46 protein-coding genes and 1 tRNA gene (1 of these 47 running past the window's edge) are annotated in these 57,671 nt (G+C 72.1%); 22 read left to right on the forward strand and 25 right to left on the reverse strand.

The annotated features are described in order from the left end of the window. Nucleotides 1–33: 33 nt before the first annotated feature. From KUM32_RS04575 to KUM32_RS04590, 4 genes are read right to left on the reverse strand one after another with little or no spacing between them, the layout of a single operon-like run. Nucleotides 34–1,584, reverse strand: a complete 1,551-nt coding sequence (locus KUM32_RS04575) for an ADP-ribosylglycohydrolase family protein (RefSeq protein ID WP_217140479.1) — start codon at nt 1,582–1,584, stop codon at nt 34–36. Beyond that, the gene (locus tag KUM32_RS04580; protein ID WP_217140480.1) at nt 1,572–2,753 is read right to left on the reverse strand and encodes an ADP-ribosylglycohydrolase family protein; all 1,182 of its coding nucleotides are present in this window, start codon (nt 2,751–2,753) and stop codon (nt 1,572–1,574) included. The genes KUM32_RS04575 and KUM32_RS04580 overlap by 13 nt, the downstream gene beginning before the upstream one ends. Continuing rightward, on the reverse strand, nt 2,750–4,021 hold the full coding sequence (locus tag KUM32_RS04585) for an ADP-ribosylglycohydrolase family protein (RefSeq protein WP_217140481.1): 1,272 nt from the start codon (nt 4,019–4,021) through the stop codon (nt 2,750–2,752). Before KUM32_RS04585 ends, KUM32_RS04580 begins: the two co-directional genes overlap by 4 nt. Continuing rightward, on the reverse strand, nt 4,018–5,067 hold the full coding sequence (locus KUM32_RS04590) for an ADP-ribosylglycohydrolase family protein (RefSeq protein WP_217140482.1): 1,050 nt from the start codon (nt 5,065–5,067) through the stop codon (nt 4,018–4,020). The genes KUM32_RS04585 and KUM32_RS04590 overlap by 4 nt, the downstream gene beginning before the upstream one ends. A 233-nt stretch (nt 5,068–5,300) precedes the next feature. Between KUM32_RS04590 and KUM32_RS04595 the strand changes: the two genes are divergently transcribed. From KUM32_RS04595 to KUM32_RS04610, 4 genes are all read left to right on the forward strand, one after another. Beyond that, the gene (locus KUM32_RS04595) at nt 5,301–6,032 is read left to right on the forward strand and encodes a VIT1/CCC1 transporter family protein (RefSeq protein ID WP_217140483.1); all 732 of its coding nucleotides are present in this window, start codon (nt 5,301–5,303) and stop codon (nt 6,030–6,032) included. Nucleotides 6,033–6,452: 420 nt separating this feature from the next. After that, the gene (gltB, locus tag KUM32_RS04600; RefSeq protein WP_217140540.1) at nt 6,453–10,997 is read left to right on the forward strand and encodes a glutamate synthase large subunit; all 4,545 of its coding nucleotides are present in this window, start codon (nt 6,453–6,455) and stop codon (nt 10,995–10,997) included. Further along, nucleotides 10,990–12,453 carry a glutamate synthase subunit beta gene (locus KUM32_RS04605; RefSeq protein WP_217140484.1) on the forward strand — a complete coding sequence of 488 codons (1,464 nt, stop codon included), beginning with the start codon at nt 10,990–10,992 and terminating at the stop codon, nt 12,451–12,453. The genes gltB and KUM32_RS04605 overlap by 8 nt, the downstream gene beginning before the upstream one ends. Before the next feature lie 202 nt (nt 12,454–12,655). Continuing rightward, on the forward strand, nt 12,656–13,378 hold the full coding sequence (locus KUM32_RS04610) for a VWA domain-containing protein (protein WP_217140485.1): 723 nt from the start codon (nt 12,656–12,658) through the stop codon (nt 13,376–13,378). A gap of 34 nt (nt 13,379–13,412) precedes the next feature. On the opposite strand, the gene KUM32_RS04615 is transcribed toward KUM32_RS04610, so the two are convergent. Both KUM32_RS04615 and KUM32_RS04620 read right to left on the reverse strand, forming a co-directional pair. Next, the gene (locus KUM32_RS04615; protein WP_217140486.1) at nt 13,413–14,042 is read right to left on the reverse strand and encodes an SIMPL domain-containing protein; all 630 of its coding nucleotides are present in this window, start codon (nt 14,040–14,042) and stop codon (nt 13,413–13,415) included. A 28-nt stretch (nt 14,043–14,070) separates the two neighbouring features. Next, nucleotides 14,071–14,967, reverse strand: a complete 897-nt coding sequence (locus KUM32_RS04620) for a hypothetical protein (RefSeq protein ID WP_217140487.1) — start codon at nt 14,965–14,967, stop codon at nt 14,071–14,073. Nucleotides 14,968–15,087: 120 nt separating this feature from the next. Here KUM32_RS04620 and KUM32_RS04625 point away from each other — a divergent pair, with 120 nt between their 5' ends. From KUM32_RS04625 to KUM32_RS04645, 5 genes are all read left to right on the forward strand, one after another. Next, nucleotides 15,088–15,561 carry a GNAT family N-acetyltransferase gene (locus KUM32_RS04625; RefSeq protein WP_308408590.1) on the forward strand — a complete coding sequence of 158 codons (474 nt, stop codon included), beginning with the start codon at nt 15,088–15,090 and terminating at the stop codon, nt 15,559–15,561. A gap of 44 nt (nt 15,562–15,605) precedes the next feature. Next, entirely contained in the window at nt 15,606–15,956 is a 351-nt protein-coding gene (locus KUM32_RS04630; protein ID WP_217140488.1) for a chorismate mutase, read from the forward strand. Nucleotides 15,957–16,110: 154 nt separating this feature from the next. Continuing rightward, nucleotides 16,111–18,708, forward strand: coding sequence for an aminopeptidase N (gene pepN, locus KUM32_RS04635; RefSeq protein ID WP_217140489.1), 2,598 nt, complete (start codon nt 16,111–16,113; stop codon nt 18,706–18,708). A 220-nt stretch (nt 18,709–18,928) separates the two neighbouring features. Beyond that, entirely contained in the window at nt 18,929–19,243 is a 315-nt protein-coding gene (locus tag KUM32_RS04640) for a hypothetical protein (protein WP_217140490.1), read from the forward strand. A 147-nt stretch (nt 19,244–19,390) separates the two neighbouring features. Continuing rightward, entirely contained in the window at nt 19,391–20,803 is a 1,413-nt protein-coding gene (locus KUM32_RS04645) for a lysine N(6)-hydroxylase/L-ornithine N(5)-oxygenase family protein (RefSeq protein ID WP_217140491.1), read from the forward strand. Between the two features lie 21 nt (nt 20,804–20,824). On the opposite strand, the gene KUM32_RS04650 is transcribed toward KUM32_RS04645, so the two are convergent. Continuing rightward, complete coding sequence (locus tag KUM32_RS04650; protein ID WP_217140492.1) at nt 20,825–22,630, reverse strand: bifunctional UDP-sugar hydrolase/5'-nucleotidase; 1,806 nt, start codon at nt 22,628–22,630, stop codon at nt 20,825–20,827. A gap of 260 nt (nt 22,631–22,890) precedes the next feature. Here KUM32_RS04650 and pyk point away from each other — a divergent pair, with 260 nt between their 5' ends. Further along, a complete protein-coding gene (gene pyk / locus KUM32_RS04655; RefSeq protein WP_217140493.1) occupies nt 22,891–24,330 on the forward strand; it encodes a pyruvate kinase in 1,440 nt (479 codons plus the stop codon). Between the two features lies 1 nt (nt 24,331). On the opposite strand, the gene KUM32_RS04660 is transcribed toward pyk, so the two are convergent. Together KUM32_RS04660 and KUM32_RS04665 are read right to left on the reverse strand one after the other, a co-directional pair. Then, on the reverse strand, nt 24,332–24,466 hold the full coding sequence (locus KUM32_RS04660; RefSeq protein ID WP_374227483.1) for a hypothetical protein: 135 nt from the start codon (nt 24,464–24,466) through the stop codon (nt 24,332–24,334). 156 nt (nt 24,467–24,622) lie between these two features. Then, a tRNA-Leu gene (locus KUM32_RS04665) sits at nt 24,623–24,696 on the reverse strand. A gap of 101 nt (nt 24,697–24,797) precedes the next feature. On the opposite strand from KUM32_RS04665, the gene KUM32_RS04670 reads away from it, so the two are divergent. Beyond that, nucleotides 24,798–25,454 carry an ANTAR domain-containing response regulator gene (locus KUM32_RS04670; RefSeq protein WP_217140494.1) on the forward strand — a complete coding sequence of 219 codons (657 nt, stop codon included), beginning with the start codon at nt 24,798–24,800 and terminating at the stop codon, nt 25,452–25,454. A gap of 65 nt (nt 25,455–25,519) precedes the next feature. Here the strand turns inward: KUM32_RS04670 and KUM32_RS04675 are convergent, their stop codons facing one another. The 9 genes from KUM32_RS04675 to KUM32_RS04710 form a co-directional block, all read right to left on the reverse strand. Continuing rightward, nucleotides 25,520–26,236, reverse strand: a complete 717-nt coding sequence (locus KUM32_RS04675; RefSeq protein WP_217140495.1) for an ABC transporter ATP-binding protein — start codon at nt 26,234–26,236, stop codon at nt 25,520–25,522. Continuing rightward, the gene (locus KUM32_RS04680; RefSeq protein WP_217140496.1) at nt 26,233–27,147 is read right to left on the reverse strand and encodes an ABC transporter ATP-binding protein; all 915 of its coding nucleotides are present in this window, start codon (nt 27,145–27,147) and stop codon (nt 26,233–26,235) included. The genes KUM32_RS04675 and KUM32_RS04680 overlap by 4 nt, the downstream gene beginning before the upstream one ends. A gap of 5 nt (nt 27,148–27,152) precedes the next feature. Continuing rightward, nucleotides 27,153–28,979, reverse strand: a complete 1,827-nt coding sequence (locus tag KUM32_RS04685) for a branched-chain amino acid ABC transporter permease (RefSeq protein WP_217140497.1) — start codon at nt 28,977–28,979, stop codon at nt 27,153–27,155. Between the two features lie 5 nt (nt 28,980–28,984). Further along, entirely contained in the window at nt 28,985–29,917 is a 933-nt protein-coding gene (locus KUM32_RS04690) for a branched-chain amino acid ABC transporter permease (protein ID WP_217140498.1), read from the reverse strand. A gap of 112 nt (nt 29,918–30,029) precedes the next feature. Then, a complete protein-coding gene (locus tag KUM32_RS04695; RefSeq protein WP_217140499.1) occupies nt 30,030–31,271 on the reverse strand; it encodes a branched-chain amino acid ABC transporter substrate-binding protein in 1,242 nt (413 codons plus the stop codon). A 287-nt stretch (nt 31,272–31,558) separates the two neighbouring features. Next, nucleotides 31,559–32,170, reverse strand: a complete 612-nt coding sequence (locus KUM32_RS43225; RefSeq protein ID WP_308408592.1) for a Tat pathway signal sequence domain protein — start codon at nt 32,168–32,170, stop codon at nt 31,559–31,561. Next, on the reverse strand, nt 32,167–32,562 hold the full coding sequence (locus tag KUM32_RS04700; RefSeq protein ID WP_217140500.1) for a hypothetical protein: 396 nt from the start codon (nt 32,560–32,562) through the stop codon (nt 32,167–32,169). The genes KUM32_RS43225 and KUM32_RS04700 overlap by 4 nt, the downstream gene beginning before the upstream one ends. An 854-nt stretch (nt 32,563–33,416) precedes the next feature. Continuing rightward, on the reverse strand, nt 33,417–33,905 hold the full coding sequence (locus KUM32_RS04705; RefSeq protein WP_217140501.1) for a hotdog fold thioesterase: 489 nt from the start codon (nt 33,903–33,905) through the stop codon (nt 33,417–33,419). A gap of 65 nt (nt 33,906–33,970) precedes the next feature. Then, the gene (locus tag KUM32_RS04710) at nt 33,971–36,250 is read right to left on the reverse strand and encodes an FdhF/YdeP family oxidoreductase (RefSeq protein WP_217140502.1); all 2,280 of its coding nucleotides are present in this window, start codon (nt 36,248–36,250) and stop codon (nt 33,971–33,973) included. A gap of 270 nt (nt 36,251–36,520) precedes the next feature. Here KUM32_RS04710 and polA point away from each other — a divergent pair, with 270 nt between their 5' ends. Beyond that, nucleotides 36,521–39,247: a DNA polymerase I gene (polA, locus tag KUM32_RS04715; protein WP_217140503.1), complete on the forward strand. Its 2,727-nt coding sequence runs from the start codon at nt 36,521–36,523 to the stop codon at nt 39,245–39,247. 774 nt (nt 39,248–40,021) lie between these two features. Here the strand turns inward: polA and KUM32_RS04720 are convergent. Beyond that, the gene (locus KUM32_RS04720; RefSeq protein ID WP_217140504.1) at nt 40,022–40,879 is read right to left on the reverse strand and encodes a DUF4184 family protein; all 858 of its coding nucleotides are present in this window, start codon (nt 40,877–40,879) and stop codon (nt 40,022–40,024) included. Nucleotides 40,880–41,121: 242 nt separating this feature from the next. Here KUM32_RS04720 and KUM32_RS04725 point away from each other — a divergent pair, with 242 nt between their 5' ends. Continuing rightward, nucleotides 41,122–42,924 (forward strand): lytic murein transglycosylase, encoded by a 1,803-nt coding sequence (locus KUM32_RS04725; protein ID WP_217140505.1) that lies wholly within the window; start codon nt 41,122–41,124, stop codon nt 42,922–42,924. Nucleotides 42,925–43,002: 78 nt separating this feature from the next. On the opposite strand, the gene hrpB is transcribed toward KUM32_RS04725, so the two are convergent. After that, complete coding sequence (hrpB, locus tag KUM32_RS04730; RefSeq protein ID WP_217140506.1) at nt 43,003–45,552, reverse strand: ATP-dependent helicase HrpB; 2,550 nt, start codon at nt 45,550–45,552, stop codon at nt 43,003–43,005. Between the two features lie 61 nt (nt 45,553–45,613). Continuing rightward, complete coding sequence (locus tag KUM32_RS04735) at nt 45,614–46,438, reverse strand: class I SAM-dependent methyltransferase (RefSeq protein WP_217140542.1); 825 nt, start codon at nt 46,436–46,438, stop codon at nt 45,614–45,616. A 374-nt stretch (nt 46,439–46,812) separates the two neighbouring features. On the opposite strand from KUM32_RS04735, the gene rpsA reads away from it, so the two are divergent. From rpsA to KUM32_RS04755, 4 genes are all read left to right on the forward strand, one after another. Further along, nucleotides 46,813–48,312 carry a 30S ribosomal protein S1 gene (rpsA, locus tag KUM32_RS04740; protein WP_100044691.1) on the forward strand — a complete coding sequence of 500 codons (1,500 nt, stop codon included), beginning with the start codon at nt 46,813–46,815 and terminating at the stop codon, nt 48,310–48,312. A 189-nt stretch (nt 48,313–48,501) separates the two neighbouring features. After that, complete coding sequence (locus KUM32_RS04745) at nt 48,502–49,440, forward strand: PAC2 family protein (protein WP_217140507.1); 939 nt, start codon at nt 48,502–48,504, stop codon at nt 49,438–49,440. A gap of 151 nt (nt 49,441–49,591) precedes the next feature. Further along, the gene (gene coaE / locus KUM32_RS04750) at nt 49,592–50,197 is read left to right on the forward strand and encodes a dephospho-CoA kinase (RefSeq protein WP_217140508.1); all 606 of its coding nucleotides are present in this window, start codon (nt 49,592–49,594) and stop codon (nt 50,195–50,197) included. A 91-nt stretch (nt 50,198–50,288) separates the two neighbouring features. Next, nucleotides 50,289–50,669: a tetratricopeptide repeat protein gene (locus KUM32_RS04755; protein WP_217140509.1), complete on the forward strand. Its 381-nt coding sequence runs from the start codon at nt 50,289–50,291 to the stop codon at nt 50,667–50,669. Between the two features lie 45 nt (nt 50,670–50,714). Here the strand turns inward: KUM32_RS04755 and KUM32_RS04760 are convergent, their stop codons facing one another. After that, nucleotides 50,715–50,972 carry a DUF6343 family protein gene (locus KUM32_RS04760; RefSeq protein WP_217140510.1) on the reverse strand — a complete coding sequence of 86 codons (258 nt, stop codon included), beginning with the start codon at nt 50,970–50,972 and terminating at the stop codon, nt 50,715–50,717. Between the two features lie 152 nt (nt 50,973–51,124). On the opposite strand from KUM32_RS04760, the gene KUM32_RS04765 reads away from it, so the two are divergent. Then, the gene (locus tag KUM32_RS04765; RefSeq protein WP_217140511.1) at nt 51,125–51,805 is read left to right on the forward strand and encodes a bifunctional 2-polyprenyl-6-hydroxyphenol methylase/3-demethylubiquinol 3-O-methyltransferase UbiG; all 681 of its coding nucleotides are present in this window, start codon (nt 51,125–51,127) and stop codon (nt 51,803–51,805) included. Nucleotides 51,806–52,055: 250 nt separating this feature from the next. Here the strand turns inward: KUM32_RS04765 and KUM32_RS04770 are convergent, their stop codons facing one another. Beyond that, nucleotides 52,056–52,595, reverse strand: a complete 540-nt coding sequence (locus KUM32_RS04770) for an RNA-binding S4 domain-containing protein (RefSeq protein WP_217140512.1) — start codon at nt 52,593–52,595, stop codon at nt 52,056–52,058. A 171-nt stretch (nt 52,596–52,766) separates the two neighbouring features. Between KUM32_RS04770 and KUM32_RS04775 the strand changes: the two genes are divergently transcribed. After that, nucleotides 52,767–53,480, forward strand: coding sequence for a uracil-DNA glycosylase (locus tag KUM32_RS04775; protein ID WP_217140513.1), 714 nt, complete (start codon nt 52,767–52,769; stop codon nt 53,478–53,480). A gap of 41 nt (nt 53,481–53,521) precedes the next feature. Continuing rightward, nucleotides 53,522–54,487, forward strand: a complete 966-nt coding sequence (gene pip, locus KUM32_RS04780) for a prolyl aminopeptidase (protein WP_217140514.1) — start codon at nt 53,522–53,524, stop codon at nt 54,485–54,487. Between the two features lie 70 nt (nt 54,488–54,557). Here pip and KUM32_RS04785 read toward each other — a convergent pair whose 3' ends face one another. Next, complete coding sequence (locus tag KUM32_RS04785) at nt 54,558–55,025, reverse strand: GNAT family N-acetyltransferase (RefSeq protein WP_308408591.1); 468 nt, start codon at nt 55,023–55,025, stop codon at nt 54,558–54,560. Continuing rightward, a complete protein-coding gene (locus KUM32_RS04790; protein WP_217140515.1) occupies nt 55,022–55,459 on the reverse strand; it encodes a RidA family protein in 438 nt (145 codons plus the stop codon). Before KUM32_RS04790 ends, KUM32_RS04785 begins: the two co-directional genes overlap by 4 nt. Before the next feature lie 147 nt (nt 55,460–55,606). Between KUM32_RS04790 and KUM32_RS04795 the strand changes: the two genes are divergently transcribed. Together KUM32_RS04795 and KUM32_RS04800 are read left to right on the forward strand one after the other, a co-directional pair. After that, a complete protein-coding gene (locus KUM32_RS04795; RefSeq protein ID WP_217140516.1) occupies nt 55,607–56,383 on the forward strand; it encodes a nucleotidyltransferase domain-containing protein in 777 nt (258 codons plus the stop codon). 263 nt (nt 56,384–56,646) lie between these two features. Then, on the forward strand, nt 56,647–57,671 hold the 5' portion of the coding sequence (locus KUM32_RS04800; RefSeq protein WP_217140517.1) for an FUSC family protein. 865 nt of this gene lie beyond the right edge of the window; 1,025 of the gene's 1,890 nt are visible here — the first part of the coding sequence; the start codon lies at nt 56,647–56,649; its stop codon lies off the right edge, out of view.

Here is a 57,671-nt window from a genome sequence, read left to right on the forward strand (position 1 = left end):
CACGCAGACCGGTCAGCGGGGCGGGCGCGGGGGTCACGACGGGCGGGGGCATGGGCGGGTGGCCTCCGTGTGGGTGAGGTGGGCGAGGGTGTCGAAACCGGTGCCGTCGAAGTCGCCGACCGAGGTGGCCAGGCGGTTCTTCAGCGGGGTCGTCCAGTGCTCGGGCAGCGCGTCGGGGGCACCGGCGAGCAGGCCGGCGAGGCTGCCGGCGGTGGCGCCGTTGGAGTCGGTGTCCCAGCCGCCCGACACGGCACGGGAGACCGAGCCGGTGAAGTCGCCGTCCGCGTGGGTGAGGGCGGCGGCGATCAGGGCGGTGTTGGGGACCGCGTGGACCCAGTGGTGGGTGGGGGAGTAGCGGGCGTGGAGCTCGTGCACGACGGTGTCGAAGTCGTCGTGGGTCTCGGCGAGACGCACGGCCCGGCGGACGGCTTCGGCGAGGCGGGAGGCGGGCGGGACGACCGTGAGGCCCGCGCGCAGGCAGGCGTGGACGTCGTGGGTGCCGGTGGCGGCGGTGGCGATGGCGGCCGCGGTGAACATCGCGGCGTAGACGCCGTTGGCGGTGTGGGTGAGGACCGCGTCGCGGTGGGCCTGCCCGGCCGCGGCGGCCGGGTCGCCGGGGTTGGTCCAGCCGTGTACGTCGGCGCGGATCAGGGCGCCGATCCACTCGCGGAAGGGGTTGCGGTGGCGGGCGGTGTGCGGGGGTTCGAGACCGGTCAGCAGATTGCGGTAGGCGACGCGTTCGGCGGTGAAGGCGCGGCCGGCGGGGAGTTCGTCGAGCCAGACGCGGGCGACGTCGACCGTGGTGAAGGCCTTGCCGTGGCGCTGGAGGAGCAGCAGGGCGAGGAGGGGGTGGTCGAGGTCGTCGTCCTCGGGCATGCCGTCGATGTTCTCGGCGAGGGAGGTGGCCGCCGAGCGGCGGTTCCAGGGGTACGCCGCGGTGAGGTCCGGGGGGAGGCCCCGGGCCGTGAAGTACGTGTTCGGCGGCCAGTTGCCGGTGGCCCGCGCGAGGCGGCGGATGCCCTCCAGCGGGAGCTTCTCGACGGGCTTGCCCAGGAGGCATCCGGCGGCTCTGCCGAGCCAGGCGGCTTCCAGGCGGGACACGGCCGTACGTGCGGCCGGTGCCGACGCCGGGGCCGGGTGCGGGGCCGCAGGGCTTTCGGCGCCGCGGCGTGGGCCCCGGCGGTGGGCGCCCGTCCCCGGCCCCTGTGGAACCCGGCCCGGCGGCAGGGCCCGCCCGCTTTCGTACGGGGCCCCCGCCGACGGCGCCCGGGAGGACCGGGCGTGCGGCGTCGGGGCCGGTGCCGGCCAGTTCGGGCACAGGGCCCTGATGTCCGCCAGCTCCGTCGGTTCCACCGCCGCCAACGGGCTGGGCAGCTCCGCCAGTTCGTCCAGCAGCTCCTCCGCGAGCAGGCGCAGGCGGGGCGAGGCCGGCCGGGCGGACGCGCCCGCCCGGGCGGGGGCCTCGCAGCCGCCCGCCGCCCGCCAGCGGGCCGCGACCGAGGAGGCGTCGCGGCCGTCCTGTTCCGCCTGGCGCAGCTCGTGGCCGATCAGGTCCTCGGGCTGCACCCAGGTCAGTCGGAGCATCCCGCGCCCCCGATCGCGGTGAACGCCCGCTCGTGGGCGCGCCGCCGCCGTACGTCCCGTGCGAAGACCTCCCGGGCCACCTCGGTGAGCGTCGCCGCCGGCTGCCACAGGTCCAGGCGGCTGGCCTCCGCGACCGTCTTCGCCCAGTCCTCGGGGACCGGGGAGCCCAGCGCCCCGGCCAGCGCGCCCGCCATCGTGGCGATGGAGTCGCAGTCGCGGCCGTAGTTGACCGCGCCGAGGACCGCGTGCCGGTAGTCGCCGCCGGCGACGAGCAGCATGCCCAGGGCCACGGGGAGTTCCTCGATCGCGTGCAGGCGGGACGGGCGGCGGGCTCCCAGACAGGGGGAGCGGTAGTCGGGGCCCACCGTGTCGTACGGGGCCACCGCCGCCCGCAGCGGCGCGAGTGCCGACTCGTAGTCCGAGTACCGCGACGCCACGTCGCAGACGGCCTCGATCGCCGACCGCGTGCCGTCCTTCGCCAGGGACAGACAGGCCCCCACCACCGAGTCCGGCGTCGCCCCCGGCGCGCACGCCGCGGCCACCGCCGCCGCGAGGACACCGGCCGCCTCACGGCCGTACGACGACTGGTGCGCACCCGCGACGTCCAGCGCCTCGGCGTACGCGCCCGCCGGATGGGCCGCGTTGACCAGGCCGACCGGGGCCATGTACATCGCGGCGCCGCAGTTGACGATGTTGCCGGTGCCCGCCTCGCGCGGGTCCGCGTGACCGTAGTGGATCCTCGCCACCAGCCACTTCTCCGCCAGGAAGATCCGCTGGAGGGGGAGCGCCTCGGCCTCCAGCTCCGGGATCCAGCGCGGAGCGGTCATCAGGTCCGGGACGAGGTGCTCGGCGACCGCGTAGGCGTCGAGGTGGTCGCGGACCGTGCCGTACACCCGTACCAGCGCGTGGGTCATCAGGGTGTCGTCGGTGACGTGGCCGTCACCCTTGTGGTACGGAGCGAGCGGGCGGGCCGTGCGCCAGGCGTCGCCGTTCCAGGGGCCGACGACGCCGTGGACGCGGCCGCCGTGGCGTTCGAGGATCTGCTCGGGGGAGTAGCCCTCGACCGGGCCGCCGAGCGCGTCGCCGACGGCCGCGCCGACGAGGGCGCCGGTGACGCGCTCCTCCAGGCTCGCCGTGCCGTCGTCCGGTGTGCTTGTGCTGGGGGTCATGTCGTGTCGCGTCCTTCGGGCGGGGACGGTCGGGTGGCGTGCAGGAGTCCGGCCAGCTCCACCAGGTCGGTACCGGTGAGCCGGGGCAGTACGCAGCCGGGGAGCGTGCGGCAGGCGTCGCGCCAGGACCCGGGGATCGACGCGCCGCCGCCCAGGGCGCCGGTGAGGGCGCCCGCCAGGGCCGGGGCCGAGTCCGCGACGCGGGACAGGCAGGCCGCCGCCGGCACCGCCTCCGCGATCCGGCCGTGGGCGGCGGTGGCCAGGGCGAGGGCCACGGGGACGGTCTCGGCGGCGGCGACGCCGTAGCTGTAGACGTGGTCGACGATCTGGTGCTCCAGCAGCGGGACCAGGGCGAAGGTGCTCTCCGCGGCCGCCGCCAGGGCCAGTGCCTGCCGGGCGTTGCGGCCGATCTCCGTCTCCTCGGGGAGCTCGGCGAGCGCGGCCGTCACGCAGGTGCGTACGCCGGCGCCGTCGAGCGCGCACGCCAGTGCCGCCGCCATGGCCCGGGCGCCGTGCACGCCGTCGCCGTCCTGGGTGTAGCGGGCGTCGAACTCGGCGAGGTCGGCGGCGGGCCCCGGCGCGCCGGGGTGGGCGACGGCGAGGACGCAGGCCCGCACGCATGCGGCGTCGTCGAAGTAGTGCGGGTTGTCGTGGCCGGTGGCGGGCGGGCGCAGGCCGGCGGCGAGGTTGCCGAGCCCGGCCCGTACCGAGATGCGGGCCCGCAGCGGCAGTACCGCCGACTCGGCCTCCGGGGCGCGTTCGGTCGCCGCGGCCACCTCGCTGGCGACGGCGTTCCAGGTCAGGTCGATCGCCGCCCGTATCCGGCGCTCCCGGCCGAGGTCCCCGAGCGCGCCGTCGTCCCCGGCCCGCAGCACCGCCTCCGCCGCGAACGCCGCCCACTCGGCGTCGTCCGACGGGCCGAGGCGCAGCGGTTCCGGGGGCTGGTTCAGGGCGATGGGGACGGGGAGGGTGGTGGTGGCGTTCTGCTCGGCGAAGGTGTCCAGTTCGCGGGTGAGCCGGCGCGTCCACTCGGGCATCCGCGCGGCCCGGTGCCGGGCGGCGGGCCAGCCCGCGGCGTCCCCCGCGGCGAGACCGAGGAGCAGGCCCTCGACGCGGTCGGGCCCGTGCGCCGTACGCGCCGGCGTGGCGGGCTCGGGTCCGGAGCGGAGGCTTCCGCTCCCGGCGGACCCGGACCGCTCCGGAGCCCCGGGCGGGGCGACGTACGCCGTGGTGGCCGGTCCCTCTCCGGCGGGACGGGCCCTGGTCACGGCCGCACCTCCGCCACCGCCTCGTGGCGTGTGCTCCCCTTCGTCCCCCGCGCCGCGCGGGTCAGCAGGTCCGCCACCTTCAGGACGTGGTGCCCGGCCATCGCCGGCAGGCAGCTGCCGCGCGCCGGTCCGATCGCCGCCGCCCACTCGGCCGGGATGGCACGGACGCCCCGGGTCGCGCCGGCCAGGGCGCCGGCCACCGCCGCCGTGGTGTCGGCGTCGCGGCCCATGTTGACGGCCGTCAGCACGGCGTCGGTGAACTCGCCGTCGGCCGCCGCGTACGCGCCGAAGGCGAGGGCGACCGCCTCGGGGGCGAGGTCGGTCCAGGGGTAGCCGCCGATGACCACCGCGGAGCGGACGGCGCGTTCCCCGCGGTGGGCCGCCGTCATCGCGCGGCGCAGACACCGGGCCGTCCAGGAGTCGTCCGGGACGACGGCCAGGGCGGAGGCCACCACGGCGACGGCCGGCGCGCCCGCCATGGCCGCCGCGACCCCCGCCGCCACCGCCTGCCCGCCGTAGATGCCCTCCCCGTCGTGGCTGACCGAACCGTCGATCGCCACCAGCCGGGCCGCCTCGGCGGGGCGGCCCGCCGCGAACACGCCGTGGGGCGCGGCCCGCATGGCCAGCCCGTCGCTCCAGGCATGGCGGTGCTGGGCGGAGATGGGGGCGGCGAGGCCACGGCGCAGGTTCTCCAGCGTGCCGCGTTCGCTGAAGCCCGCGCCCCGGAAGGGTCCCTCCTCCCGGTCCGCGATCCACTCGTGCCAGGCCGTCTCCACATGGGCCGCGGTGAGCGCGGAGCCGTACCGGGCCAGCAGGAGGCCCGAGAAGATCGCGTACTCCGTGTCGTCGGTGCCGGCCGGCTTCTCGGCTACGTACCCCGTGATGCGACCCCAGCGGGCGCGGATCTCGGAGGGCTTCAGGTTCTCGGCCGGCGCCCCGAGGGCGTCCCCGACGGCCAGTCCGAGCAGCGCGCCCCGGGCCCGTTCGCGGAGCCCGGCGGCGTCGCCGGGCGCGGGGGCCGGGGGGACCCAGGCGGTGGATGCCATGCGGCCTCTCCTCTCCCTTTGCGGATCTGTCCCCGGTGCGGTGCGCCCCGCAGCCTCATGAGCCGCAGCGTCACCCGGTCGACATCTGTGAGGTCATGATCACGGATGAGCGGCCGAGGGTAAAACCGCAGGTAAGCCCAGCCTTTCCTTGCTGGCGACGGGGAAATGACCGACGTAGATTTGGTGTTGTTAAAAAGTAGAACCAATCCAAACTAGCCTTCAGGGGGGCCCGCATGGCCATCATCGAGACCGAGGCGTCGCTGCACGAGGCGCACCGCGACAACCACACCCACCGTGACGTGAACGGCGGCTGGCTGCGCCCCGCCGTCTTCGGCGCGATGGACGGCTTGGTCTCCAACCTGGCCCTGATGACCGGCGTCGCGGGCGGCGCGGCCGGTCAGCAGACCGTCGTGCTGAGCGGTCTGGCCGGCCTGGCCGCCGGCGCCTTCTCCATGGCCGCCGGCGAGTACACCTCCGTGGCCTCGCAGCGCGAGCTCGTCGAGGCCGAGCTGGACGTGGAACGCCGGGAGCTGCGCAAGCACCCGGCGGACGAGGAGGCCGAGCTGGCCGCGCTCTACGAGGCGCGGGGCGTCGAGCCGGACCTGGCGCGCGAGGTGGCCCGCCAGCTGTCCCGCGACCCGGAGCAGGCCCTGGAGATACACGCCCGCGAGGAGCTGGGCATCGACCCCGGCGACCTGCCCTCGCCGCTGGTCGCGGCCGTGTCGTCGTTCGGCTCCTTCGCGCTGGGCGCGCTGCTTCCCGTCCTGCCGTTCCTGCTCGGCGCCAGTGCGCTGTGGCCCGCGGTGCTGCTCGCGCTGGCCGGGCTGTTCCTGTGCGGCGCGGTGGTCGCCAAGGTGACGGCGCGCAGCTGGTGGTACAGCGGTCTGCGGCAGCTCGCCCTCGGTGGCGCGGCGGCCGGTGTGACGTACGCCCTGGGCAGCGTGTTCGGAACGGCCGTAGGATAGCCAGGCTCGAACTTATGCGTCGGACCGCATAAGTAGCCGTTACTCGCTGGTTTCGAGCGCGTGATCCCCGGGCATGAGCCGTAAGCGCTGTGGGCAATGAAGCCTGCCGCGCACTCGTGGAGTGAGCGACGGCGCTCCCTCCGGGCCGACGGACACCGATCTGTCCGCTTCGGTCCCCACAGCTTCCACCGCCGGGTGCGGTACCCCCGCCGCGAGACCCCGGTGTCCGCATGCTGGAACGGATTATCCCAGTGTCCGAGAACCGCTCCATCATGTAACCTGCACGAAATTTCGTAGCCACGCAGAGGGCCAACGTCGTCCCTCGGCACTTGAACATGCCAGATGACGACGACGGGAGAGCCGATGCGTACGCCGCGCCAGCCGTCCCAGCACTCCGCGAATGGCCAGAACTGGTCCTTCATGGATGCTCGCCCTGCTGCGCAGGGTATGTACGACCCCCGCAACGAGCACGACGCCTGTGGCGTCGGTTTCGTCGCCACTCTCACCGGCGAGGCGTCCCACACCCTGGTCGACCAGGCGCTCACCGTGCTGCGCAACCTGGAACACCGTGGCGCCACCGGTTCCGAGCCCGACTCGGGCGACGGCGCGGGCATCCTCTCCCAGGTGCCGGACGCCTTCTTCCGCGAGGTGGCCGGATTCGACCTGCCCGAGGCCGGGGCGTACGCCGTCGGCATCGCCTTCCTGCCGGTGGACGGCACCGAGGACGCCGTCTCGCGCATCGAGACGATCGCGTCCGAGGAGGGCCTCACCGTCCTCGGCTGGCGCGAGGTCCCGGTCGCCCCGCAGCTGCTGGGCGCCACCGCCCGTTCGACCATGCCGGTCTTCCGCCAGCTCTTCGTGGCGGACGGGGCGTCGCAGGGCATCGCCCTCGACCGCCGCGCCTTCGCACTGCGCAAGCGCGCCGAGCGCGAGGCCGGCGTCTACTTCCCGTCGCTGTCCGCGCGGACCATCGTCTACAAGGGCATGCTGACCACCGGCCAGCTGGAGCCCTTCTTCCCGGACCTGTCCGACCGCCGCTTCGCCTCCGCGATCGCGCTCGTGCACTCCCGGTTCTCCACGAACACCTTCCCGAGCTGGCCGCTCGCCCACCCGTACCGCTTCGTCGCGCACAACGGCGAGATCAACACGGTCAAGGGCAACCGCAACTGGATGCGCGCCCGGGAGTCCCAGCTCGCCTCCGACCTGTTCGGTTCGTCCTCGGACCTGGAGCGGATCTTCCCGATCTGCACGCCGGACGCCTCCGACTCCGCCTCCTTCGACGAGGTGCTGGAGCTGCTGCACCTCGGCGGGCGCTCGCTGCCGCACTCCGTGCTGATGATGATCCCGGAGGCGTGGGAGAACCACGACTCGATGGACGAGGCCCGGCGCGCCTTCTACCAGTTCCACTCCACGATGATGGAGCCCTGGGACGGCCCCGCCTGCGTCACCTTCACCGACGGCACCCAGGTCGGCGCCGTGCTCGACCGCAACGGCCTGCGCCCCGGCCGCTACTGGGTCACCGACGACGGCCTCGTCGTCCTCGGCTCCGAGGTCGGCGTCCTCGACATCGACCCGGCCAGGGTCGTCCGCAAGGGCCGCCTGCAGCCCGGCCGCATGTTCCTCGTGGACACCGCCGAGCACCGCATCATCGAGGACGACGAGATCAAGGCGCAGCTCGCCGCCGAGCAGCCCTACGCCGAGTGGATGGAAGCCGGCGAGATCGAGCTGTCCGACCTCCCCGAGCGCGAGCACATCGTGCACACCCACGCCTCGGTCACCCGCCGCCAGCAGACCTTCGGCTACACCGAGGAGGAGCTGCGCGTCATCCTCGCGCCGATGGCCAAGGCCGGCGCCGAGCCGATCGGCTCCATGGGCACCGACTCGCCCATCGCCGCGCTCTCCGAGCGCCCCCGGCTGCTCTTCGACTACTTCACCCAGCTCTTCGCCCAGGTCACCAACCCGCCGCTGGACGCCATCCGCGAGGAACTGGTCACCTCCCTGCGCAGCTCGCTGGGCCCGCAGGGCAACCTGCTCGACCCGAGCGCCGCCTCCTGCCGCAGCGTCCTGCTGCCCTTCCCGGTCATCGACAACGACGAGCTGGCCAAGCTCATCCACATCAACGCCGACGGCGACATGCCCGGCTTCAAGGCCGCGACCCTCTCCGGCCTGTACCGGGTGCACGGCGGCGGCGACGCGCTGGCCGCGCGCATCGAGGAGATCTGCGCCGAGACCGACGCCGCCATCGAGAACGGCGCCCGCCTGATCGTCCTCTCCGACCGCCACTCGGACGCCGAGCACGCCCCGATCCCCTCACTGCTGCTCACCGCGGCCGTCCACCACCACCTCATCCGCACCAAGCAGCGCACCGAGGTGGGCCTGCTGGTCGAGGCCGGCGACGTCCGCGAGGTCCACCACGTCGCCCTGCTCATCGGCTACGGCGCCGCCGCCGTCAACCCGTACCTGGCGATGGAGTCCGTCGAGGACCTGGTCCGCGCCGGCACCTTCCTGCAGGCCGAGGACGGCGCGCCCGAGAAGGCCATCAAGAACCTGATCTACGCCCTGGGCAAGGGCGTCCTCAAGGTCATGTCCAAGATGGGCATCTCCACCGTCGCCTCCTACCGCGGCGCCCAGGTCTTCGAGGCCGTCGGTCTCGACGAGGACTTCGTCGCGAAGTACTTCAACGGCACCGCCACCAAGATCGGCGGCGTCGGCATCGACGTCATCGCCAAGGAGGTCGCCGCCCGGCACGCCAAGGCGTACCCGGCGAGCGGCATCGCGCCGGCCCACCGCGCGCTGGACATCGGCGGCGAGTACCAGTGGCGCCGCGAGGGCGAGCCCCACCTGTTCGACCCGGAGACGGTCTTCCGCCTCCAGCACTCCACGCGCTCCGGCCGCTACGACGTCTTCAAGCAGTACACCGAGCGGGTCAACGAGCAGTCCGAGCGGCTGATGACGCTGCGCGGCCTGTTCGGCTTCAAGTCCGACCGGCAGCCGGTCCCCCTCGACGAGGTCGAGCCGGTCAGCGAGATCGTCAAGCGCTTCTCCACCGGCGCCATGTCGTACGGCTCCATCTCCCAGGAGGCGCACGAGACCCTCGCCATCGCCATGAACCAGCTGGGCGGCAAGTCCAACACCGGTGAGGGCGGCGAGGACCCGGAGCGCCTGTACGACCCGGCGCGCCGCTCCAGCATCAAGCAGGTCGCCTCCGGCCGCTTCGGCGTCACCAGCGAGTACCTGGTCAACGCGGACGACATCCAGATCAAGATGGCCCAGGGCGCCAAGCCCGGCGAGGGCGGCCAGCTGCCCGGCCACAAGGTGTACCCCTGGGTCGCCAGGACCCGGCACAGCACCCCCGGCGTCGGCCTGATCTCCCCGCCGCCGCACCACGACATCTACTCCATCGAGGACCTGGCCCAGCTCATCCACGACCTGAAGAACGCGAACCCGCAGGCGCGGATCCACGTCAAGCTGGTCTCCGAGGTCGGCGTCGGCACGGTCGCGGCGGGTGTGTCGAAGGCGCACGCGGACGTGGTGCTCATCTCCGGCCACGACGGCGGCACGGGCGCCTCGCCCCTGACGAGTCTCAAGCACGCGGGCGGCCCCTGGGAGCTCGGCCTCGCCGAGACCCAGCAGACCCTGCTGCTCAACGGCCTGCGCGACCGGATCGTCGTCCAGACCGACGGCCAGCTCAAGACCGGCCGGGACGTCGTCATCGCCGCGCTGCTGGGCGCCGAGGAGTTCGGTTTCGCGACCGCGCCGCTCGTCGTCTCCGGCTGCGTCATGATGCGCGTCTGCCACCTGGACACCTGCCCGGTCGGCATCGCCACCCAGAACCCGACCCTCAGGGACCGGTTCTCCGGCAAGGCCGAGTACATCGTGAACTTCTTCCAGTTCATCGCCGAAGAGGTCCGCGAGATCCTCGCCGAGCTGGGCTTCCGCTCCATCGAGGAGGCCGTCGGTCACGCCGAGACCCTCGACGTGACCCGCGCCGTCACCCACTGGAAGGCGCAGGGCCTGGACCTGGAGCCGCTGTTCCACGTGCCCGACCTGCCCGAGGGCGCGGTGCGCCACCAGGCCGTCGGCCAGGACCACGGCCTGGAGAAGGCGCTCGACAACGAGCTGATCCGGCTCGCGTCGGAGGCGCTGGCCGCCACGGACGCCACCGACGCCCCGCCGGTGCGCGCCCAGGTCGCGATCCGCAACATCAACCGCACGGTCGGCACCATGCTCGGCCACGAGGTCACCAAGAAGTTCGGCGGCGCGGGCCTGCCCGACGACACCGTCGACATCACCTTCACCGGCTCCGCCGGCCAGTCCTTCGGCGCCTTCGTCCCGCGCGGCATCACGCTGCGCCTGGAGGGCGACGCCAACGACTACGTCGGCAAGGGCCTCTCCGGCGGCCGGATCGTCGTCCGCCCCGACCGGGGCGCCGACCACCTCGCCGAGTACTCCACCATCGCCGGCAACACCATCGGCTACGGCGCCACCGGCGGCGAGATGTTCCTGCGCGGCAAGGTCGGCGAGCGCTTCTGCGTCCGCAACTCCGGCGCGCTGGTCGTCTCGGAGGGCGTGGGCGACCACGGGTGCGAGTACATGACCGGCGGCCACGCGGTCGTCCTCGGCGAGACCGGGCGCAACTTCGCGGCCGGCATGTCCGGCGGCATCGCGTACGTCGTCGACCTCGACCGCGACAACGTCAACGTCGGCAACCTGGACGCGATCCAGCCACTGGACGACGCCGACAAGGACTGGCTGCACGACGTGGTGCGCCGCCACGCCGAGGAGACCGGCTCCACGGTCGCCGAGAAGCTGCTCGCCGACTGGCCCACCGCGGTGGAGCGCTTCAGCAAGATCATCCCCAGCACGTACAAGGCAGTGCTCGCCGCCAAGGACGCCGCCGAGCGAGCCGGTCTCTCCGAGTCCGAGATCACCGAGAAGATGATGGAGGCGGCGATCAATGGCTGACCCGAAGGGCTTCCTGAACCACGGCCGTGAGGTCGCCAAGACCCGCCCCGTCGAGGAGCGCGTCAAGGACTGGAACGAGGTCTACGTCCCCGGCTCCCTGCTGCCGATCATCAGCAAGCAGGCCAGCCGCTGCATGGACTGCGGCATCCCGTTCTGCCACAACGGCTGTCCGCTCGGAAACCTGATCCCCGAGTGGAACGACTACGCCTACCGCGAGGACTGGTCGGCGGCGTCCGAGCGTCTGCACGCCACCAACAACTTCCCGGAGTTCACCGGCCGCCTGTGCCCCGCGCCGTGCGAGTCGGCGTGCGTGCTCGGCATCAACCAGCCGGCGGTCACCATCAAGAACGTCGAGGTCTCGATCATCGACAAGGCGTGGGAGACCGGGGACGTCGCCCCGCAGGTCCCCGAGCGCCTGTCGGGCAAGACGGTCGCGGTCATCGGCTCGGGCCCGGCGGGCCTCGCCGCCGCCCAGCAGCTGACCCGGGCCGGTCACACGGTCGCCGTCTACGAGCGGGCCGACCGCATCGGGGGCCTCCTGCGGTACGGCATCCCCGAGTTCAAGATGGAGAAGCGGCACATCAACCGCCGTATCGAGCAGATGCGCGCGGAGGGCACCCGGTTCCGCACCGGCGTCGAGATCGGCCGCGACCTGCCGGCCACCGACCTGAAGAAGCGGTACGACGCCGTCGTCATCGCCGCCGGCTCCACCACCGCACGCGACCTGCCCGTTCCCGGCCGCGAGCTGAGGGGCATCCACCAGGCGATGGAGTACCTGCCCCTGGCCAACAAGGTCCAGGAGGGCGACTACGTCACCGCCCCCATCTCCGCCGAGGGCAAGCACGTCGTCGTCATCGGCGGCGGCGACACCGGCGCCGACTGCGTGGGCACCGCCCACCGCCAGGGCGCGGCCTCCGTCACCCAGCTGGAGATCATGCCCCGGCCGGGCGAGGAGCGGGACGCGGTGCGCCAGCCGTGGCCGACCTTCCCGATGCTCTACAAGGTCACCTCCGCCCACGAGGAGGGCGGCGAGCGGGTCTACTCCGTCTCCACCACCCACTTCGAGGGCGACGAGGACGGCAACGTCCAGTGGCTGCACATGAGCGAGGTCGAGTTCGTCGACGGGAAGCTCACCCCCAAGCCGGGGACCGAGCGCAAGATCCCGGCCCAGCTGGTCACGCTCGCCATGGGCTTCACCGGCACCGACCGGGAGAACGGACTGGTCGACCAGTTCGGACTGGAGCTCGACGAACGCGGTAACATCGCCCGGGACGCCGACTTCCAGACCAACGTGCCGGGTGTGTTCGTCGCCGGTGACGCCGGCCGCGGCCAGTCCCTCATCGTCTGGGCGATCGCGGAGGGCCGCTCGGCCGCCCGCGGCGCCGACCGCTTCCTGACCGGAGCCAGCGACCTGCCGGCCCCGATCCGCCCGACGGACCGGGCACTGACGGTCTGACGGACGCGACAACAGAAGAACGTCCCGTACAAAGGCGTACGGGCGGGCACTCTGGGGGGATTCCCCCCAGACCCCCCGAGATGGCGTCTGCCCCGTCCCCGACCGGACGAAGGGGCAGGCGCCGTCGCACACCCGGGGCCGCTCGCCGTGCCGTAACCTCGGCAGCCGAAAGCCGTACGTACGGGGTGACGGGGGAGTCCGCATGGCCGCGATCAGTCTCACCGAGGTGCGGGAGACGGCGCCCGCGCTGGTCGACCTGTACAAGCGCGCCGGGGTGTCGCTCACCAAGCACGGACTGGAGGGGACGAGGGCAGCCGTCTACCTCGTCGTCGACTACTCCGGATCGATGAAGCCGTACTACAAGGACGGCAGTGTGCAGGCACTCGCCGACCGGGTGCTGGGGCTGTCCGCCCACCTCGACGACGACGGCACCGTGCCGGTGGTGTTCTTCTCCACGGACGTCGACGCCGTCACCGAGATCGCGCTCGCCGACCACCAGGGACGCGTCGAACGCATCGTGTCGGACCTCGGGCACATGGGCAGGACCAGCTACCACCTGGCCATGGACGCCGTCATCGACCACTACCTCGACAGCGGGGCCCGCCACCCCGCCCTGGTCGTCTTCCAGACAGACGGCGGCCCGGTCAACCGGCTCGCCGCCGAACGATACCTGTGCAAAGCGGCACGACTTCCGCTGTTCTGGCAGTTCGTCGGCTTCGGCGACCCGGGCAGCCGGCAGTTCGAGTACCTGCGCAAGCTCGACGAGCTGGCGGTGCCGGACAAGCGGACCGTCGACAACGCCGGGTTCTTCCACGCGGGCAGCGACCCGCGGAACGTCTCCGACGCCGAGCTGTACGACCGCCTGGTGGGCGAGTTCCCCACATGGCTGGTGGCCGCACGCGCGCAGGGCATCGTACGGCCGTAACGGCGCCGGCCATCACCTCGGACACCGCCCTCGGTCAGTGCCGCAGGGAAAAGCCCAGCAGAACCCCCGCCGACACCTCCACCGTGCCCGGCGCCAGCGCCCCGGACGGGCCGCCGGACCCGGCGACACGGAACGCGGCGAGAGGCTCGGTCCCCGCGTCCTGGACGTGCAGCACCGGGCCCAGCCGCACCTCCGCCGCCTCCGCGTACACCTGCGCCTTCCGGCGGGCGTCGGCCACGGCCCGGCGCCGGGCCTCGTCGCGCAGCGCCGGCCTGTCCAGCACGTCGAACTCGACGCTGTCGATCCGGTGCGCGCCCGCGTCGACCATGTCCACGATCAGCCGCTCCAGATCGTCCAGCGCCTCCGTCACCACCGAGTACGACGCCTGACAGCGGTAGCCGAGGAGCCTTCGGCCACCACCGGGACCGCCGTACTCCGAGGCGAGACCGAGCCGCGAGCCCGACACCGAAGCGTCCGGCACGCCATGCCGGCGCAGTACCTCCCGCAGCCGCGCCACGGCCGCCCCCGCCTTCCGGAACGCCTCGTCGGCAGACGGCTCCAGCACGTCCACCGCCGGCCGCACCCGCGCGAGCGAGGGCTCCACCCGCACCGTGCCGACGCCGGCCACACTGATCCCCCACGGTTCTTCGATGGCCTGTGTCATACCGGCATTCAAGCACCGGCCGCGCCCCCTACGTGTCGCACTCCAGCACCGTCCGGCACAGCCCGCACCGCGCCCGCACCCGCCCTCGCACCGGCACCCTGATCCGCTGGTGACACGTCGGGCAGGGAAAGGACACCCGCGGCGGACCCTGCCCACCCGGCGTGAAGACGTACGGGCCGTCCGCCGGGAGCCCGGCGGCGCGCGGGTCCAGCGCGTGCCGACGGTCCCGGGCGTAGCGGCGGCGGCCCGCCCAGCCGGCCGCGGTGAGCGGCGGCTGCTGCTCGTCCCGGCGGGCCAGGGCCGCGCCCTTGACGTACGCGGTGTAGGCCTGCGGACTGGTGAACCACACCGACGGGTCCTCACCGAAGACCAGCGCCCGCTTGGCCAGGACGTAGCCGAACTCCTCCGGCGTCAGGTACCCCAGCTTCTGCGACGACGCCGAGTCCTCCCGGTAGGCGTCCAGGAGCAGCCAGCCGGCACCCAGGTACGTCGTCGCCGTGTCGGTGAGGATCTCGTTCTCCCGCGTGCTGGGGAACGACAGGTCGAGACGGTGCAGATACACATGCATCACCTCGTGGGCCAGAGCCGCGCCGATGTCCCGGCGATGCCTGCGGAAGCGGTCGTTCAGCTCGATGAAGTACTCCGGGCCCGCCGCGAGTTCCACACTCGCCGCATGCGTCATCTCACGGAAGGAGACGATCATCCGCGCGTCGGGCAGACGATAGTGACGCACCAGCTCGTGAGCGACCCGCTGCGCCCCCAGATACAGGTCGTCGGTGTCACAGAACGCCACATCGGCCGGGGCCACACTGGCCGAGAACGTCCGGACGGTGTCGTACGACAAACGCTTGTACAGCGCGGTGACGGCCTCCCGCACCGTCACCAGGTGCGGGAAACCGTGCTCGACCGGTCCGCCGTTCGCCACGCCCGAACCCCCAAGACGTCGGAACCCTCCTCCCCACTGTACGAGGAGCGCCGCCGCCACCCGCGCCGCCCGGCGCAAACCGTTCGCCCCCGCTCCGGCCCCCGGGCACAATCCGGGACCGTGACCAGCGAACACCGCCACCCCGTCACCGCCTCACTGAGCGTGGGCGGCACCGACGCCGACCTCGAACGGCGACTCGACGACGAACTGACCGCCTTCAACACCGCGCACGCCCAAGGCGCGCGGACCCGACCCCTCACCGTCCGCGTCACCGACGACACGGGCGCCCTCGTCGGCGGACTCACCGCCTGGACCTGGGCCACCCTGGCCAGCGTGGACATGCTCTGGGTACGCGAGGACCAGCGGCAGGCCGGCTGGGGCAGCCGGCTCATGCGCGCCGCGGAGGACGAAGCCGTCCGACGCGGCTGCACCGACATGATCGTGTCCACGTACACCTTCCAGGCCCCCGGCTTCTACCCGAGGCTCGGCTTCCGGGAGCGGGGCCGCATCGAGGGCGTCCCCGGCGGGCACGAGGACGTCTACTTCCACAAACGCATCGCGGCCGGCCGGGCCGGACAGCTTCTCGGGCCCTGAGACGGACTGCGCAGGCCGGGACTCCGCCCGTAAAGTGGGCACCCATGACCACCAGCAACACCGGTACCGGTGCCGTCGACCCCGCCGTCCGCGAGGAACTGGGCCGGCTGCGGGACAGCATCGACAACATCGACGCGGCCGTCGTCCACATGCTCGCCGAGCGCTTCAAGTGCACCCAGCAGGTCGGCCACCTCAAGGCCCGCCACCAACTGCCGCCCGCCGACCCCGCCCGCGAGGCCAGGCAGATCGCCCGGCTGCGCGCCCTCGCCGAGAGCGCCAAACTCGACCCGGCGTTCGCGGAGAAGTTCCTGAACTTCATCATCGCCGAGGTCATCCACCACCACGAGCGCATCGCGGAGAGCAACGGCAACGGGACCACCCCGGCGCCGCACTGAACCCGGCCCCGGCACGAGGTGCGCGCACGGGCACACGCGCTGTGCACGCACCACCCACGGGGGCGCACGCCGGGGTGGGCGGCGGCCCCGGAACGGACCGGACATAATCCGCGTACCGATCCGCCTCTGTGCCGTACCGACGCCATCAGGCAGCATGGCGTTCATGTCCGTACTGACGCGCGACGAAGCGCAGACCCGTGCCCGGCTCCTCGACGTCCACCACTACGCGATCGACCTCGATCTCACCCGTGGGGACGAGACCTTCGACTCCCGCACCACCGTCCGGTTCACCGTCCGCGGCGAAACGGACACCGCGGACACCTTCGTCGAGGTCAAGCCCGCCGAACTGCGCACCGTCACCCTGGACGGACAGCCCCTCGACACCGACACCCTGGACGGCAACCGGCTGGCGCTCAAGGACCTCACCCCCGGCGAGCACGAGCTGCGCGTCGAAGCGGCCATGCGCTACTCCCGCACCGGCGAGGGCATGCACCGCTTCACCGACCCCACCGACGGCGAGACCTACGTCTACACCCAGCTGTTCATGGACGACGTCCAGCGCGTCTTCGCCGCCTTCGACCAGCCCGACCTCAAAGCCGTCTTCGACCTGACCGTCACGGCGCCCCAGGGCTGGAAGGTGCTCGCCAACGGCATCACCGAACACACCGGCGACGGCCACTGGAAGGCCGCCACGACCCCACCGATCTCCACCTACCTGGTCGCCGTCGCCGCCGGCCCCTGGCACTCCGTGCGCACCGAGCACCGCGGCCTGCCCTTCGGCATCCACTGCCGCCGCTCACTCGCCCCCCACCTCGACGCCGACGCCGACGAACTCCTCGACGTCACCCGCGACTGCTTCGACCGCTACCACGAGAAGTTCACCGAGCCCTACCCCTTCGACTCCTACGACCAGGCGTTCGTCCCCGAGTTCAACGCCGGCGCCATGGAGAACCCCGGACTGGTCACCTTCCGCGACGAGTTCGTCTTCCGGTCCGCCGTCACCGACACCCAGCGCCAGACCCGCGCCATGGTCATCGCCCACGAGATGGCCCACATGTGGTTCGGCGACCTCGTCACCCTCCGCTGGTGGGACGACATCTGGCTCAACGAGTCCTTCGCCGAGTACATGGGCTACCAGACCACCGCCGAGGCCACCCGCTTCACCGACACCTGGACCGACTTCGGCGTCACCCGCAAACCCTGGGGCTACGACGCCGACCAGCGCCCCTCCACCCACCCCGTCGCCCCCGAGAACGTCGAGGACACCGCCTCCGCCCTCCTCAACTTCGACGGCATCTCCTACGCCAAGGGCGCCTCCGCCCTGCGCCAGCTCGTCACCTGGCTCGGCGAGAAGGACTTCCTGGCCGGCATCAACATCCACTTCGACCGGCACAAGTTCGCCAACGCCACCCTCGCCGACTTCATCGACTCCCTCGCCTCCGCCACCGACCGCGACGTGCACGCCTGGGCCGACGCCTGGCTGCGCACCACCGGCGTCGACACCCTCGTCCCGGAGCTGGGCACCGAGAACGGCAACTGGCACCTCGGCATCCAGCACCGGGGCAGCGCCGGAGCCCCGCCCGCGCCCGACCCCGCCAAGGACCGGAGCGGCCTGAAGCACGCCGGACACCTTCAGCCCGCAGGAGGAACCCGGCCGCACCGCATCAGCATCGGCGTCTACGACCACGACCTCCACGACACCGGCCGCCTCACCCTCCGCCAGCGCCTCGAAGCAGACCTCGCCGGCGAGACCACCGCCCTCAGCACCGCCGGCCCACAGCCCGCGCTCGTCGTCCTCAACGACGGCGACCTCACCTACGCCAAGATCCGCTTCGACGCAGGCTCCTTCCAGACCCTGCGCACCGCCCTGTCCGGCCTGCCCGACCCGCTCACCCGGGCCGTCGTCTGGAACGCCCTGCGGGACGCCGTCCGCGACGGCGAGCTCCCCGCCACCGCCTACCTGGACATCGCCCGCACCCACCTCCCCCACGAGACCGACCTCGCCCTCGTCGACGGCGTCCTCGCCTTCGCCACCGCCCACGTCGCCGACCGCTACGTCACCCCCGAGCAGCGGCCCGCCGCCCTGGCCACCCTCACCGACCTGTGCCGCGACCTCATCCGCCGCACCGAGGACGGCGACCACCCCGGACTGCGCCTCATCGCCGTACGCCACCGCATCGCCACCGCCGCCCACCCCGACACCATCGCCGCCTGGCTCGCCGACGGCACCGTCCCCGGCGGCCCCGAACTCGACCCCGAGCTGCGCTGGCGCATCCTCACCCGCCTCGCCGTCCTCGGCGCCACCGACGAGGCCACCATCGCCGCCGAACTCGAACGCGACCCGAGCGCCACCGGCCAGGAGGGCGCCGCCCGCTGCCGCGCCGCACTGCCCGACCCCGAGGCCAAGAGCCGCGCCTGGGACGCCATGTTCACCTCCGACGACCTCTCCAACTACCTCTTCACCGCCACCGCCCAGGGCTTCTGGCAGCCCGAGCAGGCCGACCTCGTGCGCGACTTCGTCCCGCGCTACTACGCCGACGCGGCCGCCGTCGCCGCCCGCCGCGGCCCCGCCATCGCCGACGCCGCCGGCCGCTGGGCCTTCCCCACCCACGCCGTCGACGCCGACACCCTGCGCCTCGGCCAGGAGTGCCTCGCCGACGCCGACCCGATCCCCGCCCTGCGCCGCAAACTCGTCGACCAGCTCGACGACCTGGCCCGCGCCCTGCGCGTGCGGGAGGCCGGCACACACTGACCCGCACCCGCACCCGCACCCGATCTCGAACGCGGCCGGCTCCCACCACGGGGGCCGGCCGCGCCGCGTGAGTACCCCCTTTCGGGTTGTGCTCGTCGAGCTGCCCGGACGTCCGCACCCATACCCGTACAAGCTGGAGCCCCCGCACGCCCGTCACCCGGCGCCGCCCCTCACCGAGGCGCCGCGCGCCGCCCGTCGAAACGCGCACGGAGGACAGCCCATGGGCATGCCACCCCCCGCCCAGGGCCCACACGGCCCCGACGCCCTGCCACCCTTCGCCCAGGGCCCGCACGGCTTCGGCATGCCGCCGCTCGCACCGGGTCCGCGCGGCTCCGGCATGCCACCGCTCGCACCGGGTCCGCGCGACTCCGGCGTCCTGCCGCTCCTCGCATCAGGCCCCGACGGCCGCGGCCCCCACGCCCTGCCACACCTGCCCGGCACCGCGCTCGGCGCCCTGCCCACCGGCGCCGCGGCACGCGGCGGCCCCCCGTCCGCCGGCGGCCCCGACACGGTCGCCGCCCACCGTCGCCCTTGACCCGCACGAAGGAGGCCGGCGACCGGTCACCGCCGGCCTCCCCGGCCACGCCCGCGCCGACGGCCGGCCCCGGCCCCGGCCCCGGCTCCGGCTCTGGCCCCGGCCCCGGTTCAAGGGCCTCACCCACGTGAAAGGACAAACCCCCCGATGAACACCACGACGCACCACACGCCCGACACCCCCCGCGACCTCGTCGGCATCGGCATCGGCCCCTTCAACCTCTCCCTCGCCGCACTCGCCGCCCCCCTCACCGGCCTCGACGCCGTCTTCTACGACCAACGCCCCGCCTTCCACTGGCACCCCGGCCTGCTCATCGACGGCGCCCGCATCCAGGTCCCCTTCCTCGCCGACCTGGTCACCCTCGCCGACCCCACCAGCCCCTGGACCTTCCTCAACCACCTCAGAGCCCGCGACCGCCTCTACCCCTTCTACTTCGCCGAGCGCTTCCACATCCAACGCGCCGAATACGACGCCTACTGCCGCTGGGTCGCCGAAAACCTCCCCTCCCTCCGCTTCCACCACCAGGTCGACGCCGTCCGCTGGAACCCCGAACACGGCCTCTTCGAGGTCGACTACACCCAACTCGACGCCGACGGCGAGGCCCACGCCGTCGGCCGCACCCACGCCCACAACATCGTCCTCGGCGTCGGCACCGAACCCCACGTCCCCGACCAGCTCAGGCCCCTCGCCGACGCCCCCGGCGTACCCGTCGTCCACGCCGCCGACTACCTCGACCACCGCGACACGCTCCTCACCGCCGAGCACATCACCGTCGTCGGCACCGGCCAGTCCGGCGCGGAGGTCTTCCTCGACCTGCTCCGCCACCGGCCCCCCGGCCGCGAGAAGATCCACTGGCTGGGCCGCACGCAAGCCTTCGCCCCCATGGAGTACTCCAAACTCGGCCTGGAGCACTTCACCCCCGACTACACCCGCTACTTCCACGCCCTGACCGAACCGGTCCGCGACCGCCTCGTCACCGCACAATGGCAGCTGCACAAAGGCATCGACGCGGACACCGCCGCCGCCATCCACGACGAGCTCTACCGCCACACCCTCCACGGCGGCTGGCCCGACACCGTCCTCACCCCCGGCGTCCACGTCCGCACCGCCGGCCGCATCGCCCCCACCCAGATCGAACTCCACCTCGAACACACCCAGCAGAACACCCGCACCCGCCTCATCACCGACGCCGTCGTCCTCGCCACCGGCTACCGCGAACGCCCCCTCGACCGCCTCCTCGCCGGCCTCGACCCCTACATGCGCCGCGACAGCCACGAACGCCCCCGCGTCGACGAACGCTTCCGCCTCCTCCTCGACCCCACCGTCACCGGCTCCGCCTACGTACAGAACGCCGAAACCCACACCCACGGCGTCGGCACACCCGACCTCGGCCTCGCCGCCTGGCGCAGCGCCACCATCCTCAACGACCTCACGGGCCAGGAGCCCTACCCGCTGCCCAGCCGCACCGCCTTCACCACCTTCGGCCTGGAAGACGGACAGCCCCAGGTCCCCACCGCACACCACCACCGGGCACTCACCCCACAGGCGGACGGGACCTGAGGCCACCTCAGGACGTGTGGGTCAGAACACCGGCGTCCCGTTGCGCGTCAACGACCACCCCACGGACGCGAAGTCCCTCGGATCCAGCACACCCCGCGCCGTCACCCACTCGGCGATCCGCGTGCGGATCTCCGTCGACTCCGACCACAGCTCCTTGGCGGACGCCACGTGCGGGAAGGCGCCACCGCCGTTGGCCCGGTAGTTGTTCACCGCCAGCACGAACTGCTGCGCGTCGTCCAGCGGAGCACCACCATGGGTGAGGTTCCTGATCCGCGACCCGGCCGCCTGCGCGATGTCGATCTCGTACGACAGCCCCGACAGGTAGTCGTAGTTGTAGTCCGGACGGCCGTTCGCGTTGGTCAGCCTCTCCACGTCCACCGGCGCGCCCTCCGCCGTCCGCACGTAGTACTCCGCCGAGTACTCCAGGTACGCCCGCACCTGCGCACCCGTCATCAACTTCGCCACCAGCGTGTTGTCGTACACGTACAGGCTCGACAGGTCCCGGATCGTCACGTCGCCGGCCGGGATCTCCGAGGTCCGGGAGAAGGGCGACGCCTGCGCGAGAACCGGCAGGGACGCGTACTCCGTACCCGCCAGCGCCTCCCTGACCACGTCCTCCTGCACCTTGGTGATCAGATCGATGATCGGCGCGTCCTTGTACCGCGCCTCCACCGTCGTCAGCGTCTCGGTCGCCGTCCCGACCACCTGGTTGACGTACGCCACCACCTTCGCGTGCTCGTCCGCCAGCAACCGGGTGATCGACGGGTCGTCGGCCACCGTGTTCGAGTTCCGCAGCGACGCCCTGACCGACTCGACGTGCCAACGGCCCCGCTCGAAGAACAGCTCGAAGTCGAACAGCGCCAACCGCTCGGCATAGCACAGCGGCTCCGACAGCACGACCGTCTTCCCGGACGCCTCGTTGACAACCCTCAGCTCCGGGATCTCCACATGGGCGTGCCCGACGAGGATCGCGTCGATACCCGGCACCTGCCTGGCCACGTTGGCCGCCGCGTTCTCGACGTACGGCACCTGGTCACCGTACGACGACGTACCCGACGAACCCGAGTGCGCCGAGACGACCACCACGTCCGCGCCCATCGAACGCAACTTCGGCACCCACTTGGCCGCCTGCTCCTCCAGCCCCGGGAAGGCCAGCTTCCCCTGCACGTACGCCTTGTCCCAGATCGCGATACCGGGGTTCGTCAACCCCAGCACCGCCACCTTCACCGGAGGGGCGCCCTTCACCCGGAACGTCTTCATGAAGTACGGGGGGAACGCGGGCCTGAGCGTCCTGGCGTCCACCGCGTTCGCACCCAGCAGCGGGAAGTCGCACTGCTCCTCGAACTTCCGCAGCGTCTCGATACCGTAGTTGAACTCGTGGTTGCCGAGTGCCACCGCGTCGTACCCGATCGCGTTCATCGCCTGCGCCATCGGGTGCACCGGGCCGCCCTCGGCGGTGATCGGATCCACCTTCGCGTAGTAGTACGTCAGCGGCGTGCCCTGGATCGTGTCCCCCGCGTCCAGCAACAGCGTGTTCTCGCGGCCCTTCTCCGCACGGACCTGGTTCACCAGCGTGGAGACACGGGCCAGTCCCTGGGCGTTGCCCGCCGCGTCCGCGTACTCCGCGTCCTTGAAGTAGTCCCAGTTGAAGACGTGCCCGTGCAGGTCCGTCGTGCCCAGGACCGTCAGCGCGTACCGCTTCGGCTTCCGCCGGCCCCGCTGCGCGGGTGCCGCCCCGGCCGCCGGGGCCGCCGCCGCGCCCGCCAACGCGGCCCCCGCTCCCGTCACGGCGGACCTGCTCAGGAACTTCCGGCGGTTCAACGGCATGGCTGACTCTCCTCGGTGACCTGTCACAACATCAACAACGCGCGTAGATTCTGTCCTGAACACGACCCGTGTCAACAGAGGGAAGAGGGAGGGGAGGCGCAACACCCGATCAAGGGGTTGACGGGCGGTCATGCCACGAAATGCTCATCAGAGCATCCGTCCGCACCATTCAACACTTGTCAATCACCCTTTACCCAAAGGTGGTTGAGTGGACATGCGCGGCCAATTCGCTACCGACCGGTAAGTCATAGGCTCGACTCATGCGCCGAGCGAAAATCGTCTGCACCCTGGGGCCCGCCACCGACTCCTACGGCCAGATCAAAGCCCTGGTCGACGCCGGAATGGACATCGCCCGCTTCAACTTCAGCCACGGCACCCACGCCGAACACGAAGAGCGATACCACCACGTCCGAAATGCCGCCGACGAGACCGGTCGCAGCGTCGGCACCCTCGCCGACCTTCAAGGTCCGAAGATCCGACTCGGCCGCTTCACCGAAGGCCCCGTACTCCTTGAACGCGGCGACACCTTCACCATCACCGTCGAAGAGGGCGCCGAAGGCGACCGCCACAGCTGCGGCACCACCTACGCAGGCCTCGCCACCGACGTCACCCCCGGCGAACGCATCCTCATCGACGACGGCAAGGTCAGCCTCCAGGTCACCGACGTCGACGGCCCCCGCGTCCGAACGACCGTCACCGAGGGCGGCGTGATCTCCGACCACAAAGGCCTCAACCTCCCCGGCGTCGCCGTCTCCGTCCCCGCCCTCTCCAAGAAGGACGAGGACGACCTGCGCTGGGCCCTGCGCAACGGCTTCGACGTCATCGCCCTCTCCTTCGTACGCAGCGGACGCGACGTCCTCGACGTCCACCGCATCATGGACGAAGAGGGCCGCCGCCTCCCCGTCATCGCCAAGGTCGAGAAACCCCAGGCCGTGGAGAACATCGAGGACATCGTCGCCGCCTTCGACGGCATCATGGTCGCCCGGGGTGACCTCGGCGTCGAGATGCCCCTCGAACAGGTCCCGATCGTCCAGAAACGCGCGATCAAACTGGCCAAGCGCAACGCCAAACCCGTCATCGTCGCCACCCAGATGCTCGACTCGATGATCGACAACGCCCGCCCCACCCGCGCCGAGGCCTCCGACGTGGCCAACGCGGTGATCGACGGCACCGACGCCGTCATGCTCTCCGGCGAGACCAGCGTCGGCACACACGCCATCGTCACCGTGCGCACCATGGCCCGCATCGTCGAGGCGGCGGAAGAGGACATCCTGGCCAAGGGCCTGCCCCCACTCACCGAACGCAACAAACCCCGCACCCAGGGCGGCGCGGTCGCCCGCGCGGCGGCGGAGATCGGCGACTTCCTCGGCGCACGGTACCTGGTCGCCTTCACCCAGTCCGGCGACACCGCCCGCCGCCTCTCCCGCTACCGCTCACCCATCCCGCTGCTCGCCTTCACCCCGGAACCGGCGACGCGCTCCCAGCTGAGCCTGACCTGGGGCGTGGAAACCTTCCTCGGCCCGCACGTGGACTCCACGGACGCGATGGTCGACCAGGTGGAGGAACTGCTCACCCGGTACGGACGCTGCGAGAAGGGCGACGTGGTGGTCATCACGGCCGGCTCACCACCGGGGGTGTCGGGGACGACCAATCTGGTCCGGGTGCACCACATCGGGGAGGACTACGGTCCCCAGCGGTAGGTCAGTACGTGGGCCCGACGTGGGCGTCCAGGAGGGCTACGGAGGCTTTGCGGGCTACGGAGACCGTCACGGCGGCGCGGCTCTGGTCGAGCGACTTCCACTCGACGCCCACCCGCTCCCGAGGGTGGGCATCCACGATTCCCTCGTGCCATGGTTCCAGGGCGATCTCTCGCTCGTGTTTCGTGCATGCGGCCACTTTGCGCTCTCATCGTGTCCGCGAACAGCGAAAAGCGGATGTTCACGAGAACGTGGACATCCGCTTCGAGGTGCAGCCTTGGATTCTGAGGAAAAGTGCCCCGGGTGGGACTCGAACCCACACTGAATACCTTTTGAGGGTATCGTCTCTGCCGATTGGACTACCGGAGCTCCTGCGAATCGAAGATTTCATCCGACCCGCCGCGTGTCCACCATACCGCAGCTAGGTAGGCTCTTGTCAGCAGTATCCCTGCCCCGAACGAGGAGCCCACGTGACCGCCCCCGAGTCGCCCCAGCCCGCCGACGTGACCGACGACGACAAGTCACACGTGCCTCCGCTGACGACCCGTGTCGTCATCGCCGAGGACGAGGCGCTCATCCGGCTGGATCTCAAAGAGATGCTGGAGGAGGAGGGGTACTCCGTCGTCGGCGAGGCCGGTGACGGTGAGCAGGCCGTGGAGCTGGCCCGCGAGCACAAGCCCGACCTCGTGATTCTCGACGTGAAGATGCCCAAGCTGGACGGCATCTCCGCGGCCGAGAAGATCGCCGAGGAGAGCATCGCGCCGGTGCTGATGCTGACCGCGTTCTCGCAGCGCGACCTCGTCGAGCGGGCCCGGGACGCCGGGGCCATGGCGTACCTGGTGAAGCCCTTCAGTAAGAGCGACGTCGTCCCGGCGATCGAGATGGCCGTCTCGCGGTTCACCGAGCTGAAGACGCTGGAGAAGGAGGTCGCCGACCTCAGCCAGCGGCTGGAGACGCGCAAGCTGGTGGACCGGGCGAAGTCGGTGCTCCAGACGGAGTACGGCCTGACGGAGCCGGCCGCCTTCCGGTGGATCCAGAAGACGTCGATGGACCGGCGGATGTCGATGCAGCAGGTTGCCGAGGCGGTCATCCAGGACGCCGAGGAGAAGAAGGCGTCCAAGGGCTGAGCACGAGACGGCCGAGGCCCGCGTCCCCTGTTCGGGGGCGCGGGCCTTGTCGTACCGGCGTCGCCTCAGTCCTCGCCGAGGTAGGCCTTGCGGACCGACTCGTCGTGGAGGAGGTCCTGTCCGCTGCCGGACAGGACGATGTTGCCGATCTCCATGACGTGGCCGTGATCGGCCAGGGACAGGGCGGCCTGGGCGTTCTGTTCGACCAGCAGGATGGTGGTGCCCTGGGACTTCAGTTCGGCGATCGTCGACATGATCTTCTGCATCATGATCGGTGAGAGGCCCATGGAGGGTTCGTCGAGCATGAGCAGTTTGGGCTGGGACATCAGGGCGCGGCCCATGGCGAGCATCTGCTGTTCGCCGCCGGAGAGGGTGCCCGCGGCCTGTTTGCGGCGTTCGCCGAGGATGGGGAAGAGGTCGTAGGCGCGCTGGATGTCCTTCTCGATGCCGGGCCGGTCGCTGCGCAGGAAGGCGCCGAGGCGGAGGTTGTCCTCGATCGTCATGCGGGGGAAGATGTGCCGGCCCTCGGGGGAGTGGGCGAGTCCGAGGGAGACGATCTGGTGGGCGGGGACCTTCTTGAGTGATTTTCCCGCGAACCTGATCTGTCCGCCGACCGGTTTGAGGAGGCCGGAGAGGGTGCGCAGGGTGGTGGTCTTGCCGGCGCCGTTGGTGCCGATGAGGGTGACCACTTCGCCGGCGTCGACCGTGAAGGAGATGCCTTTGACGGCTTCGATCTTGCCGTAGGCGACGCGGAGGTCCTCGACCTCGAGGAGTGCGGTCATCGGTCGTTCTCCTTGCCGGCCGCGGTGTCCGTGGTGGTGTCGGCCTGGGCGTGGGCTTCGGCGGCCTCCACTTCGGCTGCTTCCGCCGCGCCGGGGTCGTTCTCGAGGGGTTCGCCGAGGTAGGCGGCGACGACGCGTTCGTCGCCCTGGACGGTGGCGCTGTCGCCCTCGATGAGTTTTTCGCCCTGGACGAGGACGGCGACGCGGTCGCACAGGTTGAAGATGAAGCGCATGTCGTGCTCGATGACGAGGACGGCGACGCCCATGTCACGGATGGCGAAGACGAGTTCCTCGGTGGCCCGGGTCTCCTGGGGGTTCATGCCGGCGGTCGGTTCGTCCAGGAGCAGGAGTCCGGGTTCGCTGGCGAGGGCGCGGGCGATCTCGAGTTTGCGCTGTTCGCCGTAGGGCAGGTTGCGCGCGAGGTGGTCGGCTTTTGCGGCGAGGCCCACGAAGTCCAGGAGTTCCATGGCGCGTTTGCGGGAGGCGGCCTCCGCCTTGTGGAAGCCGGGTCCGCGCAGGACGGCTGACCAGAAGCCTTCCTTGGTCCGGGTGTGGCGGCCGACGAGGACGTTCTCCAGGACCGTCATGTTGGCGAACAGCCGGATGTTCTGGAAGGTGCGGGCGATGCCGGCGGCGGTGACCTTGAAGGACTTCGGTGGCAGGACGCGGTCCTTGTAGCGGACTTCGCCCTCGGTGGGGATGTAGAGGCCGGTGAGGCAGTTGAAGAAGGTGGTCTTGCCGGCGCCGTTGGGCCCGATGAGGCCGACGATCTCGCCGCTGTTGACGGTGAGGTCGACGCCGCGGACGGCGGTGAGGCCGCCGAAGCGCATGGTGACGCCGCGCGCGTCGAGGACGGGGGTGCCGGGGGCGGGTGCGCCGGGGGTGTCCTTGGTGGTGGTGTCGGTGGTCATGGTGGTCAGGCCCCTGTCTTGCTCAGGACTGCGGGCGCTTCGGCCTCTTCGTGGAATTCCAGTTGGCGGCGTCGGTTGGGGATGAGGCCCTCGGGGCGGAAGCGCATCAGCAGTACGAGCGCGAGTCCGAAGGCGAGGAGTTGGTAGTCGCCGAGGAACTGGAGCTTGTTGGGGATCAGGAAGAGCAGCGCGGCGCCGATGAGGGGGCCGGCGATGGTGCCCATGCCGCCGAGGACGACTGCGGCGAGCAGGAAGGCGGAGTTGGGTGGGGTGGTGCCGGCGAAGAGGTACTGCTCGGGGGTGACGGTGTAGGTGACGTGGGCCTGGACGGTGCCGGCGAGGCCGGCGAGGGTGGCGCCGACGGCGAAGGCGATGAGTTTGACGCGGAAGCCGTTGATGCCCATGGCGAGGGCGGCGGTCTCGTCCTCGCGGATGGCGACCCAGGCTCGGCCGATGCGGGAGTCGCCGCTGCGTCGGAAGACGAGGACGACGACGGCGGTGATGACGAGCATGAGGAAGAAGTAGTTGGCGAACCGGCCGATGGTGAAGCCGGCGATGTCGTGCTGGACGCCGAGGTCGAAGCCGAGGACCTTGAGGTCGGGGACGGAGGAGACGCCGTTGGAGCCGTTGGTGAGGTCGGGTCCTGAGGTGCCGTCGAGGTTGTTGGCGGTGATGCGGAAGATCTCTCCGAAGCCGAGGGTGACGATGGCGAGGTAGTCGCCGCGGAGCCGGAGGGTGGGGGCGCCGATGAGGACGCCGAAGACGAGGGAGGCCAGGGCGCCTACGAGGACGGCGGCCCAGAACGGGAAGTGGACGTCGAAGGGGGAGCTGGGGGAGCCGGAGACGAGGGCGGCGGCGTAGGCGCCGACGCCGAGGAAGGCGACGTAGCCGAGGTCGAGCAGGCCGGCGAGGCCGACGACGATGTTCAGGCCGAGGGCGACCGTGGCGAAGATGAGGATGTAGACGCCGAGGGTGGCGTACTGGTCGTCGGACTGGGTGAAGGGGAAGCAGGCTGCGGCGATGAAGGCGCCGCAGACGGTGATGTTCTGGTGCCGGGCGGTGATCTGCGCGGCCTGGTTGATCAGGCCGGCCCGGTTGAGGGCGGCGAAGGCGAGGCCGGCGGTGATCAGGAAGCCGACGAAGAGTTCGTCGTACTCGGTGCCGATGCCGTAGGTGAAGACGACGAGGGCGATGGCGAGGACGGCGACGATGATCAGGATCTCGACGTAGGAGGGCAGCGCGCGCAGGGGGCGGGGGGTGCCGGCGGCGAAGGCGGCCTTGACGGTCTGCCAGTTCTGGGAGGCGGTGTGTTTGAACTGCTCCCAGCCGGTGTCGTCGGGGTCGAACGGGTCGGGCTCGGGACGTTCGAAGGGCAGGGCGAGGGAGCCGAGCAGGGCGATCAGGGTGGTGGCCGCGGCGATGTAGCCGCCGGGTTCGAGGTTGACGACGCCGCCGAGTTGGGTGCTGATCGCGATGACCGTGTACCAGGTGGTGGCGAACGCGGCGAGGGCGGCGAACTTGAGTGCCGCGTCGGCGCCGGCGGGTGCGAGCCAGCGCAGGCCCTTGATGTCGTAGGAGGCGAGGCCGAGGAGGGTGGTGAGGGCGCCGGCGATCAGTACCAGGACCTGTAGGCCGCCGGGGTAGCCGTAGACGGTGAGGTCGCCGGGGAACGCGGCGGTCCAGGTCCAGGCGAGGAACGTGGAGGCGATGGTGAGGGCGCCGCCGCCGGTGGCGAGGGCGCGCCCGATGTGCGGGGGTATGCCGATGAGGCCGGAGGTGTTGCCGGCGGTGGGGGCGCCGGCGGTTTTCGTAGCGGTGGTCTGTGTGGTCATCGGTGTCACGCCCTGTCCGCAACGCGTTCGCCGAGCAGGCCCTGGGGCCTGAACAGCAGCACGAGAATGAGGAGGATGAAGGCCCATACGTCGGCCCAGGACTGGCTGCCGAACTTGTCCAGGCCGGGGATGTCGGCGATGTAGGCGGCGGCCAGGGTCTCGGCGACGCCGAGGACGACGCCGCCGATCATGGCGCCGTAGATGTTGCCGATGCCGCCGAGGACGGCTGCGGTGAAGGCCTTGAGACCGAGGATGAAGCCCATCTTGAACTCGATCTGGCCGTACTTGAGGCCGTTGGCGACGGCTCCGACGGCGGCGAAGACGGCGCCGAGGGCGAAGGCGACCACGATGATGCGGTCCGTGTTGACGCCCATCAGCTTGGCGGTGTCCGGGTCCTGGGCGGTGGCCTGCATGCCGCGTCCGGTGCGGGTGCGCATCACGAAGTAGCCGAGCAGGGCCATGCTGACGGGGGCGGCGATCAGCAGGAAGATGTCGCCGGTCTGGATGGTGACGTTGCCGATGTGGAAGGGGCCGCCGTCGATCTGCGGGAAGGGGCGCGCGGACTTCGCGTCGGGGTACCAGGCCCAGACCGCCTGCTGGAGGGCGAGGGAGAGGCCGATGGCGGTGATGAGGGGGGCGAGGCGGGGGGCGCCGCGCAGTGGGCGGTAGGCGAAGCGTTCCGCCCCGACGGCGACGGTGACGGAGACCACCATGGCGCCGATGAGCATCAGGGGTAGGGCGATCAGCATGGAGGTGCCGTCGGGCAGGATGTACACGTAGACCGTGAGCGCGCCGAAGGCGCCGGTCATGAAGATCTCGCCGTGGGCGAAGTTGATGAGCTGGACGATGCCGTAGACCATTGTGTAGCCGATGGCGACCAGCCCGTACATGGATCCCAGTAGCAGGCCGTTGACCAGCTGCTGCGGCAGTTCGTTCACCGCATGTCCTCCGAGACTTTCGGACGTTCGACGGATGTGGCCGGATGCGAGTCCGCGCGGGGCGCCTGTGGAACAGCGCCCCGCGCGGCTCGTGGGCAGGGGTGCGGCAGGGTCAGCCGGTGTAGGTACCGGACTTGACGGCCTTGAAGGCTCCGTTCTCGACGGAGTAGACGGTGAGCTGCTTGTTGGTGGCGTCACCGAACTCGTCGAAGGAGACCTTGCCGGTCACGCCGTCGAAGGAGACGTTCTGCATGGCCTCGGTGACCTTGGCGCGGGCGTCGGAGGGGAGCTTTCCGCCGTTGTCCTCGACGACCTTCTTGACGGCCTCGATGATCGCCCAGGCGGAGTCGTAGGAGTAGCCGCCGTAGGCCGCGTAGCTCTCCTTGTAGCCGGCTGCCTTGTAGTCGGCGACGAACTTCTTGGCGGAGTCGAGTTCCTCGACGGGGGCGCCGACGGAGGTGGAGAGGTCGCCGTTGCTGGCGGCTCCGGCGAGCTTGATGAAGGTGTCGTCCTTGATGCCGTCGCCGCCGACCAGGGGGATCTTGGCCCCGGCTTCCTTGATCTGCTTGCTGAGCGGTCCGGCCTGCGGGTATTCGCCGCCGTAGTAGACGACGTCGGCGCCGGAGTTCTTGACCTTGGTGGCTACCGAGGAGAAGTCCTTGGTGTCGGGGTTGATGTGTTCTGTGCCCACCACCTGGCCGCCGAGTTCCTTGAACTCCTCGGTGAAGGTGGCGGCGAGGCCGGCGCCGTAGGTCTTCTTGTCGTCGATGACGAAGACCTTCTTCTTCTTGGCGTCGTTGAAGACGTACTGTGCGGCGAACGGGCCCTGGATGGCGTCCGTGGTCGCGGTACGGAAGTACGACTTGTACTGGCGGACCTTCTTGGTGCGCCACTCCAGGCCCTGGGTCAGTGACGGGCCCGTGTTGGCGGGGGAGACCTCGACCAGTTTGGCGGTGTCGAAGACCTTCTGCATGGACTCGCCGACCGAGGAGTTCAGGGGGCCGACGACGCCGAGGACGTTCTTGTCGGCGACGAGTTTCGAGGCGTTCTGCTGGCCGACGGAGGGCTGGCCCTGGTCGTCGAGGGCCTCGATCTTGAAGGTGATGCCGTCGACGTACTTCTTCTCGTTGGCGGTCTTGGCCGCGAGGTCCGCCGAGTTCTTGATGCCGAGGCCCAGCGCGGACAGGTCGCCGGTCAGCGGGGCGTCGACGCCGATGACGACGGTGGTGCCACCGCCGCCGCCGTTGCCGGAGTCCGAGCCGCCGCCGTCGTCGTCGCGCGAGCCGCAGGCGGTGAGGGTGAGTGCTCCCGCCGCCAGAGCGGCGGTGATGGCGATGAGCGAACGTTGACGCACGATCAGTCCTTTCCCTGGCACAGCCGCTTCCTCGTGGAGGCGGCCGAGTCGAGCGCGGGGCCGAAGTGACAATCCGACGGCGCGGTGACTGGCCGTGACTCTAAGCGTGTGTGGGGAACGTGGAGGAGGGTCTGACTCAGGCTGTGACGCTCTTGTTATGACACGACGTAATGCAGAGCGGTACCGGCTGGGAAGAAGGGCGGAATTCAGACCGATTCGCCCGGTCCGCATGGTGAGAACTTGCAGGACCTGCGGGTCGCGTTCAGGTGTCTGGGGCGTTTTGGTGATTACCTGGAATCGTTGCTGCAGGCGACCTGAAGGGCGTGTGAGAGGTACTGCGCATAGCGCGGTCCCAGGATGAAACTGTGGGCCTGCATTGCACGCGTATTACGCAGTGTTACATCCAGGAAAGGGAGTCCGGGGTTCCGTGGCGCTTTTTCGCATTCCGTCACCCGAAGCGTGACGATGATCTTGCGGGCGGAATGTGACTTTGTCTGGAAAGGTGCCGCGGGGGACGAAGTCACCGACAGGCCGGAGTAGGGCTGGGCGATCCGCGTCACGGTGACGGGCGGACCGGACCGCACGCTCAGCGTCACGGCGAAGCTGAAACTGCCGGTCGGGGCGTTGCGGGGGTCGGCCACCGGGTCCAGGTAGACGAGGTCGACCGCCTGTGCCGGGTAGGGCGGTGGAGGGTCGGGCCGCGCGTGCGGCCGGCTCGCGTACAGGTACCCGGCGCCCGCCAGGACGACGAGGACCGCGAGGGCCGCGAGGACGGTCCGGCGGCGGCGGTCGCCCCGCCGGGTGAGGCGTCCGCGTGGCCGGGGGTGCCGTCGGGGAGTGTCCGGGGCGTCCCACGCGTGCGTACCCGCGCCCGGTTCGACGGGGCCGGTGCCGCTCACCGCTGCCACGGGCCCGTGCTCGGACCGCCGTCGCGGTAGCGTTCGGCGCACTCCTCGCGCACGCGGCGGTCGATCAACTGCTCGGCGCTCCGCGCGCCTTGGCCGCGCTGCGTGGCCCGGGCGGCCTCCACCACCTCGCGCAGGATGTCGTACTGCCGGTTGGACAGCCCCATCGACTGATAGTCGCCGTAGGCGTCACCGCCGTCCAGGGCGTCGCGCGCCCAGTACCCGACGGCGCTCACGCACAACTCCACGTCGGACGGGACTGGTGGGGACGCCGACGACACGGTCACCCCGGACAGGTCACCGGAACCGGCCTCCCTGCTGCGGGAGTTGCCGCAGCCGACCGCCGCGGCGGCGGTCAGCAGTGCCAGCACGAGCACGACCAGCACCGGTGCCCCGCCTCGCCCCGACGCTCCGGGCTCGGCCGCGGCCCGTTCCCCTGCGGCCGGTCCGGCAGCGGCACGGTCCGGTGCGCCGGGTTCGGGTGTTACCCGTTCTTCCGGGCCCGGTTCGGGTGCGGTGTGGCGCGGTGCACCCGGTTCGGGGGTGGCCCGGTCCGGCGCTCCTCGCCCGGGTGTGGTCCGGCCTGTCGGGCCCGGTCCGGGCGTTACCCGTTCTTCCGGGCCCGGTTCACGCGTGCCCCGGCCCGGTGTTCGCGGTTCGGGCGTGGACGGCCCTGGTGTGCCCGGCCCGGGCGTGGTCCGTTCCCCCGTGCCCGGTCCGGGCGTTGCCTGTTCTTCCGGGCCCGGTTCACGCGTGCCCCGCTCCGGTGTTCGCGGTTCGGGCGTGGTCCGTTCCGCCGCGCCCGGTCCGGGCGTTGCCTGTTCTTCCGGGCCCGGTTCACGCGTGCCCCGCTCCGGTGTTCGCGGTTCGGGCGTGGTCCGTTCCGCCGCGCCCGGTCCGGGCGTTGCCTGTTCTTCCGGGCCCGGTTCACGCGTGCCCCGCTCCGGTGTTCGCGGTTCGGGCGTGGTCCGTTTTCCCGTGGTCGGTCCCGGCGCGGCCGGTTCGGGCGCTCCCCGTCCGGACGCGGGCCGTGACCGCTGAGCCGCCGCCCCCGGCCAGGGGGTCTGTCCCCGTCCCATGTCCTGACGCTAGGGCCCCGGGCGGCCGGGGGCAATGCCGTGGACCGGGAGCGCTGACGTGGGTGGCCGGGAGCGCTGTCGCAGGGGGGTGACGCCGCAGGCCCGGGGTGCGTCGGCCGGGGGAGGCCGGGCGGCCGCGTGGTGGCCGCCCGGCGCGTCGCTCAGCCCGCCGCGCCCGCTCGTACCCCGTCGCCGGGGTTCACGTCCCGCAGCATGCAGGTCAGCCGGGCGGTGCACACCCGGCGGTCCTGCTCGTCGCTGATCACGATCTCGTACGTGGCCGTCGACCGGCCCCGGTGCACCGGCGTGGCCACGCCGGTGACCAGGCCGGAGCGGACCCCGCGATGGTGGGTGCAGTTCAGGTCGACGCCGACGGCGATCTTGGAGCTGCCGCCGTGCAGCATCGAGCCGACCGAGCCGAGGGTCTCGGCCAGCACCGCCGAGGCGCCGCCGTGCAGCAGCCCGTACGGCTGGGTGTTGCCCTCCACCGGCATGGTGCCGACGACGCGGTCGGCGGACGCCTGGAGGATCTGCACGCCCATCCGCGTCCCGAGGTGCCCGGCGGAGAACAGCGCGGGCAGGTCGACGCCGAGCGCGGCGTACTCGTCTATGACCTCCTGCGGGAACTGCACCTGCTGCTGCTCACCCATGGGCCCGGCTCCGTTCGTTCCGATGCGTCTGTCTGAATCACCAGTCGGCTCGGCTGAGCAAACGCTCAGTCGGTCGCCGATTGTTCCAGACGGACGACGACGGACTTGCTGGCCGGGGTGTTGCTGGTGTCCGCGGTGGCGTCCAGCGGCACCAGGACGTTGGTCTCCGGGTAGTAGGCCGCCGCGCAGCCCCGGGCCGTCGGGTAGTGCACGACGCGGAACCCGGGCGCCCGCCGCTCCACCCCGTCCCTCCACTCGCCGACCAGGTCGACGTACGAGCCGTCCCGCACGCCGAGCCGCCGGGCGTCCTCCGGGTTGACCAGGACGACCCGGCGGCCGTCCCTGATGCCCCGGTAGCGGTCGTCCAGGCCGTAGATCGTGGTGTTGTACTGGTCGTGCGAGCGCAGCGTCTGGAGCAGCAGCCGTCCCTCGGGCAGCTCCGGGTACTCGACCGGCGCGGCGGTGAAGTTGGCCTTGCCGGTGGCCGTGGGGAAGCGGCGCTCGTCGCGCGGGGCGTGGGGGAGGGCGAAGCCGCCGGGGTGAGCCACGCGCGCGTTGAAGTCCTCGAAGCCCGGAATCACGCGCCCGATGCGGTCGCGGATCGTGGCGTAGTCCCTTTCGAACTCCTCCCACGGCACCTTGCTGTCCGCGCCGAGCACCCGGCGGGCCAGGCGGCACACGATCGCCGGCTCGGACAGCAGGTGCGCGCTCGCGGGCTCCAGCCGGCCCCGGGAGGCGTGCACCATGCCCATGGAGTCCTCGACGGTCACGAACTGCTCGCCGCCGGCCTGGAGATCGCGTTCGGTACGGCCCAGGGTCGGGAGGATCAGCGCACGCGCGCCCGTGACGGTGTGCGAGCGGTTCAGCTTCGTGGAGACGTGGACGGTCAGACGCGCGCGGCGCATGGCCGCTTCGGTGACCTCCGTGTCGGGGGAGGCGGAGACGAAGTTGCCGCCCATGGCGAAGAAGACCTTCGCCACGCCGTCGCGCAGCGCGCGGATGGCCCGTACGACGTCGTAGCCGTGCTCGCGCGGCGGGGCGAAGCCGAACTCCTTCTCCAGGGCGTCCAGGAAGGCGGGCGCGGGGCGTTCGAAGATGCCCATCGTGCGGTCGCCCTGGACGTTGGAGTGGCCGCGCACCGGGCAGACGCCCGCGCCGGGACGGCCGATGTTGCCGCGCAGCAGCAGGAAGTTCACGACCTCGCGGATGGTGGGCACCGAGTGCTTGTGCTGGGTCAGGCCCATCGCCCAGCACACGATGGTGCGTTCGGAGGCGAGCACCATGCGCAGTGCTTCCTCGATCTCCGCACGCGTGAGGCCGGTCGCCGCGAGCGTCTCGTCCCAGTCGGCGGTCCGGGCGGCCTCGGCGAACTCCTCGTAGCCGTGCGTGTGCTCCTCGACGAACGCCTTGTCGACCGCGCCCTCGGTCTGGAGGATCAGCTTGTTGAGGAGCCGGAAGAGGGCCTGGTCGCCGCCGAGGCGGATCTGCAGGAACAGGTCGGTGAGCGCGGCGCCGGCGGTGAGCCCCTTGGGGGTCTGCGGGTTCTTGAAGCGCTCCAGGCCGGCCTCGGGCAGCGGGTTGACGCTGATGATCCGCGCGCCGTTCGCCTTGGCCTGTTCCAGGGCGGAGAGCATGCGCGGGTGGTTGGTGCCCGGGTTCTGACCGGCCACGATGATCAGGTCGGACTTGTGGAGGTCCTCCAGCAGGACGCTGCCCTTGCCGATGCCGATGGTCTCGGTGAGGGCCGAGCCGGACGACTCGTGGCACATGTTGGAGCAGTCCGGCAGGTTGTTCGTGCCGAGCTCGCGCGCGAAGAGCTGGTAGAGGAAGGCGGCCTCGTTGCTGGTGCGTCCGGAGGTGTAGAAGACGGCCTCGTCGGGCGAGTCCAGGGCGGCGATCTCCTCCGCGACGATGTCGAAGGCGCGCTCCCAGGTGACGGGCTCGTAGTGCTCGCCGCCCTCGGGGAGGTACACGGGGTGCGTCAGCCGGCCCTGCTGGCCCAGCCAGTAGCCGCTGCGGGTCGCGAGGTCGGCCACGGAGTGCGCGGCGAAGAACTCAGGGGTGACCCGGCGCAGGGTGGCCTCCTCGGCCACGGCCTTCGCGCCGTTCTCGCAGAACTCCGCCTTGTGCCGGTGGTCCGGCTCCGGCCAGGCGCAGCCCGGGCAGTCGAAGCCGTCCTTCTGGTTGACGCTCAGCAGGGTCAGCGCGGTCCGCTTCACGCCCATCTGCCGCTGTGCGGCGCGCAGGGTGTGGCCGATGGCGGGGATGCCCGCCGCCGCGTGCTGGGGCTCGGTCACCCGCGGCGCGTCCTGAACGGGATCGCCCTTGGGCGGCTTGGTGGCCATCGCGCGCTCCTTCGCTTACGCGTGTGAGGTACGTCTCCGATCCTCGCACGCCGCGCTGACATCGCCGGGGTCCGGGCGGCCACGGGTCCGGGGGCGGTGGGCGCGGTGACGGAGGGATGTCCGTCCTGTGCGGCCGGATACGAGCGCGTCCGGAAGGAGGCGCGGGGACCCGTGCGACCAGCGACGACGCGCTCGTGGCGCGGGACGGCCGCCCCGCGCCGCCCGCGGGGGCGGGGCCGAGTGTCAGTGGTCCGTGGCAGGATCGGGGACGTGGCAGAGACAGCAGCGAAGAAGACCGACAACACCTCCGGCGGCGGCCGTCCGCGCCTGATGCTCATGGACGGGCACTCACTGGCGTACCGCGCGTTCTTCGCGCTGCCCGCGGAGAACTTCACGACCGCGACGGGCCAGCCGACCAACGCGATCTACGGCTTCGCGTCGATGCTGGCCAACACGCTGCGTGACGAGGCGCCCACGCACTTCGCGGTGGCGTTCGACGTCTCCCGCAAGACCTGGCGGTCCCAGGAGTTCACCGAGTACAAGGCGAACCGCTCCAAGACCCCGGACGAGTTCAAGGGGCAGGTCGAGCTGATCGGTGAGCTGCTCGACGCCATGCACGTGCAGCGCTTCGCCGTCGAGGGCTTCGAGGCCGACGACGTCATCGCCACGCTCGCCACGCAGGCCGAGGCCGAAGGCTTCGAGGTGCTGATCGTCACCGGTGACCGGGACTCCTTCCAGCTGGTCAGCGAGCACACCACGGTCCTGTATCCGACGAAGGGCGTCTCCGAGCTCACCCGGTTCACGCCGGAGAAGGTCCTCGAGAAGTACGGGCTGACCCCCGCCCAGTACCCCGACTTCGCGGCGCTGCGCGGCGACCCGTCCGACAACCTGCCGGGCATCCCGGGCGTCGGCGAGAAGACGGCCGCGAAGTGGATCAACCAGTTCGGGTCGTTCGCCGAACTGGTCGAGCGGGTCGACGAGGTCAAGGGCAAGGCCGGGCAGAACCTGCGCGACCACCTGGAGTCCGTCAAGCTCAACCGCCGGCTCACCGAGCTGGAGCGGCAGGTCGAGCTGCCGAAGTCCGTCGCCGACCTGGAGCGGACGGCGTACGACCGCAAGAGCGTCGCGGTGTTCCTGGACACCCTGGAGATCCGTAACCCCTCCCTGCGGGAGCGGCTCTACGCCGTCGACCCCGGCGGCGAGGAGGCCGAGGCGACGCCGGTGGTGGCGGACGGCGTGGAGCTGGACGGCACGGTGCTGGGCACGGGCGAGCTGGCCGGCTGGCTCAGCGAGCACGGCACGCAGCCGCTCGGTGTCGCCACGGTCGACACCTGGGCGCTGGGCACGGGCTCGGTCGCCGAGGTCGCGCTCGCCGCGGCCGACGGGAAGGCCGCCTGGTTCGACCCGACGGAGCTGGACGAGGCCGACGAGACGGCGTTCACAGCCTGGCTGTCCGACGCGGACCGGCCGAAGGTCCTCCACAACGCCAAGGGCGCGATGCGTGTCTTCGCCGAGCACGGCTGGAGCATCGCCGGCGTCGGCATGGACACCGCACTCGCCGCCTACCTGGTCAAGCCGGGCCGCCGTTCCTTCGACCTGGACGCGCTCTCCCTGGAGTACCTGCACCGCGAGCTGGCCCCCGCCGCCGCGGCCGACGGGCAGCTGGCCTTCGGCGCGGACGACGGTGCCGAGGCCGAGGCGCTGATGGTGCAGGCCCGCGCGATCCTCGACCTGGGCGAGGCCTTCGAGGGCCGCCTGGCGGACGTGGGCGCCGCGGACCTGCTGCGTGACGTGGAGCTGCCCACGTCCGCGCTGCTGGCCCGCATGGAGCGGCACGGCATCGCGGCCGACCGGGAGCACCTCCAGGCCATGGAGCAGATGTTCGCGGGCGCCGTGCAGCAGGCGGTGAAGGAGGCGCACGCGGCGGCCGGGCGCGAGTTCAACCTGGGCTCGCCCAAGCAGCTCCAGGAAGTCCTCTTCGGCGAGCTGAACCTGCCGAAGACCAAGAAGACCAAGACCGGATACACCACCGACGCCGACGCCCTGGCCTGGCTGGCGGCCCAGACCGACAACGAACTGCCGGTCATCATGCTCCGCCACCGTGAGCAGGCCAAACTGCGCGTGACGGTGGAGGGCCTGATCAAGACGATCGCCGCAGACGGCCGTATCCACACCACGTTCAACCAGACGGTCGCCGCGACCGGCCGCCTCTCCTCCACGGACCCGAACCTGCAGAACATCCCGGTCCGCACCGACGAGGGCCGCGCGATCCGCCGCGGGTTCGTCGTCGGGGAGGGCTTCGAGTCCCTGATGACGGCGGACTACAGCCAGATCGAGCTGCGCGTGATGGCCCACCTCTCCGAGGACGCGGGCCTGATCGAGGCGTTCACGTCCGGCGAGGACCTGCACACCACCGCCGCCGCGCAGGTGTTCTCCGTCGAGCAGTCCGCGGTCGACGCGGAGATGCGCCGCAAGATCAAGGCCATGTCCTACGGTCTGGCGTACGGCCTGTCGGCCTTCGGTCTCTCCCAGCAGCTCAACATCGAGGCGGCGGAGGCCCGCGGGCTGATGGACGCCTACTTCGAGCGGTTCGGCGGGGTCCGGGACTATCTGCGCCGGGTCGTCGACGAGGCACGGGCGACGGGTTACACGGCGACGCTCTTCGGTCGCCGCCGCTACCTGCCCGACCTCAACAGCGACAACCGCCAGCGCCGCGAGGCGGCCGAGCGCATGGCCCTGAACGCGCCGATCCAGGGCACGGCGGCCGACATCGTCAAGATCGCCATGCTCAATGTGGACAAGGCGCTGCGCGAGGCCGGCCTCGAGTCCCGCATGCTGCTCCAGGTCCACGACGAAATCGTCCTGGAGATCGCCCCCGGTGAGCGTGCGGCGGCGGAGGAACTCGTCCGCCGCGAAATGGCGGGCGCCGTCCGGCTCAGGGTCCCCCTGGGCGTCTCGGTGGGCGCGGGCCCGGACTGGGAGTCGGCAGCGCACTAGCCTCCGGCGAGCGGCGGTGCGGGGTGGGTGAGCGGCGCGTGTTGCCCGGCTCGCGTCGAGTCTGTGGCCTGCGGCGGTACTCGTGGGGCCCGCGGGCGCGTCGGCGCTGTCGCCGGGCCGGTTCACCGGGGAGCGAAGGCTGGTCCCGTGCCCTGCTCCCGCCGGTGCGGGCCGAGGCGCCGTGAACACCGGTCCGGGGCCGGTCACGGCACCGCGCGGGGGTGCCTGCGCGCACCTCTCGTCCCGCGGGGGCTGCGCGGCCGGGGGAGGTGCCGGGCTCGCGCCCCGCTCCCGTCCGTGCGGGCCGGGAGACGCCGAGAGCCCCGCCGCGCCGGGGCACGGGCCGCCACCCCGGTACCGGCGCCCCGCCCCGCCGGGCCCGTCACTCAGGTGGCCCCCGCGAACACGCCCCCGCCCCCCTCTCCCGTGAGGATGCGGGCATGGGTATACGCATGCTCCATCACCGGACGACCCCGGCACGGGCAAGCACGGACGGACCCGCCCGCGTGCCCCTCCTGCCGGTCCCCGCCGTCGCACCGGGCGCGAGTACCGGCCGCACCCCCACCACCCTCGCGACGGCCCTGCGCCGCACCGCCGCAGACCTCCGCCGCGGGCTCGCCCACCGGGGCCAGGCCACCGCGACCCCACGGGAGACGCCCGCCTGGGCCCTGTGGGCCGACCTGGCCCGCGGCTACCTGGCCCTCGCACTCACCCTCCTGCCGCGGACACGGCCCGCCCACACCGTGACCGTGTTCGTCGCGAGCGCCGACCCCCTCAGTGCACGACCCGGCGGACCGGCTCCTCACCGACGTCCCCCGGCAGGCTCGTGGGGGCAGGGACCGGACGCCACACCCTGACCCCCAGGGCGTACACGAACAGCGCAGGGACGAGCCCCGCGCCCGCGCCGAAGCACACCGTCGGGATCAGCTCCCAGGGCTTCGCCACGTCCCCCCAGTAGTCCCACCACCGCGTCGCCCGCCGCACCGCCCCGGCCGCCGCGCAGCTGCCGAGGACCGCCCCGGCCCACCACCGGTCCCGTACCGAGAGGACCGGCACGCCCAGCGGCTCTGCCCGGGGCACCCGGCGCAGCGCGCGCGCCAGGAACACGGCGATCACGACCGCGGCCACCGCGGAACCGACGTACTGGAGGTACCAGTAGAGCGGCGAACCCGCGATCTCCCGGCCCAGGACGGGAAACACCCGCATTCCCCAGCGGTCGAGGTGCGTGAACGCGTCCCACACCACGTGCGTCAGCGCGCCCAGCACCGCCGACACGTACCACCACGCCACCGACGACGGCCGTACGCGCGCGCGGGGGACCCCGCAGCGCAGCAGGGCGGCGGCGCGCCCCTGCCGGGCCCGGGGCAGCAGGGCCACCAGAGGCTCACGGACCAGGAGCCACAGCCCCACCAGCGCCCAGGCGATGACCACATCGACGGTGAACACGCCCGGGAAGGAGTGCGTGACGTCTCCGAACTCCATCGCCCCGGTCAGGAAACTCGCCGCGTAATAGGTCAAGTCGGGCGAGAAGGAGCCCGCCACCAGCACGGCGGGGACCAGCCGTCCCCGGCCGGTCCCGTCGCCCCGCACGGCGGGCAGCACGGCGGCCGCATGACTCAGGGTGAACGGCAAAGGAACTCCTCATATGGCCAAGTGGTGAATATCGGGCACGAACGGGTGCCCGCGCAAAGCATGTTGTCGTAGGGTCACCTGCGGCACCGTACTGGTCGAACAGACGAACCTCGCCCGGGGTGAGTCGTGGTGCAACCCTCGGGGCGAGCCGGTCGTCACAACAGGGCGGGTTCAACGAGCGAGACACAGCCGAGGACAGACGGAGACGGACGCGCGGGCGTCCGCGGGGAGGGGTTCACTCTATGGCGGCGCAATTCGGCAGGAGGTTCCGCAAGGGGGCGGTCACCACCACCGTGGCTGCGGTCGCGGTCGCGGCCCTGTCCGCGTCCCAGGCTCCCGAGGTCACGGCGGACGCGAACGGCAGACAGACCGCCGCCGACAACGTGCCGACGTCCGACACGCCCGCCGAGGAGAGCGCCACCGGCAACTCGCCGTACTACACGGACCTGCCGCCGCTCAACAGCCCGAACCCCGCGCCGACCATCGGTACCCCCGCCTCCCGGGGCGCGTCCGAGGCCGGCATCCCCGCGACCGTCCTCGACGCCTACAAGAAGGCCGAGTCGGCCCTGCGCCAGTCCAAGCCCGGCTGCAACCTGCCGTGGCAACTCCTCGCCGCCATCGGCAAGGTGGAGTCGGGACAGGCCCGTGGCGGCCGCGTCGACGCCAACGGCACCACCATCGGCCGGATCATCGGCCCACAGCTCGACGGCAACGGCTTCGCGCTCATCAAGGACACCGACAACGGCGTCTACGACGGCAACAGCAACTACGACAACGCCGTGGGCCCCATGCAGTTCATTCCGTCCACCTGGGCATGGGCGGGCCGTGACGGCAACGGCGACGGCGAGGAAGACCCCAACAACGTCTACGACGCCGCGCTCGCCGCCGGCCACTACCTGTGCCGCTTCGACTGGGACCTGTCCACCGACGCGGACCTCAGGAAGGCGATCCTGAGTTACAACAACTCGACGGACTACCTGGCGACGGTCCTGTCGTGGCTGGAGCACTACCGCAGGGGCACCCACGAGATCCCGGACGGCACCGGCACCCTGCCCGTGGGCCGCAGCGACAGCGGCACCGGCGGGAGCGGCCCCGGCCCGTCGTCCCCGGGCACCCGCAAGCCCGGTCAGTCGCCCAAGCCCCACGCCCCCGGCACGAAGCCGGACCCGGGCAAGCCGACCACGCCCGGCAAGCCCACCGCCCCCGGCAGGCCCAGCGCCCCGGACAAGCCCACCGCCCCCGGCTCCCCGAAGCCCACCCTGCCGCCGCCCACGACCGAGACCCCCACGGACACGGTGCACCACCTGGAGAACGCCGGCACCACGGGGCTCACCGCGACCGCGGGTGACACGTTCGCCAAGAGGATCGGCGCCCGCGCCGAGACCAAGGCCGGAAAGGCCGTCGCCAAGGTGCGGATCCGCTTCACCGTCGTGGGCGACACGGACGCCACCTTCACCGGCGGCGAGAAGGTCGCCGCGGTCACCACCAACGCCTCCGGTGTGGCCACCGCGCCCGCGCTGGTGGCGGGCGAGAAGACCGGTGCCTTCACCGTGCGTGCCACGGTCATCGGCCGCCCCGTCGCCGCCCTCGACTACAAGGCCACCGTCACCGAGCGCGTCGCCGACGCCCTCACCCGCACTGGTGCGACCGACCTGACCTGCACCCCGGGCGGAGAGTTCGCCGACCGGGTCGAGGTGAAGGCCACGCACAAGGGAGCGGTCGCGGACAAGGTCGCCGTCACCGCCACCCTCGTCAGGTCGGCGTCCGACCCGGCCGAGAACGACAAGGGCCCCTACTTCAAGGACGCCGACGGCAAGGCCGTCCGCACCCTGACCGGCCTGAAGACCGACGCCAAGGGCCTGCTGACGCTGCCCGAGCTGTACGCGGACGACACCACCGGCACGTTCGTGCTCCGCCTCACCACGGCGGGCGGCGCCACGCTCGACGTCCCTCTGAAGGTGGCCGCGGCGGAGCCGTCGCCCGGCACCTCACCCGAGGGCTCGCCCGACCCGTCCACGGTGCCCTCGACCGGGCCCGAGGCGTAGCCCCGACTCCGGCACGAGCGACCGAGGGGGCCGCCCCCCAGCTGCGGCTGCGGGGCGGCCCCCTCGGTCGCTCCCGCGTCACGCCCCGAGCCGGGCCTTGGTGTGCCGCGTCGGCTCCGCCGTGGCCGGGTCCTCGGGCCACGGATGCTTCGGGTACCGGCCGCGCAGCTCCGCCCGTACGCCCTTGTAGCCGTCCTTCCAGAAGGAGGCCAGGTCGGCAGTGACCGCGGCCGGGCGGCCGGCGGGGGAGAGGAGGTGAACGAGAAGCGGAACGCCGGCGATCTCGGGGGAGCGCTGGAGCCCGAACATCTCCTGCAACTTCACCGCGAGGACCGGCTGCCCGGGGTCGCCGTAGTCGATCCGGATCCTGGACCCACTGGGTACGACGATCCGCTCCGGGGCGAGTTCGTCGAGCCGCGCCGCCTCCCCGGAGGCCCAGGGCAGCAGTCGTGCCAGCGCCTGCCCGGCGTCGATCCGCGCCAGGTCGGCCCGCCGCCGCGCCCGGCCCAGCTCGGGCTCCAGCCACTCGTCCACGCGCGCGTGGAGCGCGTCGTCGCACACGTCCGGCCAGGGCTCGCCCAGATGCCGCCGCAGAAAGGCGAGCCGCTTGCGCAGCACCTCCGCGTCGGCCGACCAGCGCAGCAGCCCGAAACCCTCCTGCCGCAGCCCCTCCAGCAGCGCGCCCCGTACGAGACCCGGGTCGGCGTCCCTGAGCGGCCGGACCGCCAGTTCCACGGCGCCGAGCCGTTCGACGCGCCGGGCCACGACGTCACCGCCGGCCCAGCGCACCTCCTCCCGCTCCGTCAGCAGCGCGCCCGCCGCCCGCCGCGCCGTCGCCTCGTCGACGACCGCCCCCATCTGCACGCGCGCGTGCCCCTTGCCCACGGGTCGGTCGGCCACGGCGACGGCGATCCAGGGCGCCCCGCGCAGCGCCGACGCCTCCGGCAGCTCCGCCCGGGTGCCGGAGACCATGAGATACGAACCGCCGTCCTTCTTGGCCACCCGCTCGGGAAAGGCGAGGGCGGCCACCAGCCCGGCGAGACCGTCCTCGGTGACACCCTGCTCCCGTCGGCCGTCACCCTCTCGCACGGTGGCCCGCAGCCGCCGCGCCTCGGCCCGCCACCGCGCCCCGTAGGCGTCGCCCCCGCGCCGGGCGGCCCGCAGGGCGGACACCAGGTCGTCCCCGTACTCCCGCGGCGGCTCCTCACTGAGCAGAGCGACCACCTCGGCCACCCCAGCCGGCCCACCCGCACCGGACGCCCCGGACACCCCGGCCCCCGGCACCTCCACGTCCGAGCCCCCCGCGTCGAGCAACGCCCGCCCCAGCCGGGGATGCAGGCCCAGGCGTGCCAGCCGTACGCCCCGTTCGGTGGCCCGTCCGGCGGTGTCCACCGCGCCCACAGCCGTCAGCACCGACCGGGCCGCCGCCATCGCCCCGCCCGGCGGCGGATCGAGCAGCGCCAGCCCGGACGCGTCCGGGTCGCCCCAGCAGGCCGCCTGCAGCGCGAACGCGGTCAGGTCGGCCACCTTGATCTCCGGCGCCGGGAACCGCGGCAGCCTGGCGTCCTCCGCCTCGGCCCAGCAGCGGTACACCGCACCCGGCGCCTCGCGCCCGGCCCGTCCCGCCCGCTGCCGGGCCGCCGCCCGCGAGGCGCGCACCGTCGTCAGGGCGCTCAGCCCGCGCGCGTGGTCCACCCGCGGCTCGCGCGCCAGCCCGGCGTCCACGACCACCCGCACCCCCGGAACCGTCAGCGACGACTCCGCCACCGAGGTCGCCAGCACCACCCGGCGCCGCGCCCCGGGCGAGAGCACCGCGTCCTGCACGGCCGCCGGTGCCCGCCCGTGCACCTGGAGCACGTCGACGTCCCCGAGCGCCCCCAGCTGCCCGGCGACCCGGGAGATCTCCCCGGCACCGGGCAGGAAACACAGCACGTCCCCGTCCCGCTCGGTGAGCGCCCGCCGCACCACCGACGTCACGTGCGCGAGCAGCGCCGGGTCCACCCGCATGCCGTGCGGCGGCCGTACCGGCCGCACCGGCGGCGCCCACACCACCTCCACGGGGTACGACACGCCCTGCGCCTCGACGACCGGCGCCCCGCCCAGGAGCCGGGCCCAGCCCTCCGCGTCGGTCGTCGCCGACGCGGCCACCAGACGCAGCTCCGGTCGCAGCGCCTGCCGCACGTCCCACAGGAACGCCGCCGTCGTGTCCGCGTCCAGATGCCGCTCGTGGCACTCGTCGAGCACCACCACGTCGACGCCCGTCAGCTCCTGGTCCCGTTGCAGCCGCTGCAACAGCACACCGGTCGTGACGACCTCCACGCGCGTGTGCCGCCCGACGACCCGCTCACCGCGCACGGTGTACCCGACGCTCGCGCCGGGCCGCTCACCCAGCAGCCACGCCATGCGCCGGGCCGCCGCCCGCGCCGCGATCCGCCGCGGCTCGGCCACGACCACGCGCCGCGCGGGACCCTCGCCCAGCAGTCCGGCCAGCGCGAGCGGCACCAGCGTCGTCTTGCCGGTGCCCGGCGGTGCGACCAGCACCGCGGTGCCGTGCCCCTCGAGGGCGTCGCGCAGGGCGGGCAGGGCACCGCGTACGGGCAGGGCGTCCAGGGCGTCGTAACGGATCACGCCCCCAGTGTCGTACGACGGCGAGGCCGCCCTCCACGCGCGTGTGCAGGGCGGGAGCGGCTCAGTCGCGCTCGCACACGAAGATCGCCGTCCCGGGGATCAGATGCCCCCGAAGGGGCGACCAGCCGCCCCACTCCGAGGTGTTCCACTCGGGCCACTCCGGCTCCACCAGGTCGACCAGCCGGAACCCGGACGTCACGACGTCCCGCACGCGGTCACCGAGCGTCCTGTGGTGCTCGACGTACACCGCGCGGCCCTCGTCGTCCTGCTCGACGTACGGCGTACGGTCGAAGTACGAGGCCGACACCGACAACCCCTCGGGTCCCGGCTCGTCCGGGAACGCCCAGCGCAGCGGGTGCGTGACGGAGAAGACGAAGCGCCCCCCGGGCCGCAGTACCCGGTGCACCTCCCGCAGCACCAGCCGCGGGTCGGCGACGAACGGCAGTGCCCCGTAGGCGGAGCACGCCAGGTCGAAGGAACCGTCCGCGAAGGGCAGCACGGCCGCGTCGGCACAGACCAAGGGGAAGGAGGAACCGATGCGCAGCGCGTGCTGGAGCTGGCGGTGCGAGAGGTCCAGGGCCACCGGGCGGGCGCCCTGGGCGGTCAGCCAGCGTGAGCACTGGGCGGCGCCGGCGCCGATCTCCAGGACGTCCTTGCCCTTCAGGTCCTCCGGCGGGCCGAGCAGCTCGGCCTCCACCTCGTCCAGACCCTCGGGACACCACACGAAGCGGTCGTCGCCGAGGAAGGTGCCGTGCTCGTTCTGGTACTCGTCCGCGTTCCGGTCCCACCAGCCGCGGTTGGCGCGGGAGCTCTCGGTGACACCGGCGGCACGCCGGGTGGCCTCGGGTTCGGCTCCCTCGGCTGCGGACGTTGCGGGCTCTTGGATGACCTGCTCCCTCGTACTGGTCTGCGGGCTCTTCCACGCTGCCCGTCCCGCGTGTCGCGCAGGGACGTCCGGGCGTCCGCGCGGCCTCGCGAGACGGCTTTCGTGCCGGGTATGCGAGGATCCGCCCCGGGTGTGCGGCTTCGCGCATTGACCATGCCCGGCCGCCCCCGTATGCTACAAGTTGCGCTGCGGGCCTGCGCACCTCAGACGTAGCAGGTCGCGCTCGCATCTGTTGTATGTCCCCTCGGTTCTCGAGGCGTCACCAGCGGTTTTCGGTGACGTTTCCTTGGCTGTCCGGCTTCTGCAGAGCGAAACGGGCTCCCGGCGTAAGCAGTACCTACGACTTCAATGTCCGTACCGGAGCCCTTTCCCACATGACGAGCAGCACCGAGACCACCGCCACCACCCCGCAGGTAGCGGTCAACGACATCGGTAACGAGGAAGCCTTCCTCGCCGCGATCGACGAGACGATCAAGTACTTCAACGACGGCGACATCGTCGACGGCGTCATCGTGAAGGTCGACCGGGACGAGGTCCTGCTCGACATCGGTTACAAGACCGAAGGTGTCATCCCGAGCCGCGAGCTCTCGATCAAGCACGACGTCGACCCCAACGAGGTCGTCGCCGTGGGTGACGAGATCGAGGCCCTGGTCCTCCAGAAGGAGGACAAGGAAGGCCGCCTGATCCTCTCGAAGAAGCGTGCCCAGTACGAGCGCGCCTGGGGCACCATCGAGAAGATCAAGGAAGAGGACGGCATCGTTACCGGTACCGTCATCGAGGTCGTCAAGGGTGGTCTCATCCTCGACATCGGCCTCCGCGGCTTCCTCCCGGCCTCCCTGGTCGAGATGCGCCGTGTCCGCGACCTCCAGCCCTACGTGGGCAAGGAGCTCGAGGCGAAGATCATCGAGCTGGACAAGAACCGCAACAACGTGGTCCTGTCCCGCCGTGCCTGGCTGGAGCAGACCCAGTCCGAGGTCCGCCAGACCTTCCTCACCACCCTCCAGAAGGGTCAGGTGCGGTCCGGCGTCGTCTCCTCGATCGTCAACTTCGGTGCCTTCGTGGACCTGGGTGGCGTCGACGGTCTGGTCCACGTCTCCGAGCTGTCCTGGAAGCACATCGACCACCCGTCCGAGGTCGTCGAGGTCGGCCAGGAGGTCACCGTCGAGGTCCTCGACGTCGACATGGACCGCGAGCGCGTCTCCCTGTCGCTGAAGGCGACCCAGGAAGACCCGTGGCAGCAGTTCGCCCGCACCCACCAGATCGGCCAGGTCGTGCCCGGCAAGGTCACGAAGCTGGTGCCGTTCGGTGCGTTCGTCCGCGTGGACGAGGGCATCGAGGGTCTGGTCCACATCTCCGAGCTGGCCGAGCGCCACGTGGAGATCCCGGAGCAGGTCGTCCAGGTCAACGACGAGATCTTCGTCAAGGTCATCGACATCGACCTCGAGCGCCGTCGCATCAGCCTCTCGCTGAAGCAGGCCAACGAGGCCTTCGGTGCCGACCCGTCGGCGGTCGAGTTCGACCCGACCCTGTACGGCATGGCCGCGTCCTACGACGACCAGGGCAACTACATCTACCCCGAGGGCTTCGACCCCGAGACCAACGACTGGCTCGAGGGCTACGAGACGCAGCGCGAGGCCTGGGAGACCCAGTACGCCGAGGCGCAGCAGCGCTTCGAGCAGCACCAGGCGCAGGTCATCAAGTCCCGCGAGGCGGACGAGAAGGCCGCTGCCGAGGGTGGCGACACCGCGGGTGCGGCTCCGGCCGCGTCCGGTGGCGGTTCGTACTCCTCCGAGGGTGGCGACCAGTCGGGCGCCCTGGCGTCGGACGAGGCGCTGGCCGCCCTGCGCGAGAAGCTGGCCGGCGGCCAGAGCTGAACGCGCACTGAGCAGTAGCTCCTCACCGAGCGACAGCTCGTGAGACCGAGGGCCCGTACTCCTTCCCGGGGTGCGGGCCCTCGGCGCTTTCCCAGCCGCCCGGGAAAGCCTGATCGGGCGCGCGGACGGGAATGCCCGGGCCGGGACCCGCGTTGTCCACCAAGGAACACGAGGAGGGGAGCGGTCACTGTGCTTGATCCGCAGGGCTTGTACGCATGGGAGCCGAAGGGACTGGCCGTCGTCGACGTGGCACTGGCCCAGGAGTCGGCCGGACTGGTCATGCTGTACCACTTCGACGGCTACATCGACGCCGGTGAGACCGGCGACCAGATCGTCGACCGGATGCTCGACTCGCTGCCCCACCAGGTCGTCGCCCGCTTCGACCACGACCGGCTCGTGGACTACCGGGCGCGTCGGCCACTGCTGACCTTCAAGCGCGACACCTGGGCGGACTACGAGGAACCGACCATCGAGGTGCGGCTCGTCCAGGACGCCACCGGGGCGCCCTTCCTGCTGCTGTCGGGTCCCGAGCCGGACGTCGAGTGGGAGCGCTTCGCCGCGGCCGTGCGGCAGATCGTGGAACGGCTGGGCGTCCGCCTGGCGGTGAGCTTCCACGGCATTCCCATGGGTGTCCCGCACACCCGCCCCGTCGGCATCACCCCGCACGGCACCCGCACCGACCTCGTGCCGGGCCACCGCAGCCCCTTCGAGGAGGCGCAGGTCCCCGGCAGCGCCGAGGCGCTCGTGGAGTACCGGCTCATGCAGGCCGGTCACGAGGTGCTGGGCGTCGCCGCGCACGTACCGCACTACATCGCGCGCTCCCCGTACCCGGACGCCGCGCTGACCGTCCTGGAGGCGATCACCGCCGCGACCGGCCTCGTCCTGCCGGGCATCGCGCACTCCCTGCGCACGGAAGCCCACCGCACGCAGACGGAGATCGACCGGCAGATCCAGGAGGGCGACGAGGAACTCACCGCCCTCGTCCAGGGCCTGGAGCACCAGTACGACGCCGCCGCCGGCGCCGAGACCCGCGGCAACATGCTCGCCGAGCCCGTCGAGATCCCCTCCGCCGACGAGATCGGCCGCGAGTTCGAACGGTTCCTCGCCGAGCGGGAGGGCGAAGGCTGATCCGGTAGCCTGGCGGGCGATCGCGGCCCCACCTGTCCTCGCGTGGCGGGGATGACCCGGTGGGCCCGACCGGGGGTGTCGGAGTCGGTGAGTTGCTCCTCTCCCCGCACCTGCGGGGATTGGCGGGGATTGGTGAGGTGGAGGCGCGGTCATGCTGTCCGTGGGCCTGACCGGCGGGATCGGAGCCGGCAAGAGCGAGGTGTCGCGCCTGCTCGTCGAGCTGGGCGCCGTACTGATCGACGCGGACCGGATCGCGCGTGAGGTCGTCGAGCCCGGAACCCCGGGGCTCGCCGCGGTCGTCCAGGCGTTCGGCGAGGAGATCCTCACCGAGGACGGCAGCCTGGACCGGCCGAAACTCGGTTCGATCGTCTTCTCCGACCCGGAGCAGCGCGCCGCGCTGAACGCGATCGTGCACCCCTTGGTCGGTGCCCGGTCCCGTGCACTCGAAGAGGCCGCCGCCGAGGACGCCGTCGTGGTCCACGACGTCCCGTTGCTCACCGAGAACGGTCTGGCACCGCTGTACGACGTCGTGATCGTCGTGGACGCCGCCCCCGCCACCCAGCTCGACCGGCTGGTACGGCTGCGCGGGATGACCGAGCAGGACGCACGCGCGCGCATGGCCGCCCAGGCGACGCGCGAGCAGCGCCGGGAGATCGCGGACGTGGTCATCGACAACGACGTACCGCTGGACGAGTTGCGGCGCCGGGTCGAGGAGGTGTGGGCCGAGCTGACCCGCAGAGCGCACGCGCCGCGCTGAGCGCGCCCGTCGCGCCGTGCGCCCCGGCCGGCCCAGGAATAGCGGCCCCCGGGCGGGCGTTGATCCCTTTCAATGAGGGAAGGACTCTGCCGTGCCCGACACCAGCGGTTCGACCGGACGTACTCCGGAGACGGATGTCATCGACTTCCGTGCCGCCGAGCAACTGCTCGCGGCGCGGGATCCGCGGGGCGCGGTGAAGCTCCTCGACGGCGTCATAGCCGCGCACCCGGAGAACACCGCCGCGCGACTGCTGCGCGCCCGTGCCTTCTTCGCGGCGGCTCAGCTACGACCGGCGGAGCTGGAGTTCACCATCGTCCTGGAGCGCGAGCCGGACAACGCGTTCGCGCACTTCGCACTCGCGCGTACGTATGAGCGCCGCGGGTGCACCGACCAGGCCCGGCGTCATTTCCGACTGGCGGCGGCTCTGGACCCGAACCCGGAGTACCTGCAGCAGGCGCGGTTCGACTCCTGATCGCCGCGGCGGGAGCCGACGCTGGGCAGGCGCGCGGCCCGGGGTTCACGCCGTCGGCGGCCGGTACGGCGGGATGCTCCGGCCGGGCTGGTAGTGCGGGCCCTGGCGGAGGCGCCGGAGGACCACGGCCAGATCGACCGTGGCGACGAGCCACAGCACTGCGCACGCGGCCGCCCAGCCGGGCCGCCCGGTGAGCGCGAAGGCCGCCGTCCCGAAGATCGCCCAGACCAGCCCCCACAGGCTCAGCCAGAAACGCGCCCGCAGGGCACTGCGCGCGGTGGCCGGTTCACTGCCCGTACGCATCGGATCACCACTCCTGTGGAAAACGTACTCCGCCGTACAGCGAGGGGGAAACGAGCCGTGCCACCGGCCGGTTGGTCACTCGGACGGGTGAACCAGAGCCTGATGGGAACGGGCGTGCGGGGGCGGCCCGTTGGACGGGCATGGAGCTGAAAATGCGAGAGGGACACCGGGGGACGGGACCCGGAGCCATCACCCCGGACGGCTGCGCGGTCGAGCTCTACTCGCGGCTGCCCGCCGGAGCCGAGCCGGACATCGTCGCCGCTGCCGCGCCCGAGGGCGCGCGCATCCTGGAGCTGGGCAGTGGCGTGGGGCGCATGACGCACCCGCTGCTGGAGCGAGGATTCACCGTCACCGCGGTGGACGAGTCCGCCGAGATGCTGGAGCACGTGCGCGGGGCACGGACGATACGCAGCCCGATCGAGGACCTCGACCTGGGCGAGAGGTACGACGTGGTGGTGCTGGCGTCCTTCCTCGTGCACACCGGGGACGTCGAGGTGAGACGGGGGCTGCTGAACACCTGCGCCCGGCACGTCGCGGCGGACGGCTGTGTACTGATCCAGCGGGAGGGCGAGGACTACCACACGAACGTGCCGCGTGAGCGGGTCGACGCCAGCGGCTTCACCGTGCGGATCGTGTCGGTGGAGCCCCTCGGGGACGGCGTCAACTCGGTACGCGCGGAATACGAGTTCCCGGACGCCGTCTGGACACAGACCTTCCGGGCCCGGCCGCTGACCAAGGAGCAGTTCGAGGGGGCACTCGCGGAAGCGGGGCTGCGGGTCGACCGGTATCTGACCGACGACGGGACGTGGGTGAGAGCGATACCGGTGGCCTAGAGGGCCTGGCCGGGCGTTCTCCGGCGGCTCCGGAGGGTCCCGCGAGGAGCTGCTCCGGGCCGACGGACGACCCACCCTCCCAGACAGCGACAGCGACACGGACCCATCAGCAGCGCGCTCAGCGCTGTCGCCGCCCGTCATGAGGGTGCCGCTCCTGCTCATCGCCTTGGGCCCGCCGGGGCACAACGCGAGGAACCGCTCCGACGGGTCCGAGCCCGGCCCGCCCGGCCAGGTGGAGCGGTCTCTGGTGTCAGGGTCTGGTCTCGGCGTCCTGCCGGGAACGGCTCAGACCCTCCAGTCCGCGCAGGCGTTCCAGCTCGCGGCGGTCGCGCTTGGTCGGGCGCCCGGCGCCGCGGTCGCGGATGCCGGCCGGGGCGACGGCCTCGCGAGGCGGGGGCGGCGGGGAGTTGTCGAGGTAGCACTGGGCGGCGATCGGGGCACCGACGCGCTTGCGGATCAGGCGTTTCACGACGACGACCCGTTCCCTGCCCTCGTGCCGGAGGCGTACCTCGTCGCCGACGCGCAGGGAGTACGCGGGCTTCACGCGCTCGCCGTTCACCCGCACATGGCCGCCTCGGCAGGCGGCCGCGCCGAGGGAGCGGGTCTTGATGAGGCGGACGGCCCAGATCCAGCTGTCGACACGGACGCTCTCACCGCTTTGGGGCCCGGCCGCGTCGGCGGCGGCGATCGCGGCGGCGGTCCTCGGGTCCGGGGCCTGGGAGTCGGCAGCGGCGCCGTCCGGTGAGGCGGCCACCACGCCGTTTCTGCCCTCGTCATGCTCGGAAGCCATGGTTCGACCTTAACCGCCCGGCCCGCGGAGAGGAGCCGCAATGTCCGCAGGCCCGTCCCGGAGAGGAGGGAGGCCAGGAGCCTGGCCGGAGGGTTCGGCGGCCGCGCGTTCCCTTCCCGCGTCCTCTGCCCCCGTTCCCTGGCGCACCCGGGGTCGTCCTACGGTGGAGGCATGGACACCGGCGGCCTCTCCGTACTCGACGAGCGCATCGCGGGATGCCGGGCCTGTCCTCGGCTGGTCGACTGGCGGGAGGAGGTGGCCCGGACGAAACGGGCGGCGTTCGCCGACTGGACGTACTGGGGCCGGCCGGTGCCGGGCTTCGGACCGCCGGACGCACGTCTGCTGATCGTCGGGCTCGCCCCCGCGGCCCACGGCGGCAACCGCACCGGCCGGATGTTCACCGGTGACCGCTCCGGAGACGTGCTGTACCAGGCGCTGTACGACGTGGGCCTCGCGTCGCAGCCCACCGCGGTCTCCGCCGACGACGGCCTGGAGCTGTACGGCGTGCGCGTCACCTCGCCGGTGCACTGCGCCCCGCCCGCCAACAAGCCCACCCCCGCCGAGCGCGACACCTGCCGGCCCTGGCTGGTCCAGGAGCTGGGCCTGCTGCGGCCGACGCTCCGCGCCGTGATCGTTCTGGGGGGCTTCGGCTGGCAGGCCGCGCTGCCCGCGTTCGCCGCGGCGGGCTGGACCGTGCCCCGGCCCCGGCCCGCCTTCGCGCACGGCGGGCGCGTCACGCTGGAGGCTCCCGACCAGTCCGGTCTGCATCTCTTCGGCTGCTTCCACGTCAGCCAGCGCAACACGTTCACCGGCCGGCTCACTCCCGAGATGCTCCGGGACGTGCTGCGCACGGCGGCGGAGACGGCGGGGCTGACCGTCCGGTAAAAGGGAGGAGCGCACCGAGCCGATGGGACTACGGTGTCCCGATGGGCCTGTATCCGGAGATCGAACCGTACGACCACGGCATGCTCGACGTCGGTGACGGCAACCGCGTCTACTGGGAGACCTGCGGAAACCCGCACGGCAAGCCGGCGCTGGTGCTGCACGGTGGGCCGGGCTCCCGGGTGAGCCCGAACCACAGGCGGTACTTCGACCCGGCCGCGTACCGGATCGTGCTGCTCGACCAGCGCGGCGCCGGCCGGTCGCTGCCCCGCGCGAGCGACCACGACACCGACATGAGCGTCAACACGACCGGTCACCTCATGGCGGACCTGGAGCGGCTGCGCGCCCACCTCGGCATCGAGCGGTGGCTGGTGTGGGGCGTGTCGTGGGGTTCGGTCCTGGGCCTGCGGTACGCGCAGACCCACCCCGGGGTGGTGTCCGAGCTGGTGCTGACCGGGGTCGCGACCGGCTCCGACGCCGAGGTCGCCCTCATGACCCGCGGGCTGGGAAAGATCTTCCCCGAGGCCTTCGAGCGGTTCCTGGCCGAGCTGCCCCCGGACGAACGCGACGGCAATCCGGCCGCCGGGTACAACCGGCTGCTGGAGTCGCCGGACGCGAAAGTCAGGGAGCGGGCCGCGCGCGCCTGGACCGACTGGGAGACGGCGATGATCCCCGCGCCGCCGGGCTCGGTCGCGCGGTTCGAGGACCCGGAGTTCCGCATGGGGTTCGCGCGCACCGTCACGCACTACTGGGGCAACGGCCACTTCCTCGGCGACGGCAACGACGAGGGCGTGGTCCTCAGGGACGCGCACCTGCTCAAGGGCATCCCCGGCACCCTGGTGCAGGGCAGCCTCGACTTCGGCAACCTCCTCGGCATCGTCTGGCGGCTCCACCAGGCCTGGCCCGGCAGCGAGCTGGTGGTCGTGGACGAGGCCGGGCACGACGCCGGAGCGGCCGGGGACGACGCACTGGTGGCGGCGACGGACAGGTACGCGCGCGCCGACGCCTGATCGCCGTGCGGGGCAGGGGCTCGCTTCACGCCCGAGCCCCTGCCCCGCGGCCGAACCCGCGCCTCGTGCCCTACGGCCGCCACACGTACCGCACGTCCGGCTCCCGCTCCTCGTTCCGGGCGCCGTCCGTCCACTCCACGGCCGTGAAGCCGTGCCGCTCGTAGAAGCGGCGCGCGGGCGCGTTGACCTGGAAGGTCCACAGCGAGAGCCCGTCGGCGCGGTGCTCCTTGGCCAGTGCGACGAACCGGTCACCGATCCCGCGCCCACGCCATCCGGGGGCGAGGTACAGCTGGGACAGCTCCTCGCCCTCCAGCACCATGACGCCGACGACCTCGCCACCCGCCGTCTCCGCCACCCACGTCTCCCGCAGGGGCACGACCACCTGGCGGAAATGGTCCCGCACCGCGTCGTCGGCGTGGGGCCTGACGACCGTGGGCAGCGCGGCGGCGAAGGAACGCAGCCAGACGTCGGCCGCCGCCCGGGCGTCCGCGGCCGTCGCGCGCCGCAGCAGAACCGATGCGGTGTCCGGCCCGCTCACGCACCCGCCTCCGGCGCCCCGTCGGCGGGCGCCCCGTCCGGCACGACAGCCGTCGCCGTGATCTCCACCAGCTGCCCCGGATACCCGAGGCAGCTCACGCCGAGCAGCGTCGAGGAATGCGGGCCGGTACTGAGCCCGGACGCCTCGACGACGTCCCAGACGGCGGACAGCGTGGCGGTCTCGGCGCTCACGACGTACACATCGGTCGACAGGACGTCCCCCAGCCCGCTGCCGACGGCGCGCAACTGCTCGGTGAGGTTCGCGATCACCTGCTCGGCCTGACGGACCGGATCACCCTCACCGACCAGCTTTCCCTCCGAGTCGAGCGGGACGGACCCGGCCAGGAAGGCGAGCCTGGTACCGGCCTCGACGACGGAGGCGTGGGAGTAGACGGGCGGCGGGAACAGACCGGGTACGGTGACGCGCTGGATCACGTGGACTCCTGGTGCGAGAACGGACAACCTGCCGATCGTCCGTTCTCCGGTCTGCCCCCGCATCCGAATTTCCCTCGCGGCCCGCGGACCGGCCGCCTAGGCTTCCGGCAACCGTCCGCCACCCCTACCCGTCAGGAGACCGAAGCAGTGCCCTCGCTCACGGACCAGGCCTTCCTCGACACGACCGCCGACCGGCTCGCCGCCCTGCCCACCGTCCGGGCGGTCACCCTGGGCGGCTCCCGGGCCCAGGGCACCCACGGGCCGGACAGCGACTGGGACCTGGCGATCTACTACCGGGGCGCCTTCGACCCGGCCGGCCTGCGGTCCCTCGGCTGGCCGGGGGAGGTCTCCGAGCTCGGCGAGTGGGGCGGCGGTGTCTTCAACGGGGGCGCCTGGCTGACGATCGACGAGCGCCGGGTCGACGTGCACTACCGCGATCTGGACGTGGTCGAGCACGAGGTGGCGGAGGCGGAGGCGGGCCGCTTCGACGTGGAGCCGCTGATGTTCCACCTGGCGGGCATCCCGACGTACCTGGTGGTCGCGGAGCTCGCGATCAACGAGGTGCTGCGCGGCGAACTGCCCCGCCCCGCCTACCCGGAGGCCCTGCGCCGCACCGCCCCCGAGCGCTGGTACGGCGCGGCCACCGCCACCCTCGCCTACGCGAAGGCCGGTCACGCCCCCAAGGGCGCCGTCACCCAGGTCGCGGGCGCGATCGCCCTCGCCACGACGCAGACGGCGCACGCGGTACTGGCCGCACGGGGGGAGTGGGTCACCAACGAGAAGGGCATCGTCGAACGGGCCGGGCTCGCCGGGCTGGACGGGCTGCTGGCACGCCTGACGCCCGTGCCCGAGGACCTGGCGCGGTCGGTCACGGACGCCGAGGCGCTCCTGGGCGCGGCGGTCGACGTGGTCAGGGGAGGCTAGGAACCCCCCGAGGGGTGGGCAAGGATCGATTGCGTTCATAAAGAACGCGCCGTTCCGGGCGGACGTCACATCCCCGAAACACGCCCGTCCCCTCTCCGTCCAGGCCACGCGTTACCGTGGAGACTCGCCGCACGCCACCACGCAGCGGACCCACGCAGAGCACCACGCCAAGACACAACGACACCACGCATCCGCCACAGCCCGGCCACCGTCGCCCGAAGGCTCACCCCCGCCCTCGACGAGACGACAGGAGCCCGCGCCCCGTGTCCCGCGCCAGCCGTCACACCGTCCGCCCCGTCGCCCTCACGCTTCCGCCCTGGCTCGCCCACGCCCTGCGGGCCCAGCGCGGGCCCGTGCCCTGGGCCGCGGTCACACGGGGTGCGCTGGCCGGTGGGCCGCTGCTGCTCGCCGCCGTGCTCGCCGGCCGGGCCTCCCTCGGGGTCGTCGCCGCGATCGCCGCCATGCTGGCCGGGATCAACGACAGGCCGGGCAGCCGCCGCACCTCCGTGCGGCGGATCGGCGCGCCCGCACTCGCCGGAGCGGTCGGGCTGCTCGTAGGGACGTACGCCGGCCAGCACCTCGCGGCCGTGCCGCTGACCCTGCTGCTGGCCGGGCTCGGGCTGGTCGCCGGAGGCGTCAGCGCCGTCGGGGCCGTGGCGTCCGGGGCCGGCACGCAGCTGCTGGTCACCGGCGCCGTCGGCGCCGGAATGCCGTTGCCCGACCCCGGATGGCAGAGCGTGCTGGCCTTCCTCGCCGGCGCCGGGTGGCTGCTCGCGCTGCGGCTGGTCCTGCCCACCCCCGCCTCCCTCGCCGGCGACTCGCGCCTCGACTTCCGCTTCGACGGGGAACGGGCCGCGGTCGCCGACGTCTACGACGCCGTCGCCGCGCTCCTGGACGCGGTCGGTACGGAGCACGCCGTAGCCCGCCGGGCCGCGCTCACCGCCGCCCTCGACCACGCGCAGGACGCGCTCGCCGGACCGCGGCTGCGGCGCCACGCCCCGTCCGCGGCCGAACGGCGGCTGCACGCCCAGTACGCCGCCGCGCTGCCCCTCGGCGAGGCCGCGACCGCGCTCGCCTGGGCGGAGCAGACCGTGCCCGCGCGCGCCGCCGAGGGGCCCCGGCGCCTCGCCGCGGCCGTCCGCGGCAACACCCACACCGGCCCGCTGCCCGCGCCCAGCCGCACCGACCCCGCCCTGCGCGCCCTGGACGACGCCCTCCTGCACGCCGCCGAGGCCTTCGACCGGGGCAGGGGACGGGACCTGCACACCCGCAGGCGCTCGCCCGGCTC

This window comes from Streptomyces sp. AC627_RSS907 (assembly GCF_019049165.1).

Excerpts from the sequence above, each read along its gene's own strand:
- KUM32_RS04710 (WP_217140502.1), bottom strand. The coding sequence starts at position 36,250 with ATGGCCACCAAGCCGCCCAAGGGCGATCCCGTTCAGGACGCGCCGCGG.
- rpsA (WP_100044691.1), top strand. The coding sequence starts at position 46,813 with ATGACGAGCAGCACCGAGACCACCGCCACCACCCCGCAGGTAGCGGTC.
- KUM32_RS04765 (WP_217140511.1), top strand. The coding sequence starts at position 51,125 with ATGCGAGAGGGACACCGGGGGACGGGACCCGGAGCCATCACCCCGGAC.
- KUM32_RS04650 (WP_217140492.1), bottom strand. The coding sequence starts at position 22,630 with ATGCCGTTGAACCGCCGGAAGTTCCTGAGCAGGTCCGCCGTGACGGGA.
- KUM32_RS04760 (WP_217140510.1), bottom strand. The coding sequence starts at position 50,972 with ATGCGTACGGGCAGTGAACCGGCCACCGCGCGCAGTGCCCTGCGGGCG.
- KUM32_RS04630 (WP_217140488.1), top strand. The coding sequence starts at position 15,606 with ATGACCACCAGCAACACCGGTACCGGTGCCGTCGACCCCGCCGTCCGC.
- pepN (WP_217140489.1), top strand. The coding sequence starts at position 16,111 with ATGGCGTTCATGTCCGTACTGACGCGCGACGAAGCGCAGACCCGTGCC.
- gltB (WP_217140540.1), top strand. The coding sequence starts at position 6,453 with ATGGATGCTCGCCCTGCTGCGCAGGGTATGTACGACCCCCGCAACGAG.
- pyk (WP_217140493.1), top strand. The coding sequence starts at position 22,891 with ATGCGCCGAGCGAAAATCGTCTGCACCCTGGGGCCCGCCACCGACTCC.
- KUM32_RS04770 (WP_217140512.1), bottom strand. The coding sequence starts at position 52,595 with ATGGCTTCCGAGCATGACGAGGGCAGAAACGGCGTGGTGGCCGCCTCA.
- KUM32_RS04610 (WP_217140485.1), top strand. The coding sequence starts at position 12,656 with ATGGCCGCGATCAGTCTCACCGAGGTGCGGGAGACGGCGCCCGCGCTG.
- KUM32_RS04640 (WP_217140490.1), top strand. The coding sequence starts at position 18,929 with ATGGGCATGCCACCCCCCGCCCAGGGCCCACACGGCCCCGACGCCCTG.
- KUM32_RS04725 (WP_217140505.1), top strand. The coding sequence starts at position 41,122 with ATGGCGGCGCAATTCGGCAGGAGGTTCCGCAAGGGGGCGGTCACCACC.
- KUM32_RS04775 (WP_217140513.1), top strand. The coding sequence starts at position 52,767 with ATGGACACCGGCGGCCTCTCCGTACTCGACGAGCGCATCGCGGGATGC.
- KUM32_RS04580 (WP_217140480.1), bottom strand. The coding sequence starts at position 2,753 with ATGACCCCCAGCACAAGCACACCGGACGACGGCACGGCGAGCCTGGAG.
- KUM32_RS04705 (WP_217140501.1), bottom strand. The coding sequence starts at position 33,905 with ATGGGTGAGCAGCAGCAGGTGCAGTTCCCGCAGGAGGTCATAGACGAG.
- KUM32_RS04605 (WP_217140484.1), top strand. The coding sequence starts at position 10,990 with ATGGCTGACCCGAAGGGCTTCCTGAACCACGGCCGTGAGGTCGCCAAG.
- KUM32_RS04675 (WP_217140495.1), bottom strand. The coding sequence starts at position 26,236 with ATGACCGCACTCCTCGAGGTCGAGGACCTCCGCGTCGCCTACGGCAAG.
- pip (WP_217140514.1), top strand. The coding sequence starts at position 53,522 with ATGGGCCTGTATCCGGAGATCGAACCGTACGACCACGGCATGCTCGAC.
- KUM32_RS04575 (WP_217140479.1), bottom strand. The coding sequence starts at position 1,584 with ATGCTCCGACTGACCTGGGTGCAGCCCGAGGACCTGATCGGCCACGAG.
- KUM32_RS04595 (WP_217140483.1), top strand. The coding sequence starts at position 5,301 with ATGGCCATCATCGAGACCGAGGCGTCGCTGCACGAGGCGCACCGCGAC.
- KUM32_RS04645 (WP_217140491.1), top strand. The coding sequence starts at position 19,391 with ATGAACACCACGACGCACCACACGCCCGACACCCCCCGCGACCTCGTC.
- KUM32_RS04680 (WP_217140496.1), bottom strand. The coding sequence starts at position 27,147 with ATGACCACCGACACCACCACCAAGGACACCCCCGGCGCACCCGCCCCC.
- KUM32_RS04615 (WP_217140486.1), bottom strand. The coding sequence starts at position 14,042 with ATGACACAGGCCATCGAAGAACCGTGGGGGATCAGTGTGGCCGGCGTC.
- coaE (WP_217140508.1), top strand. The coding sequence starts at position 49,592 with ATGCTGTCCGTGGGCCTGACCGGCGGGATCGGAGCCGGCAAGAGCGAG.
- KUM32_RS04685 (WP_217140497.1), bottom strand. The coding sequence starts at position 28,979 with ATGACCACACAGACCACCGCTACGAAAACCGCCGGCGCCCCCACCGCC.
- KUM32_RS04590 (WP_217140482.1), bottom strand. The coding sequence starts at position 5,067 with ATGGCATCCACCGCCTGGGTCCCCCCGGCCCCCGCGCCCGGCGACGCC.